This is a genomic window from Candidatus Pelagibacter sp. PS_44 (assembly GCF_059417735.1).
In genome coordinates this window covers 345496-401240 of record NZ_CM182063.1, presented here as the reverse complement: position 1 = coordinate 401240, position 55745 = coordinate 345496, and the positions used below count along the sequence as shown (strand labels likewise).

General features: G+C 30.4%; 64 protein-coding genes, 1 tRNA gene and 2 riboswitches (2 of these 67 only partly in view). Of the genes, 20 read left to right on the top strand and 45 right to left on the bottom strand.

What is annotated here, in order from left to right; translation table 11 throughout:
* The 3 genes from AC5SLO_RS02160 to AC5SLO_RS02150 all read left to right on the top strand — a co-directional run.
* A protein-coding gene (locus AC5SLO_RS02160) for a phosphomannomutase/phosphoglucomutase (protein ID WP_494573558.1) crosses the window boundary here: on the top strand, positions 1-1262 show its 3' portion. Its footprint begins 193 nt before the window's first position; only the last 1262 of its 1455 coding nucleotides appear in the window; its start codon lies beyond the left edge, outside the window; the stop codon is at positions 1260-1262.
* A 70-nt stretch (positions 1263-1332) separates the two neighbouring features.
* Positions 1333-1521, top strand: coding sequence for a hypothetical protein (locus AC5SLO_RS02155; protein WP_271617086.1), 189 nt, complete (start codon positions 1333-1335; stop codon positions 1519-1521).
* Between the two features lie 46 nt (positions 1522-1567).
* On the top strand, positions 1568-2710 hold the full coding sequence (locus tag AC5SLO_RS02150; protein WP_494573557.1) for a glycine cleavage T C-terminal barrel domain-containing protein: 1143 nt from the start codon (positions 1568-1570) through the stop codon (positions 2708-2710).
* 158 nt (positions 2711-2868) lie between these two features.
* Here the strand turns inward: AC5SLO_RS02150 and AC5SLO_RS02145 are convergent, their stop codons facing one another.
* The 13 genes from AC5SLO_RS02145 to AC5SLO_RS02085 all read right to left on the bottom strand — a co-directional run bounded on the left by AC5SLO_RS02145 (position 2869) and on the right by AC5SLO_RS02085 (position 14270).
* Positions 2869-3099 (bottom strand): hypothetical protein, encoded by a 231-nt coding sequence (locus AC5SLO_RS02145; protein ID WP_494573556.1) that lies wholly within the window; start codon positions 3097-3099, stop codon positions 2869-2871.
* Positions 3100-3285, bottom strand: coding sequence for a hypothetical protein (locus AC5SLO_RS02140; RefSeq protein WP_494573555.1), 186 nt, complete (start codon positions 3283-3285; stop codon positions 3100-3102).
* Positions 3286-3310: 25 nt separating this feature from the next.
* The gene (locus AC5SLO_RS02135) at positions 3311-4654 is read right to left on the bottom strand and encodes an NAD(P)/FAD-dependent oxidoreductase (protein ID WP_494573554.1); all 1344 of its coding nucleotides are present in this window, start codon (positions 4652-4654) and stop codon (positions 3311-3313) included.
* Positions 4655-4772: 118 nt separating this feature from the next.
* Positions 4773-5324 carry an OsmC family protein gene (locus AC5SLO_RS02130; RefSeq protein ID WP_494573553.1) on the bottom strand — a complete coding sequence of 184 codons (552 nt, stop codon included), beginning with the start codon at positions 5322-5324 and terminating at the stop codon, positions 4773-4775.
* Between the two features lie 4 nt (positions 5325-5328).
* A riboswitch (SAM riboswitch) is annotated at positions 5329-5393 on the bottom strand.
* A 3-nt stretch (positions 5394-5396) separates the two neighbouring features.
* Positions 5397-6458 (bottom strand): homocysteine S-methyltransferase family protein, encoded by a 1062-nt coding sequence (locus AC5SLO_RS02125; RefSeq protein ID WP_494573552.1) that lies wholly within the window; start codon positions 6456-6458, stop codon positions 5397-5399.
* A 66-nt stretch (positions 6459-6524) separates the two neighbouring features.
* Positions 6525-6589: riboswitch (SAM riboswitch) on the bottom strand.
* Positions 6590-6884: 295 nt separating this feature from the next.
* Positions 6885-7091 (bottom strand): DUF1737 domain-containing protein, encoded by a 207-nt coding sequence (locus tag AC5SLO_RS02120; protein ID WP_494573551.1) that lies wholly within the window; start codon positions 7089-7091, stop codon positions 6885-6887.
* Between the two features lie 85 nt (positions 7092-7176).
* Positions 7177-7857: a phosphate regulon transcriptional regulator PhoB gene (phoB, locus tag AC5SLO_RS02115; protein WP_494573550.1), complete on the bottom strand. Its 681-nt coding sequence runs from the start codon at positions 7855-7857 to the stop codon at positions 7177-7179.
* Entirely contained in the window at positions 7857-8555 is a 699-nt protein-coding gene (gene phoU, locus AC5SLO_RS02110) for a phosphate signaling complex protein PhoU (RefSeq protein ID WP_011282192.1), read from the bottom strand. Before phoU ends, phoB begins: the two co-directional genes overlap by 1 nt.
* A gap of 2 nt (positions 8556-8557) precedes the next feature.
* Positions 8558-9325 (bottom strand): phosphate ABC transporter ATP-binding protein PstB, encoded by a 768-nt coding sequence (pstB, locus tag AC5SLO_RS02105; RefSeq protein ID WP_020169518.1) that lies wholly within the window; start codon positions 9323-9325, stop codon positions 8558-8560.
* On the bottom strand, positions 9325-10584 hold the full coding sequence (gene pstA, locus AC5SLO_RS02100; protein WP_494573549.1) for a phosphate ABC transporter permease PstA: 1260 nt from the start codon (positions 10582-10584) through the stop codon (positions 9325-9327). The genes pstB and pstA overlap by 1 nt, the downstream gene beginning before the upstream one ends.
* Positions 10577-11977, bottom strand: coding sequence for a phosphate ABC transporter permease subunit PstC (pstC, locus tag AC5SLO_RS02095; RefSeq protein ID WP_011282195.1), 1401 nt, complete (start codon positions 11975-11977; stop codon positions 10577-10579). Before pstC ends, pstA begins: the two co-directional genes overlap by 8 nt.
* 117 nt (positions 11978-12094) lie before the next feature.
* Positions 12095-13111, bottom strand: coding sequence for a substrate-binding domain-containing protein (locus AC5SLO_RS02090; protein ID WP_011282196.1), 1017 nt, complete (start codon positions 13109-13111; stop codon positions 12095-12097).
* 115 nt (positions 13112-13226) lie between these two features.
* On the bottom strand, positions 13227-14270 hold the full coding sequence (locus AC5SLO_RS02085; RefSeq protein WP_020169521.1) for an ATP-binding protein: 1044 nt from the start codon (positions 14268-14270) through the stop codon (positions 13227-13229).
* A gap of 76 nt (positions 14271-14346) precedes the next feature.
* Here AC5SLO_RS02085 and AC5SLO_RS02080 point away from each other — a divergent pair, with 76 nt between their 5' ends.
* Positions 14347-15312, top strand: coding sequence for a hypothetical protein (locus tag AC5SLO_RS02080; protein WP_494573548.1), 966 nt, complete (start codon positions 14347-14349; stop codon positions 15310-15312).
* Between the two features lie 107 nt (positions 15313-15419).
* Here AC5SLO_RS02080 and AC5SLO_RS02075 read toward each other — a convergent pair whose 3' ends face one another.
* The 4 genes from AC5SLO_RS02075 to AC5SLO_RS02060 are packed head-to-tail and all read right to left on the bottom strand — an operon-like array spanning position 15420 to position 16642.
* On the bottom strand, positions 15420-15584 hold the full coding sequence (locus tag AC5SLO_RS02075; RefSeq protein WP_006996709.1) for a hypothetical protein: 165 nt from the start codon (positions 15582-15584) through the stop codon (positions 15420-15422).
* On the bottom strand, positions 15581-15763 hold the full coding sequence (locus AC5SLO_RS02070; protein ID WP_018414243.1) for a hypothetical protein: 183 nt from the start codon (positions 15761-15763) through the stop codon (positions 15581-15583). The genes AC5SLO_RS02075 and AC5SLO_RS02070 overlap by 4 nt, the downstream gene beginning before the upstream one ends.
* A gap of 7 nt (positions 15764-15770) precedes the next feature.
* Positions 15771-16208 carry a DUF4396 domain-containing protein gene (locus AC5SLO_RS02065; protein WP_080515804.1) on the bottom strand — a complete coding sequence of 146 codons (438 nt, stop codon included), beginning with the start codon at positions 16206-16208 and terminating at the stop codon, positions 15771-15773.
* Positions 16209-16213: 5 nt separating this feature from the next.
* Positions 16214-16642: a c-type cytochrome gene (locus AC5SLO_RS02060; protein ID WP_011282201.1), complete on the bottom strand. Its 429-nt coding sequence runs from the start codon at positions 16640-16642 to the stop codon at positions 16214-16216.
* Between the two features lie 78 nt (positions 16643-16720).
* Here AC5SLO_RS02060 and AC5SLO_RS02055 point away from each other — a divergent pair, with 78 nt between their 5' ends.
* The gene (locus AC5SLO_RS02055) at positions 16721-17605 is read left to right on the top strand and encodes a DMT family transporter (RefSeq protein ID WP_494573547.1); all 885 of its coding nucleotides are present in this window, start codon (positions 16721-16723) and stop codon (positions 17603-17605) included.
* A gap of 14 nt (positions 17606-17619) precedes the next feature.
* Here AC5SLO_RS02055 and AC5SLO_RS02050 read toward each other — a convergent pair whose 3' ends face one another.
* The 5 genes from AC5SLO_RS02050 to AC5SLO_RS02030 form a co-directional block, all read right to left on the bottom strand.
* On the bottom strand, positions 17620-18153 hold the full coding sequence (locus AC5SLO_RS02050; RefSeq protein ID WP_494573546.1) for a pentapeptide repeat-containing protein: 534 nt from the start codon (positions 18151-18153) through the stop codon (positions 17620-17622).
* A gap of 69 nt (positions 18154-18222) precedes the next feature.
* Positions 18223-19623, bottom strand: a complete 1401-nt coding sequence (locus AC5SLO_RS02045) for a Glu/Leu/Phe/Val family dehydrogenase (RefSeq protein WP_494573545.1) — start codon at positions 19621-19623, stop codon at positions 18223-18225.
* 49 nt (positions 19624-19672) lie between these two features.
* Positions 19673-20161, bottom strand: coding sequence for a hypothetical protein (locus tag AC5SLO_RS02040; protein WP_494573544.1), 489 nt, complete (start codon positions 20159-20161; stop codon positions 19673-19675).
* Positions 20158-20451, bottom strand: coding sequence for a hypothetical protein (locus AC5SLO_RS02035; protein WP_494573543.1), 294 nt, complete (start codon positions 20449-20451; stop codon positions 20158-20160). The genes AC5SLO_RS02040 and AC5SLO_RS02035 overlap by 4 nt, the downstream gene beginning before the upstream one ends.
* Before the next feature lie 141 nt (positions 20452-20592).
* Complete coding sequence (locus tag AC5SLO_RS02030) at positions 20593-20991, bottom strand: HIT domain-containing protein (RefSeq protein WP_494573542.1); 399 nt, start codon at positions 20989-20991, stop codon at positions 20593-20595.
* Between the two features lie 59 nt (positions 20992-21050).
* Here AC5SLO_RS02030 and AC5SLO_RS02025 point away from each other — a divergent pair, with 59 nt between their 5' ends.
* A complete protein-coding gene (locus tag AC5SLO_RS02025) occupies positions 21051-21251 on the top strand; it encodes a DUF2061 domain-containing protein (RefSeq protein ID WP_168606116.1) in 201 nt (66 codons plus the stop codon).
* A 16-nt stretch (positions 21252-21267) separates the two neighbouring features.
* Here AC5SLO_RS02025 and AC5SLO_RS02020 read toward each other — a convergent pair whose 3' ends face one another.
* From AC5SLO_RS02020 to dctP, 6 genes are read right to left on the bottom strand one after another with little or no spacing between them, the layout of a single operon-like run.
* Entirely contained in the window at positions 21268-22572 is a 1305-nt protein-coding gene (locus AC5SLO_RS02020) for a malonyl-CoA decarboxylase domain-containing protein (protein WP_494573541.1), read from the bottom strand.
* A gap of 6 nt (positions 22573-22578) precedes the next feature.
* Positions 22579-23415 (bottom strand): sulfite exporter TauE/SafE family protein, encoded by an 837-nt coding sequence (locus AC5SLO_RS02015; RefSeq protein ID WP_494573540.1) that lies wholly within the window; start codon positions 23413-23415, stop codon positions 22579-22581.
* Positions 23415-24419: a tRNA dihydrouridine(20/20a) synthase DusA gene (dusA, locus tag AC5SLO_RS02010; RefSeq protein WP_494573539.1), complete on the bottom strand. Its 1005-nt coding sequence runs from the start codon at positions 24417-24419 to the stop codon at positions 23415-23417. The genes AC5SLO_RS02015 and dusA overlap by 1 nt, the downstream gene beginning before the upstream one ends.
* On the bottom strand, positions 24409-25740 hold the full coding sequence (locus AC5SLO_RS02005) for a TRAP transporter large permease (protein WP_494573538.1): 1332 nt from the start codon (positions 25738-25740) through the stop codon (positions 24409-24411). The genes dusA and AC5SLO_RS02005 overlap by 11 nt, the downstream gene beginning before the upstream one ends.
* The gene (locus tag AC5SLO_RS02000) at positions 25740-26234 is read right to left on the bottom strand and encodes a TRAP transporter small permease subunit (protein WP_271766511.1); all 495 of its coding nucleotides are present in this window, start codon (positions 26232-26234) and stop codon (positions 25740-25742) included. Before AC5SLO_RS02000 ends, AC5SLO_RS02005 begins: the two co-directional genes overlap by 1 nt.
* Before the next feature lie 52 nt (positions 26235-26286).
* On the bottom strand, positions 26287-27297 hold the full coding sequence (gene dctP, locus AC5SLO_RS01995; RefSeq protein ID WP_271486687.1) for a TRAP transporter substrate-binding protein DctP: 1011 nt from the start codon (positions 27295-27297) through the stop codon (positions 26287-26289).
* A gap of 85 nt (positions 27298-27382) precedes the next feature.
* On the opposite strand from dctP, the gene AC5SLO_RS01990 reads away from it, so the two are divergent.
* Positions 27383-28528 (top strand): CaiB/BaiF CoA transferase family protein, encoded by a 1146-nt coding sequence (locus tag AC5SLO_RS01990; RefSeq protein WP_494573774.1) that lies wholly within the window; start codon positions 27383-27385, stop codon positions 28526-28528.
* Here the strand turns inward: AC5SLO_RS01990 and rpoZ are convergent.
* Together rpoZ and AC5SLO_RS01980 are read right to left on the bottom strand one after the other, a co-directional pair.
* On the bottom strand, positions 28525-29052 hold the full coding sequence (gene rpoZ / locus AC5SLO_RS01985) for a DNA-directed RNA polymerase subunit omega (protein ID WP_494573537.1): 528 nt from the start codon (positions 29050-29052) through the stop codon (positions 28525-28527). The genes AC5SLO_RS01990 and rpoZ overlap by 4 nt on opposite strands.
* Before the next feature lie 43 nt (positions 29053-29095).
* Positions 29096-30304 carry an MFS transporter gene (locus AC5SLO_RS01980; protein WP_494573536.1) on the bottom strand — a complete coding sequence of 403 codons (1209 nt, stop codon included), beginning with the start codon at positions 30302-30304 and terminating at the stop codon, positions 29096-29098.
* Positions 30305-30318: 14 nt separating this feature from the next.
* Here AC5SLO_RS01980 and AC5SLO_RS01975 point away from each other — a divergent pair, with 14 nt between their 5' ends.
* Together AC5SLO_RS01975 and AC5SLO_RS01970 are read left to right on the top strand one after the other, a co-directional pair.
* A complete protein-coding gene (locus tag AC5SLO_RS01975; RefSeq protein ID WP_494573535.1) occupies positions 30319-31185 on the top strand; it encodes an NAD(P)-dependent oxidoreductase in 867 nt (288 codons plus the stop codon).
* A 6-nt stretch (positions 31186-31191) separates the two neighbouring features.
* Positions 31192-31791 carry a flavin-binding protein gene (locus tag AC5SLO_RS01970; protein WP_494573534.1) on the top strand — a complete coding sequence of 200 codons (600 nt, stop codon included), beginning with the start codon at positions 31192-31194 and terminating at the stop codon, positions 31789-31791.
* On the opposite strand, the gene AC5SLO_RS01965 is transcribed toward AC5SLO_RS01970, so the two are convergent.
* A complete protein-coding gene (locus tag AC5SLO_RS01965) occupies positions 31788-32300 on the bottom strand; it encodes a gamma carbonic anhydrase family protein (protein WP_494573533.1) in 513 nt (170 codons plus the stop codon). The genes AC5SLO_RS01970 and AC5SLO_RS01965 overlap by 4 nt on opposite strands.
* Before the next feature lie 18 nt (positions 32301-32318).
* Here AC5SLO_RS01965 and AC5SLO_RS01960 point away from each other — a divergent pair, with 18 nt between their 5' ends.
* Together AC5SLO_RS01960 and AC5SLO_RS01955 are read left to right on the top strand one after the other, a co-directional pair.
* Positions 32319-32876 carry a thioredoxin family protein gene (locus AC5SLO_RS01960; protein ID WP_494573532.1) on the top strand — a complete coding sequence of 186 codons (558 nt, stop codon included), beginning with the start codon at positions 32319-32321 and terminating at the stop codon, positions 32874-32876.
* On the top strand, positions 32876-33958 hold the full coding sequence (locus tag AC5SLO_RS01955; RefSeq protein WP_494573531.1) for a glycosyltransferase family 4 protein: 1083 nt from the start codon (positions 32876-32878) through the stop codon (positions 33956-33958). The genes AC5SLO_RS01960 and AC5SLO_RS01955 overlap by 1 nt, the downstream gene beginning before the upstream one ends.
* Here AC5SLO_RS01955 and AC5SLO_RS01950 read toward each other — a convergent pair.
* Positions 33950-34882 (bottom strand): glycosyltransferase family 9 protein, encoded by a 933-nt coding sequence (locus tag AC5SLO_RS01950; RefSeq protein ID WP_494573530.1) that lies wholly within the window; start codon positions 34880-34882, stop codon positions 33950-33952. The two genes, AC5SLO_RS01955 and AC5SLO_RS01950, sit on opposite strands and share 9 nt — an antisense overlap.
* A gap of 32 nt (positions 34883-34914) precedes the next feature.
* Here AC5SLO_RS01950 and AC5SLO_RS01945 point away from each other — a divergent pair, with 32 nt between their 5' ends.
* Positions 34915-35304, top strand: coding sequence for a DUF6165 family protein (locus AC5SLO_RS01945; protein ID WP_494573529.1), 390 nt, complete (start codon positions 34915-34917; stop codon positions 35302-35304).
* Here AC5SLO_RS01945 and AC5SLO_RS01940 read toward each other — a convergent pair.
* From AC5SLO_RS01940 to AC5SLO_RS01920, 5 genes are all read right to left on the bottom strand, one after another.
* Positions 35298-35972: an ABC transporter permease gene (locus AC5SLO_RS01940; protein WP_494573528.1), complete on the bottom strand. Its 675-nt coding sequence runs from the start codon at positions 35970-35972 to the stop codon at positions 35298-35300. The two genes, AC5SLO_RS01945 and AC5SLO_RS01940, sit on opposite strands and share 7 nt — an antisense overlap.
* A complete protein-coding gene (locus AC5SLO_RS01935) occupies positions 35972-36664 on the bottom strand; it encodes an ABC transporter permease (protein ID WP_494573527.1) in 693 nt (230 codons plus the stop codon). Before AC5SLO_RS01935 ends, AC5SLO_RS01940 begins: the two co-directional genes overlap by 1 nt.
* Before the next feature lie 45 nt (positions 36665-36709).
* Positions 36710-37561 (bottom strand): transporter substrate-binding domain-containing protein, encoded by an 852-nt coding sequence (locus AC5SLO_RS01930; RefSeq protein ID WP_494573526.1) that lies wholly within the window; start codon positions 37559-37561, stop codon positions 36710-36712.
* 62 nt (positions 37562-37623) lie between these two features.
* Entirely contained in the window at positions 37624-38664 is a 1041-nt protein-coding gene (speD, locus tag AC5SLO_RS01925; RefSeq protein WP_494573525.1) for an adenosylmethionine decarboxylase, read from the bottom strand.
* A gap of 271 nt (positions 38665-38935) precedes the next feature.
* Positions 38936-39460: a 5'-methylthioadenosine/S-adenosylhomocysteine nucleosidase family protein gene (locus AC5SLO_RS01920; RefSeq protein WP_494573524.1), complete on the bottom strand. Its 525-nt coding sequence runs from the start codon at positions 39458-39460 to the stop codon at positions 38936-38938.
* Positions 39461-39497: 37 nt separating this feature from the next.
* On the opposite strand from AC5SLO_RS01920, the gene AC5SLO_RS01915 reads away from it, so the two are divergent.
* Complete coding sequence (locus AC5SLO_RS01915) at positions 39498-40025, top strand: adenine phosphoribosyltransferase (protein WP_494573523.1); 528 nt, start codon at positions 39498-39500, stop codon at positions 40023-40025.
* A gap of 2 nt (positions 40026-40027) precedes the next feature.
* Here the strand turns inward: AC5SLO_RS01915 and AC5SLO_RS01910 are convergent, their stop codons facing one another.
* Positions 40028-40891: a glycosyltransferase gene (locus tag AC5SLO_RS01910; protein WP_494573522.1), complete on the bottom strand. Its 864-nt coding sequence runs from the start codon at positions 40889-40891 to the stop codon at positions 40028-40030.
* A 52-nt stretch (positions 40892-40943) separates the two neighbouring features.
* Here AC5SLO_RS01910 and rfbB point away from each other — a divergent pair, with 52 nt between their 5' ends.
* The 3 genes from rfbB to AC5SLO_RS01895 are packed head-to-tail and all read left to right on the top strand — an operon-like array spanning position 40944 to position 43530.
* Positions 40944-41966: a dTDP-glucose 4,6-dehydratase gene (gene rfbB / locus AC5SLO_RS01905; RefSeq protein ID WP_494573521.1), complete on the top strand. Its 1023-nt coding sequence runs from the start codon at positions 40944-40946 to the stop codon at positions 41964-41966.
* Entirely contained in the window at positions 41963-42829 is an 867-nt protein-coding gene (locus tag AC5SLO_RS01900; protein ID WP_494573520.1) for a sugar nucleotidyltransferase, read from the top strand. Before rfbB ends, AC5SLO_RS01900 begins: the two co-directional genes overlap by 4 nt.
* A complete protein-coding gene (locus AC5SLO_RS01895) occupies positions 42829-43530 on the top strand; it encodes a sugar nucleotide-binding protein (protein WP_494573519.1) in 702 nt (233 codons plus the stop codon). Before AC5SLO_RS01900 ends, AC5SLO_RS01895 begins: the two co-directional genes overlap by 1 nt.
* Here AC5SLO_RS01895 and AC5SLO_RS01890 read toward each other — a convergent pair.
* The 7 genes from AC5SLO_RS01890 to aptA form a co-directional block, all read right to left on the bottom strand.
* A tRNA-Met gene (locus AC5SLO_RS01890) sits at positions 43525-43601 on the bottom strand. The genes AC5SLO_RS01895 and AC5SLO_RS01890 overlap by 6 nt on opposite strands.
* A gap of 647 nt (positions 43602-44248) precedes the next feature.
* Positions 44249-45121, bottom strand: coding sequence for a glycosyltransferase family 2 protein (locus AC5SLO_RS01885; protein WP_494573518.1), 873 nt, complete (start codon positions 45119-45121; stop codon positions 44249-44251).
* Complete coding sequence (locus AC5SLO_RS01880) at positions 45122-45886, bottom strand: class I SAM-dependent methyltransferase (protein ID WP_494573517.1); 765 nt, start codon at positions 45884-45886, stop codon at positions 45122-45124.
* A gap of 105 nt (positions 45887-45991) precedes the next feature.
* The gene (locus AC5SLO_RS01875; protein WP_494573516.1) at positions 45992-46219 is read right to left on the bottom strand and encodes a hypothetical protein; all 228 of its coding nucleotides are present in this window, start codon (positions 46217-46219) and stop codon (positions 45992-45994) included.
* 40 nt (positions 46220-46259) lie between these two features.
* A complete protein-coding gene (locus AC5SLO_RS01870) occupies positions 46260-48704 on the bottom strand; it encodes a GcvT family protein (protein ID WP_494573515.1) in 2445 nt (814 codons plus the stop codon).
* Positions 48705-48710: 6 nt separating this feature from the next.
* Entirely contained in the window at positions 48711-49829 is a 1119-nt protein-coding gene (ald, locus tag AC5SLO_RS01865; protein WP_494573514.1) for an alanine dehydrogenase, read from the bottom strand.
* A gap of 44 nt (positions 49830-49873) precedes the next feature.
* Positions 49874-51220 (bottom strand): omega-aminotransferase AptA, encoded by a 1347-nt coding sequence (gene aptA / locus AC5SLO_RS01860; RefSeq protein WP_494573513.1) that lies wholly within the window; start codon positions 51218-51220, stop codon positions 49874-49876.
* Positions 51221-51420: 200 nt separating this feature from the next.
* On the opposite strand from aptA, the gene AC5SLO_RS01855 reads away from it, so the two are divergent.
* From AC5SLO_RS01855 to AC5SLO_RS01840, 4 genes are all read left to right on the top strand, one after another.
* On the top strand, positions 51421-52362 hold the full coding sequence (locus AC5SLO_RS01855; RefSeq protein ID WP_494573512.1) for an ABC transporter substrate-binding protein: 942 nt from the start codon (positions 51421-51423) through the stop codon (positions 52360-52362).
* A gap of 83 nt (positions 52363-52445) precedes the next feature.
* Positions 52446-53240, top strand: a complete 795-nt coding sequence (locus tag AC5SLO_RS01850) for a taurine ABC transporter ATP-binding protein (RefSeq protein ID WP_494573511.1) — start codon at positions 52446-52448, stop codon at positions 53238-53240.
* Position 53241: 1 nt separating this feature from the next.
* Positions 53242-55164, top strand: coding sequence for an ABC transporter permease (locus tag AC5SLO_RS01845; RefSeq protein WP_494573510.1), 1923 nt, complete (start codon positions 53242-53244; stop codon positions 55162-55164).
* Positions 55165-55184: 20 nt separating this feature from the next.
* Positions 55185-55745, top strand: the 5' portion of a protein-coding gene (locus tag AC5SLO_RS01840) for an NAD-dependent epimerase/dehydratase family protein (protein WP_494573509.1). 462 nt of this gene lie beyond the right edge of the window; only the first 561 of its 1023 coding nucleotides appear in the window; it begins with the start codon at positions 55185-55187; the stop codon falls past the right edge of the window.

Genomic DNA, 55745 nt, shown 5'->3' with positions numbered 1-55745 from the left:
TAAAAACTGCACTTAAAAAAGGATTACTTTCAACGGGATGTAATATTGAAGATATCGGTTTATCATTATCCCCTACTGTTTATTTTGCACAATTTAGTTTAAATGCGGATGCTGTTGCAATGGTAACTGCTAGTCATAATGAAAATGGTTGGACTGGCGTTAAAATGGGTATCAAAAAAGGTTTAACTCATGCACCTGAAGAGATGAAAGAATTAAAAGAAATTACTTTAAATGAAAATTTTATCAAAGGTGAAGGTAGTGAAAAACAAATAGAAGGTTTTCAACAAATTTATAAAGATGATTTAATAACTAAAAATAAAATAACAAAAAAAATTAAAGCTGTTGTTGCTTGTGGAAATGGTACGGCTGGAATATTTGCCCCTGAAATTTTAAGAGGAATTGGTTGTGAGGTAATTGAACTTGATTGTGATTTGGATTGGACTTTTCCAAAATATAATCCAAATCCAGAGGATTTAGAGATGCTACATGCAATTGCAAAAGCAGTAAAAGATAATAACGCTGATATTGGATTTGGTTTTGATGGTGATGGCGATAGAGTTGGTGTGATTGATAATTTGGGGGATGAAATATTTTCAGATAAAATTGGATTATTAATTGCAAGAAACTTATCTAAAACTCATAAAAATTCTAAATTTATAGTCGATGTTAAATCAACTGGACTGTACGCAACTGATAAGGTCTTAAAAGAGAATAACTGTCAAACCATTTATTGGAAGACAGGTCACTCACATATTAAAAGAAAAGTTAATACTGAAAAAGCACTAGCTGGATTTGAGAAAAGTGGTCACTTTTTCTTTAATCAACCTTTGGGATTTGGTTATGATGATGGAATAAATTCAGCAATTCAAGTGTGCCATTTATTAAATAATGAAAACAAATCTATGAATGAGATTATAAAAGAACTGCCTAATACTTTTCAAACTCCAACGATGGCACCACATTGTAAAGATAAAGAGAAATATCAAGTGGTTGAAGAGTTGGTTAAACAAGTAAATGAATTAAAAGATAATCAAACTAAAATTGATGGCCAAGAGATAAGTGAAGTCTTAACGGTTAATGGTATCAGATTTTCTTTTAAAGATGGTTCATGGGGTTTGATTAGAGCTTCATCTAATAAACCATCCCTTGTTGTTGTAACTGAAAGCCCGACATCAGATGAGAGAAAGAAAAAGATCTTTGATTTTATTGATGATCTTTTACAAAAAACTGGCAAAGTCGGTGAATATGATCAAAAAATATAAATATTTACTAATCCTTATCCTCCTGTTTACCTCTAAAAGTCATGCTCTAAGCCCTGAATATGAGAAGGAATTGTACATTGGTTGTTACTCTAATTCTAAAGCATATATTGGCCCAGATGGCGCTAAAATATACTGTCAGTGCACCGTTGATAAATTAAGTGCAAAATTTAGTGATGAAGAGATGGATGAAGTCTTCAGCAAAGAGCCTGAAGAGATCATGGAGCAAACAGCATTTGCAACAGAGGATTGTGAAAAATAATAATTAAAGCTTTTAAAATAATCAAATAATTAATAGGTTTTTGAAAATGGAAGATAAAAAAAACTTCGGTTTTGGAACACAGATTAGAAAATCCCCTTACTTTAATTCAACGGTTAAATGGGGTGCAACTGGCTTTTCAGTTTACAATCACATGTACATTCCTCGTGACTTTGGTTCTCCTGAACAAAACTTTTGGAATTTAGTCAATGAAGCAATTTTATGTGATGTTGCAGTAGAGCGACAGGTTGAGATTACAGGACCCGATGCTACAAAATTTATTCAACTGTTAACGCCTCGAGATTTATCAAAGCTTGCAGTTGGCCAATGTAAATATGTTTTAATAGTAAATAATGAAGGTGGAATTTTAAACGATCCAGTTTTATTAAGATTAAAAGAAAACCATTATTGGTTATCCCTTGCAGATAGTGATATTTTATTATGGGCACAAGGCGTTGCAATCAATTCAGGTCTTAATGTTAAAATTTCTGAGCCCGATGTCTCCCCTCTTCAATTACAAGGGCCAAACTCTGGAAAAATTATGGAGGCTTTATTTGGTGAAAGTATTAATGATCTTAAATATTATTGGTTACGTGAATTAGATTTAGATGGCATTCCTTTAATTGTGTCCCGTACCGGTTGGTCAAGTGAACTAGGTTACGAGTTATATTTAAGAGATGGTTCTAAGGGAGATGAGTTATGGGAAAAAATAATGGCAGCTGGTAAACTTCACGGATTAAAACCAGGTCATACATCATCGATTAGACGTATTGAAGGTGGAATGTTATCCTACCATGCTGATGCTGATATAAACACCAACCCTTATGAACTAAATTTAGGAAGACTTGTGAACCTTGATACCGATATAAATTTTATTGGAAAAGATGCTTTACAAAAAATAAACAAGGATGGTATTAAAAGAAAACAAGTTGGAATGATCTTAGATTGTGATCCTTTAACTGGACCTAACACTACCTTTTGGGAAATCAAAAAAGACAATGAATTTGTTGGTAAAATTACATCTGCCGTTTATTCACCAAGACTAAAACAAAACATTGCACTTGCAATGGTATCCATTAATAATTCAGAGATTGGAACAGTGCTCGATGTTAAAATGAATGACAAAATTATTAAGGCAACAGTTGTTGAAAAACCTTTCTATGATCCTAAAAAGAAACTAGCAAGTTCTTAGTAAGTCTAGTATTCATAAACCATGTTAACCCCAAAAGACTATATCTCTCTTTACTTACTCGTAATTGTTCTAACAGTTGTCTCTGTTAACTTCATGTACCGTCTATATTTTTAGTAGCAACCTCTATCTTTAGCTATGAAAGAAAATTTTTTCATCTTTTATCTTTCATTAAAAACCATACAGTATTCGCCTGTTTCAACTATTGTAAAACCTAAAGGACCTTGATCTACTTCTTCCATCATTAAAGATTGCATACAATTAGTTTCAGCATATTCATACCAAATACCAATAAAAAATTCACACTCACCAGCAAAACATGTGGCCATTTCTGAGTATGCATTCCCACTCAACAACAAACCCAGAACCACGATCCCTAAAAGTTTTTTCATTTATTTTATAATCCAAAAAATAATATTTATTATATAAACCAAAATACCATAAAATAAGAACATCAGAAATTTGTCTTTTCCTGACTTTTCTTTCCAATTCAAAGTAAATAACGCAGCAGGTGATGCAACTAGTAAAATAATTCCTAGAACAATTACCAATACTGATAAAATTATAAATACATTCATAAATTAATTTTTATCATATATTTTCTTAAATATTAAATCTGTCTTTAATTGCATAAAACCATACTGCTAATCTAAAGTAAAATGTTCTTAATTGAGGGAAGATAAACTTCTTAGGTAATCCTTTATAAATTTTTGAAATATCTAACTCTTTACTGTTTGATAATACTAACTTAGACAGTTGTTTACCGGTCCAAGGAGCAGCACTCACTCCAACCCCATTATAGCCAAATCCATAATAAATCTCTTCATTATCAATTTTACCAATGGAGGGAGTTAATTTTTGAGATAAAGCAATTAATCCCCGCCAATTGTAATCAATATTAATATTTTTCCATTTAGGAAAAATATCTTTTAAAAATTTTTCCATTTTCTTAGACATATTTAAATTAGATTGATCACTGCCACTTAAATCCCCTCTAGTGCCAAATAAAATTCGATTGTCAGGTAACTTTCGATAATAATATAAAAGATTTTTAGTATTAGCTATTGGAGAAAATGTTTTAAAATTATGTTGGTCAATTTCTTGCTCGGTTAAGGGTTGGGTGACAATAATATTTGAAATTACTGGTAAAATTCTTGAATTCATCTCTGGGATTAAACCTTCTTGGTAGAACCCGTTTGTTGCAACAACTATTTTTTTTGAACGAATAGATCCTTCTTTAGTCCTTAAAATATAAGCACCCTTATCTTTATCAATTTTATCAACTTTAGTGTGCTCGAAGATTTTTAATTTTTTAGATAAAGCGTATTTTGCAATGCCATTAACAAACTTAAGAGGATTGATTGCAAAACCAGGTTTATAAGAAAAAGCTCCAAATTGCTCTGTGCCCCCATGGCCAATTTTATCAAAGTCTTCTTTTGAAAAAATTTCAGTTTCAATGCCAAACTCTTCTCTATAAGCTGTAGCTTGTTCTTTAATATCTTTAAACTTATTTGGATGATGGGCTACAACGTAATTACTATCCCCCGTCACATCACAATCAATATTATATTCTTGTATAATATCTTTTGTATAATTTGAGCCTTCAACAGAGTTTTTAAAGAATTTTTTAGTTTCATCATTACCGTAAATAGATTGCATCTTTTTAAAAGACATCTTACTTGGTGGCAGACAACAAAAACCTGCATTACGAGATGAAGCCCCCCAACCTATTTTTCCTGCTTCAACTAAAATGACATCTAAATTATGATTTTCTATTAAATTAATTGCACAGGATAAACCAGTGTACCCTCCACCTATTACAACAATTTCTGAGCTGATATCTTTATTAAGTTTATCTAGATTTAAATTTTCGCTTGAATGATCTTCCCAATAACTACTAACTGATGTGTTAAATTGATAAATATCAGAATGATAAATATTTTTCATTAACAAGACCCTAGCACGCAATTAATAGTTAATTCTAGTCAAACTTCTAATTTTTTAGGATTTGAAATGAACTTAAAAGACTCAAGCCCTATTTTTCATAGGGCTTGAGTTAGATTAGTTAAGCAGCACTTACTCTTTGCTCTATGTGCTCTTTATTATTAGAACTTGAAGAAACCTTTTGAAACAATTTAATAGGAACTCCTTTTGATAAAATATCTAATACCGGGCAATGTGTATTTACTGTATCAATCAATTTATCTATTTCTGCTTTAGGTGATGAAGATTTAATATCAACAGTGCCTGAGATGGATTGAAAGCCAGGTCTAGTGTTTTTATTTAAAGCTAAAAAACCCTGAAGATCTAATTCACCTTTTAATTTAACACTAACACTCTCAATATTAATACCCGCTGCTGTAGCAAATGCTTTATAAGTTATCTCCTGACACGTTGCTAACGCTGCTAATATTAACTCTACTGGGCTCGGACCTTCGTCTTTACCACCAAAACTTTTGGGTTCATCAACAACTAATTTATGCTCTCTAAGAGTGACTACAGATTGAAGTCCTTCTTTAAGAATTGAGTTGCTTTCATATTGGACCACAGCATTTTTTGGGTTGGCTGTAAAATCCTTCTGTAGATTACTTATTGTTTCTTTTAGATTGTTACTCATTTTTTTTCTCCTGTTTTAGTGCTTCGACATATGTCAGGCGCACAATTTAGTTAAATGCCCTTCTTAATTTATTTACGCTTTGTCTCCATATTCAGTCATATGTTTTGGAATTCTTTTATTTTTTCCATACATAAAATGATTTTCCATGTTCTCTCGATATTTACTTGCTGGAACAGTTAAACCAATAGATTCAGCAACTTCCCTAATCAACATTGGGTTTGCTCCACAACATACTCCAAGGTAATTAATGCCTAGGGCATAAGCATCTTTTGCAAATTTACCTATTTCATATCTATTACAAAAGTGTGGGTCCAATGCTGTTGGAAACGTTCTTCCATGAGGTGATGGACACTGACAATTACTTCGATCTGGTAGATTAAAAAATGTTGGGTAATCTTCACTGGTTCTATAAGGAATAGGTAAAGCTCCAACATGACATTTAACTGCTTTTCTAATTTCTTTTAAAAAAGGAAACATGGTAGCAGGTCCTCTAAAACAATTTAAACCAACAACATCAGCCCCTAATTGCTCTAGCTCTTTACAGGTATCAACAACTGATTTTCCATCTCTCATTTTATTTTCACCCATTGGAGATATGGTTAATACAGTTGGTAAACCTGTTTTTTTCATTATCTCTAAAGCTTTAAAAGCTTCTTCAGCATAATAAAAAGTTTCACCAATTAACATATCAGCACCTTCTTCAACGGCCCAACCAATCATTTCTGTAAACATTCCTTCAACTTCTTTTTGAGATTGTGGATCATTATGTTTCCAGATATTTGAATTTGAAATATTACCTGCCATCAAATTTGGTTTTGATCCTTTAGGAGTATCTAGTGCTACTTTTTTAGCAATTTTTAATGCTGAACGATTTAGTGGTTCAAGAAGTTCTTCTTTACCAATAACACGCATTTTTTCTCTATGGCCATTATAAGTAAAGGCCTCAACTACATCAGATCCTGCGTGTTGAAATTCTCTATGTAAATTTTCTAAAACTTCAGGATGATCTAATGACACCATTGGAACAAATTCCCCTGATGACATATAGCCACGTCTTTCTATCTCAAATAAAAAACCTTCTGCGCATATAACAGGTCCTTTATCTAATCTTTCTTTTAATTTATTTGTGCTCATTTTTTTTCCTCTTGTTTTGGAGAAAAAAGGTCACAAAATAATCAGAGGTTATATTCATAGGCCTCTTTTCTCCTTTTTAGTGCTTAAGCAAATGCAGGGCGCACAATATGGTTCAACTGCCCGGCTTAATTTTATGAAAGATAAAAAAAAACCACCTGTCTAAAGCGGTGGTTGAAGCGTCGCTTTAGCAGGATTTATAACGCGCTCTGCAATTTAACTTAACTCAGCGCAATCACATATAATCAACTTTCTCTCAAACTGTCAATTGAAAAAATAAATAATAGTTAAAATTATGAGAATAATGACAATCCAAATACTAAGATTAGTTAAAAACTGCTTTAATTTAGAATTAGATTGTAGAAAAGCTGGGAGTACTAATAAGAGTATCCCTAGCATATAAACAAAGGGTAATATCTGATCTGCCATTTATATCGATGATAGCTTCATCTTTTTGGAATACTTTTTCTGAGGTGAATTTTTTATAACTGCTTGAGCACAACGCATGACCCCTCTTTTTTTATCAAAAGTCATTTTGGGTTCACCATACAATTTCCATCCGTTGGATATGGCCACCGTTACACGATGGCAAAATTCTGAAGTGTCGTCACTTGTAATAAATCTATAACCTTTCATAATCAGACCTTAACAAGTCCTAAATCATGTGTCTATGTTCAGTTTATTATTATTATTTTAAGTCTTTACGCTTCTACAGTCATTACTAATTTAATGAATAGCCAGCTGATCTTACGGTTCTAATTAATTCTTTAAATCCATCAATATTAATACTTTGTCTAAGTCTTCTTATATGAACATCAACTGTTCTTGTTTCAACATTGATATTATCAGACCAAACATTCTCTAGAATTTGATCTCTTGAGTAAACACGTTTAGGGTTTTTAATAAAAAAATTGATTAAATCATATTCCTTGGGTCCCAAATGAATTTCTTTGTTTTTTCTAAAAACACGTCGTGTTAATCTATCCACCTTAAGGTCTTCGAATTCAACAATATCAGAAACTAATGAGGGCTTAGATCTTCGAAGTAGCGCTTTTATTCTTGCAAGTAATTCTGGGAAACTAAATGGTTTGGTGACGTAATCATCTGCACCAGAGTTTAACCCTTTAATCTTATCTTCATCCTCACCCTTAGCAGTAAGCATTATGATTGGAATTTCTTTAAATTTTTTTTCTTTTTTTAAAATTTTACAAATTTCTACGCCAGAAAAATCAGGTAACATCCAGTCTAATAAAATAAGATCTGGAAATAATTTTTTAATATCTTCAATACCCTCATTGCCATTGTCTGATGATGAAACTTTATAACCTTCTTTTTCAAGGTTATATTTAACTAAAGTGATAATGGGTTGTTCGTCTTCTACAATATGAATGCTAACGCTCATTAGTTTGGATCAAAATCTTTACCTTTAGGTCTTGCTCCTTCAATATGTTCTCCCTCGATTAGATAAAATAAAGCTTCAGCGATATTAGTAATATGATCTCCTGCTCTTTCAATATTTTTAGTCACAAACAATAAGTGTGTTGCTAGATCTAAATTTTTTTTATCTTTGCTTAAGAAATTTGCAACTTCATTCATTGCGATATGTGTTAAATCATCTACTCTCTCATCTGATTTCCAAATTTTAACAGCAGCTTCTTTTGACTGGTTAAGATAAGCATCCAAAACATCTTTCAATTGTCTTTGAACTAACTCCCCTAATCTTTTTAAACTGGCAATTAACTCTTCTGGAAGATCGCGTGGTAAAGGTTTGATCTTTTTAGCAACACTTTTTGCTAAATCACCAATACGTTCAAGATCACTTGAAATTTTTAAAGTTGAAATAGTTAATCTTAAATCAATTGCCATCGGGGCTCTTTTAACGAGTACTGTTACAATCTGCTCTTCAATAGTTGCTCTTAACTCATTAATTTTTTCATCATTTTTAATAATGTTTTCAGCAGCTTCTTTATCAACTTTGATGATGGCCTCCATTGAATCTGTCAACTGAGCTTCAACTAAGCTACCCATTTTAATTAAGTTATCATTTAAACTTTGTAATTCATCCTCGTAGGATTTAACAATATGTGTAATATCTGACATGATTAACCAAACCTCCCTGTAATATAATCCTGGGTCATTTTATTTCCAGGGTTTTTAAATATTTTTTCTGTTGTATCCACTTCAATTATTTTTCCTAAATGGAAAAAGCCAGTTCTTTGAGAAACTCTTACAGCTTGGGACATTGAATGAGTAACAATGACTATTGTATAACTTTTTTTAAGTTCATCAATTAATTCTTCAATTTTAGCAGTGGCAATAGGGTCTAGTGCCGAACACGGTTCATCCATTAAAATAACTTGAGGATTTACTGATATGGCTCTTGCAATACATAATCTTTGCTGCTGACCTCCAGATAAACCTGTGCCTGCTTCATTTAACCTGTCTTTAACTTCGTTCCATAAAGCTGCTTTTTTTAAACTATTCTCAACAATTTCATCCATATCTGTTTTATTTTCTGCTAAACCATGAATGGTTGGTCCATAAGAAATATTATCATAAATACTTTTTGGAAAAGGATTGGGTTTTTGAAAAACCATACCAATTTTCTCTCGAAGCCCTACAACATCCAGATTTTTGTCAATGATCTCTTCATCATCTATTGTAATTGATCCTTCAACTTTACAAATATCAATAACATCATTCATTCTGTTTATGCATCTTATGAAGGTTGATTTTCCACATCCAGAAGGACCGATTAAAGCTGTAACTTCTTTGTCATAGATATCCAAATCTACATCAAAGAGTGCTTGTTTTTCTCCATAATGCACATTTAAATTACTGCTTTTAATTTTTATTTTATTATTTTTCATTACCACTTCCTTTCAAATTTTTGTCGTAAGTAAACTGCTATAAAATTTAATGTAATTAAAAAACTTAAAAGAACCATAATAGTTGCTGATGTTTTTTCTACAAACCCTCTTTCTGCTTGTTCAGACCATAAATAAACCTGTACTGGCAACGAAGCTGATGGATCCGTTGGAATAGATGGAATATCGACCACAAAAGCAACCATGCCAATCAATATTAAGGGCGCTGTTTCCCCAAGCGCTTGGGCCAAACCAATAATAGTTCCTGACAAAGTGCCTGGAATTGCTAAAGGCAGAACATGATGCGTAACTGATTGAACTTTAGATGCGCCAATTGCAAGTGCTCCTTCTCTAATTGAAGGAGGTACTGCTTTTAAGGAAGCTCTACATGGAATAATAATTCTTGGTAAAGTCATTAAGGCTAAAGTAATTCCTGCAACTAATGGAGTTGATCTTGGTAGATGAAAGGTCCCAAGCAAAATACCCAAACCTAATAATCCAAATACAATGGAAGGTACTGCTGCTAAATTATTTATATTAATTTCTATAAAATCAGTAATTTTATTTTTAGGAGCAAATTCCTCTAAATAAACTGAAGCTGCAATAGCGATTGGAAAAGATAATAATAAAGTAATTACAATGGTAAAAAATGAACCCACTAAGGCTCCACCAATTCCTGCAAGTTCAGGGTTTCTTGAATCTCCTTTAGTAAACAAATATGAGTTAAATATTTTATTAACTTTTCCTTCATTAACTAATTCGTCATAAAGATTTAATTGAAAATTATTAATCCGTCTTTGCTCTTCTGGAAGTTCTCTAGGGTAATTACCTTTATGCAATTGATCAAAATCATCTGATGCAGTTAGTTTTAATACAGTGGTTTGATTTAAAGCTTTTGGATTATCAAGTAAAAAGTTTCTTATTTCATATTCATAATCAGGACTAAATAAATTAATTAATAACTTTTCTTCGGTTAAACCATTAACTTTTTTTACTTTAAGAATACTATCAATTGCTAGTTCATAGTAATCTGTATTTTCTAAATCTTCGAGTGTAGGCGATTCACTTAATTCTAAAGTATCAGCATCAAAATTTACCTCAACATCTATAGTTGTTTTTAAAAATGCGCCACTGCCTTTTGAAAAGATAGCATTTAATAAAAAGATTACAAAAAAAATTGCTAGTAAAATAGAAGTTAATCCATAGAGCTTAAATCTTTTTTCAGCATTATGTCGTTTTTTTAATCGTTGCTCTTTATTCATATTTTTCTCTATATTTTTTAACAAATCTTAAGGCTATGTAGTTTAAAATTAATGTTGCAAAGAAAAGTGTTAAGCCCAATGCAAAAGCAGATTGTGTTTTTGGACTATCGAACTCCTGATCGCCAATTAATAACATTACAATTTGAGTGGTGATGGTAGTGGTAGACTCAAGTGGATTAATGGTTAGATTTGCGGCTAAACCAGCAGCCATTACCACAATCATTGTTTCACCAATGGCTCTTGATACAGCTAATAACACCGAGCCCACAATCCCTGGTAATGCAGCAGGAATTACAACATTTTTAATAGTTTCTGATTTGGTTGCTCCAATTGCATAAGATCCATCTCTTAAAGATTGAGGGACTGCATTAATCACGTCATCAGATAATGAAGACACATAAGGAATAATCATAACTCCCATTACCAATCCTGCAGCAAGAGCACTTTCAGAAGATACCTCTAAGTTTAACTTTTCACCTAATTCTCTAAAAAAGGGGCCAACAGTAAGCGCTGCAAAAAAGCCATATACAACTGTTGGAATTCCAGCCAGGATTTCAATAATTGGTTTAGAATATTTTCTAACTTTAGAACTTGCGTACTCTGCCATATAAATTCCAGAAAATAATCCAATAGGAACAGCTACAAGCATTGCAATCAGAGCTATAAATGCTGTACCAGCAAATAAAGGAACAGAACCAAAAGCACCTTTTAAATTTTCATATTCTAAAGCTGTAATTGCTGAGGCATCACTAACGAAAGCTCTTTGAGGACTCCAATTCATTCCAAACAAAAAATCAAAAATATTAATTGCTGAAAAAAATTTTAAACTTTCAAATAAAAGAGAGAAAATAATTCCCATTGTTGTTAATATAGCAACTAGAGAACATACAAAAAGTAATCCTGTTAAAATTTTTTCAACATCATGTCTTGCTTTATTATTTTTTGAAATTCTAAAAATCCCATATGAGATAGCAGCAATAAAAGTTGATAATAATAAAACAATTTTAGAATTTTGAGCAATTGTTTGTAAATTTTCATAATTCTTAACACCTATTTTAATTTCTTCAGTTAAGGTTCCTGAAAAATTACCCTCATAAAGTGATCTAATTTTTTGATAAAGTAAATTAAGTTGGTCCCCCGAATAATTTAAATCGTTTTGAATTAAAGTTTGTGAGATCAAATATTTAATAATCGCTGGTTCAAATATAGACCAAAATAATAATATAATTAATGCTGGTAACGCGCACCATAAAGCTAGATAATAACCATAATAATTTGGTAGAGCGTTAATCTTTATAGATTGTGTTGATGTAATTTTTCTAATTCTAGAGCGACCATATAAAAATGATAGATAGCTAAATATTGTAACTAATAATAAAATTATAATATTCATGAGCTTATGTATTACAGTTTTAATGTTACAGATTTGTTACAATTTTAAACTACAAATTGTACTAATAAAAAAGGCCAGAAGTTTATTCTGGCCTTGATTGTGTTTGAGGAATTTAAATTACTTGATGCTAATAGTGTTTAATTCGACCGCTGCAGTTCTTACAACATCATATTTTGCTTTAGCTAAAGGTACTAAACCGATCTCAGCTAAGTAACCTCTTGGTCCCATTGCTTTTTTTGACGTAAAATCTTTAATAAATGCGTCAATTCCAGGAACTACTCCAATATGTGCTTTTTTTACATAAAAGAATAAAGGTCTAGCTATTGGATATGAGTAATCTTGAATACCTTCAAGACTAGGTTTAACTCCTTCTATAGCTGCAGCTTTCACCTTGTCTTTATTGCCAACTAAATAGCTATAACCAAAAAAGCCGTATGCGTCAGGATTTGATGCTAGTTTTTGAACAATTAGAGTATCGTTTTCACCTGCTTCTACTGCATAACCGTCTTCACGGATTTTAGTACATTCGCTACTAGCTTTGTCACCAAAAAGTGCTTTTGCCTCTTTAGAACAACCTTTGCTCATTACTAAAGAATTCCATGCATCTCTTGTACCTGATGTTGGTGGGGCAATAAGAATTTCTATCTTTTTAGAAGGAAGTGATGGATCAATGTCGCTCCATTGTTTATATGGATTAGCAACCAATTTACCATCTACATCTACTTCATTTGCTAGTGCTCTCCAAAGTTGTTCTTTAGTAAAATTTGAATCTGGAGAATCTACTGCGTGAGCTAAAGAAATACCGTCATTTCCTACAATAATTTCTATAATTTCAGTTACACCATTTTTTTCACATAATGCTTTTTCTTTAGATTTTATAGCTCTTGATGCATTAGTAATATCTGGGTGATCAGTGCCAACACCAGCACAAAATAATTTCATACCCCCACCCGTTCCAGTGCTTTCAATTACGGGCGTTTTAAATTTTCCTGTTTTACCAAAATTTTCAGCAACAACAGTTGCATATGGGTAAACAGTTGATGACCCCACTATCCGGATTTGATCTCTTGCTTGAACATTTGACGCAAATAGCATCACCGTCAAGATTGATAAAATAATTTTAACATTTTTCATTTTTATTTTTCCTTTGTTTATTTATATTTAATTCTTATAAAATTTCTTTGTTTCAATTTTATTACAAGTTTATGAAACTTTTATGACAAAGAATATTTTATTATCTTCTAAAATTTTATACTTTTGGAAATTCAATGGTAAATTCAGTACCTTTTCCTTCAGTACTGATAATATCCATAGTTGCACGGTGTTGATTTACTATATGTTTAACAATAGCCAAACCTAAACCAGTACCCCCTGCATCTTTGCTTCTTGCAGGATCTACTCTGAAAAAACGCTCAGTGATTCGGGATAAATATTTTTTAGGAATTCCAACCCCTTGGTCTTTAATAGAAAACAAAATAGTGTCCATTTTCTTAACCAAGGAAATTTTAATGACAGTATCACTATCGCTATACTTGCAAGCATTATCAATTAAATTAGTAAAAATTTCTATTAATCTATTTCTATCTCCAGAAATTTTATAAGTATCATCTGTAATATTGTTTTCTATTTTTATCTTTTTTTTCTTAACAAGCTCTGAATTCAATTTAATCACGTGAGTTATTATTTCTTTTAAATCTAACTCAGTGGTGGGTCTAATATGTTCTTGTAATTCGATTTTTGACAATGAAAGTAAATCATTAATCAAATTTTCCATACGCTCCGTTTGTTGCATCATAATGGGTAAAAATTTCTTTTGCATTTCAAAATCATTTGAAGCATGACCATCATTTATTGTCTCTAATCCTAACTTAATTGACTGTAAGGGTGTTCTTAACTCATGAGAAACATTAGCAACAAAATCTGATTTAAATTGTTGTGTCTTATATATTTCAGTTAAATCTTTTAAAAATATTATTACAGAATGTTCATCTTCAGATTCATTTAAAGACTCAGGGATAATATTTACATTATAGAATTGAAAAATAGGAAGTTTAATTTCCACATCTAAAACTTGTGAACTTTTATCCTGAATTGCAAGATCAATACTTTCTAATAAATTAGCATCTCTTAAAATTAATGAAATATTTTTACCAATAATATCATTACCAAATCTAGCAACAGCGCTTTTATTTGCAAAAAAAACATTTTTAAATTTATCAAGGATAATTACTTGATCCATCATCTCATCAAGAAATATCATTTTTTGATCTTTTATTTTAATATCAGAGCTCATAATTTTAAAACCAGAGGTAGTATTATAACTCTTAAAATAAATTTGTAATTAATAATTAATTATATAGAAAGTTTTAATGACTCTTACACTGTTTTATACAATCGTCGGCTTTGCTTTAGCGGGGTACAGTGTTATTGCAAATGACTCAATTCAAACATTGGGAACTTTTATCGCGTCAAAACAAAAATGGTTTAAATGGTACACTCTTGCTAGTGCAGCATCATTTGTAATGATACTTGCTATTACTTGGGGCTGGTACAGTAATGATGGAGATATCTCTTACGGCAGACTAACAAGAATACCTTTCCAAGAAATACAATGGTATCACGCAGTGGCACCAGGAATACTTCTTGTATTAACAAGAGTTGGAATACCTGTTTCAACAACCTTCTTAGTTTTATCAGCTTTTGCATCAACAGTAGTACTTGAAAAGATGCTTATGAAAAGTGTTGTCGGCTATGGTCTTGCTGCAGCTGCTGCTTATATTTGCTGGATCGTTATCTCTAAATTTATTAATGAAAAATTAGATGAAGTTAATTACAAATGGATTTCCTTTTGGCGTAACTCTGTTTGGATAACTTCAGGCTGGTTATGGTGGGTTTGGTTATCTCATGATGTAGCAAACATTGCTGTATACCTTCCAAGACAATTAGATGTTGCTCTTTTATTAGTTGTTCTGGGTTACTTTACAGCACTACTTTTTTATATCTTCTACATTCATGGAGGGGCTATTCAAAAGGTTGTCTTAGAGAAAACTGGAACAAGATATGCAAGATCAGCAACTATAATCAATATTATTTATGCAGCTGTACTTTACTACTTTAAAGAGCTTAATGATTTACCCATGTCAACAACTTGGGTATTTGTTGGTCTATTATGTGGAAGAGAGTTAGCAATCGCATCAATGAATAAAGACTATAAGTTCAAATATGTGTTTCCACTAATTGGTAAAGACTTTCTTAAAATGATATTCGGATTAAGTGTGTCAGTTGGAATTGTACTTGCAATTCACTACATCATAATTCCAAATAATTGGTTTTAAGTATTAATTATTTAAGCTTAAACCTTGAGCACAAAAACTTAAAGATCAAATAGTTAAATTTACCAAGACCATAGAAATTAGGTGCAGGTTTTTTAGTCTTTAATTTTTTAGCTTTTTTCTTCTTCATAGCCAATATGGTTTTGTGTTTCGTTTGAATGTTTCAGGTTATAACAATCTGTGCAAAGTAAGATCACCTCTGGTCCTGAGCTTACTTGTGTTAAGATGGCTGTATCATCTCCACACTCACTGCACCCTGATAAACGTTTCTTCATTTATGTTTATTACGGGTAATTTGATTAATTCTATCAATATAATTTTTTATCTCAGGTTTATCTTGAGCTTTATTATCTTGTTTAGGGTTTTTCTTTCTTTGGTAATAATAATAAATAGGCATAACAACAGATAAGGCAACAATAATAATTGCTAATATGATTTCAGATGTTGTAACCATTTAATATTTAATGACAGGCTTGATTGAATTTTTTAAGTCTCCAATAATTATAAGGCCAGGGTGTTAAAAATCCCACAGTTAACATAATAGGTACCACCCACCAAGTTAGCATCGCTCCACCAGTTAAAAAATAATCTGTAGCGTTCATAGAAATTTCCATACTAACCATTGAGATGAAACTCATTCCACAGGCAGTCTTTAAAGCATTAATTAATTTAAAATTTTGTCTCATTAAAATAAAAGTTTCAAGCATAATGCTGGTTAATAAACCATTTATGATTGCTAAAGTCATAATGCCCAATACTGGAAAAGGAATTTTACTTAATTGAAAAAATAGTATGGTTCCAAAGTCACCAATTGCACAGCCGATAACACACCACATCGTATTCTTAGCACTTTTTCTCCACGTGTGTTTACACGACCAATGAAATGTGTCTGTTGCCATTTAATTTATTTACTTAAATTTATTTGATGTTTGTAATAATCATCTGGCCAAAAACTTTTAATGTAGGCTAAAACTGAATCTATATCTTTGTCATTTAATTTATCTCCAAAGGCACCCATTTTTCCTTCATAGTCACTAATTATTCCAACTAAACCATATTTAATAATTTTATGTAATGTCTCATCATCATGGTGCCAAGTGTGACCTGTACCATTTAAAGGCGGCGCTTTTCTATGGCCGTCTTCATCAACACCCTTCCAATTTTCAGCACCTGACAAATTAACTTGATGACAGCTTACACAATTATTTTGGTAGGCAATTTTACCTCTAGCAATCATTAATTGAGAATCTCTTGTGATTGGATAATGATTATCAGAATAAGAAATGCTACTTAATGATATAAGTAGAGTTGAAATTAGAAGTATTTTTTTCATAACTTATAAATTTATATATTAAAAATTGTTAGATTAATCTTATATTTTTTTAAGATTGATTGATTATAGTCCTTAATAATGAACAATTTTTTCTTATTTATTGTCACACTTTTTTGCTGGTCCCCTACTTGGTATGTCATCAAGTTTCAATTAGGTTACGTTGATCCATTAGTATCGGTGTTTTATAGATTTTTGATAGCTGCAATAGTTATTTTTGTTTATCTAATTTATAAGAAGAAAAATCTTAAATTTTCTTTAAATCAGCATCTTTGGTTTTTACTCTTTGGTGTTTGTCTCTACTCACTAAACTATGTTTTCTTTTATCTATCAAACACTTATTTAATAAGCGCATTTCCAGCAGTTGTCTTTTCAACGGTAGTTATTATGAATATTTTAGGAGAAGGCTTTTATTTTAAAAAGAAACCTTCTTTAAAAACTTTACTTGGAGCAACTATTGGGATGATTGGAATTATAATCATTTTCAATGATGAGATTTTCAATTTCAGCTTTGCTAATGGAACCCATGTTGGATTATTTTTAGCCTTACTTGGTACATTTTCTGCATCAACAGGAAATATGATTCATCAGAGAAACTTAAATAATAACTTTTCATTAATACCAACACTTGCGTATTCAATGCTTTATGGATCATTAGTTACTCTATTAATCACTCAGATAAAAGGTACTGAATTATTATTTGAATATAGCTTCAGTTATATCGCGTCCCTTGCTTATCTATCAATAATTGGCTCGATATTTGCTTTTATTTTTTATCTAAGATTATTAGAAAAAGTTGGAGCAGGACGAGCAGGTTATGTAGGAGTTGTTATGCCTGTACTTGCTTTATTAATCTCAACAATATTTGAAAACTTAGAATGGCAGCAAGATTTAATAATAGGCTTACCTATTTTAATAATTGGTGCAGTACTTGTTATTAATCAGAAAATTAAACCAATAAAATAATTTTTAAGATTTTTTTATTTATTACATTTACCGATAGAACCTAGTAAACATTTAGTTCCATCAATCCAAGTTGCATTGTTTAGATTGGCACCTTCAAAGGTAGCATTTAAAATATTAGCACCCGTTAAATCGGCTTCAAAAAGATTGCTGTTAGTAAAATTGGTCTCAATTAATGAAGAACCTTTAAAGTTTACTCTTGTTAAGTTCGCACTTGAAAAGTTAGCTTTTTCAAAAATACCCCCTTCAAGATTTGCTTCATATAAATTAGTTCTAATAAAAGAAGATTCTACAAAATTACCATTAGATAATATTGCATTCATCATTACCCCTTTATCAAAGGTAACTTTAATAAAGCTGATAAAAGAAAGATTAGAATTTGGTATATAGGCTCTACTTAAATCTTGGCCTTCTGAGAATTGACAATTAGAATAATCCACTCCATCAGTTGGAGCATCATCACAACCTGCTTTTGCACCGTTAGTTAACAATAAGCTTAAGACTAAAATGGTAAAAAGCTTAATAAAGCTAGTCCGCAATATCTTTCTCATATTAAATGCTAACAAATCATAGATTGAGAGTCTTCTATTAATTTAATTATAGATAAAATTAAGCTGCTATTATCGTTTTGGGAAGCCTTCTACTGTATAGAAGTTTCTTATCTTCTTTAGAGATACATAATAAGCGCTATCTCTAAATGATTTTTTAATTTGTTTTTTAGCATTATAAATTTCAATAAATGCATTTCTCATACTGTCTTCTAGTCCTGAAAAAGCTAAGTCCTCTTCATCAGCACCATGAATAATTTTTTTAATGGTGTCAAAATCTGTTTTAGTATTAGTTTTTTTATCTATTAGATCAATAATGTCTAATATTTTTTGTTCTTGAAATCTTTTTTCAACTCTACCAAAACGTATATGAGAAATATCTTTTACCCACTCAAAATAAGAAACTACAACACCACCTGCATTGACATAAATATCAGGGATAATCATAACTCCTTTTTCAAATAATTTTTGATCAGCCTCAAATGAAATGGGTCCATTTGCAGCTTCAATTATTAATTTTGTTTTAATTTTATCTACATTATCAATAGTGATTGCATTTTCTAATGCAGCTGGAATTAAAATATCACAATCTAATTCTAAAAGTTCGCTTGGATTATTTTTAAATTCTCCAAGTTTAGGATTATTGATAGTTTTATTTGTCTTATAAAATTCAATTAGTGTATTTATATCAATGCCTTTTTTATTATATAAATAACCATCAAATTCACCTATGGCTATAATCTTTGCATTATCTCTATTGTATAAATGTTTGGCTAAATTACTTCCAACATTACCAAACCCTTGAACTATAATTTCATTATCCTTTAATTCATTTTTCAATCCTGCTTCTTTAACAACATCTTCATGCCTAAATATTTCTCTAACTACTTCTTCAATACCTCTACCGGTCGCTTCTGTTCTGCCAGCAATACCACCTCTGTGTATTGGTTTGCCTGTTACACAGCCTCTATAATTTATATCATCAGGTTTAAGTGTTTTGTAGGTCTCTAAAATCCATTCCATTTCTCTTTCAGACGTTCCAACATCTGGGGCTGGAACATTTAATGCTGGAGAAATAAAACCTTTATTAATTAGTTTGCTTGCAAATGCTTTAGTAATTTCTCTAAGTTGAGGCATTGTGTAGTTCTTAGGATTAATTTTCAAACCCCCTTTTGCACCACCAAAAGGAATATTAACTATTGCACATTTGTAAGTCATTAAAGATGCTAAAGCTTCTGTATCATCTTGATCAACAGTTTCAGAATATCTTAGTCCACCTTTAGTTGGAAGAATATGCTCTGAATGAACCGCTCTCCATCCAGTAAAATTATTAATTTTTCCATCTAAGACAACACCCACATTTACTTTAATTAATGAATGAATAGATTTTAAATGCTCAAGTAAATCATCACTAAAGTTTAGTAATTTAGCTGATTTATCTACATGTAAGTTGACGTTATCTTTAAAACTCATTTTTAAAACTTATATATTAATAAAATTTATTAACTACTTTTATCTAAGACTAATTAGGCTTAGTCCAATATCCATAAACACAACGTGTGCCTCGTCTAGAGCAATCATAAGTATCATGTAAAACACCATCTTTAACAACCGTTATGTGTTTTGAACAAGATACAATTAAAGTCCCCCTTGGTAGTTCATCTTTTTTTAAATGCACTTTACAGCCTTGACCAATAAACATTGTTGGCGTCCACTGCCACCCAAGTTTTTCAAGATATTTCTTAACCACAACTCTATGAGTGCCTGATCTTGGGCTATCATTTTTTTGTTTTAAACTTCTAGCAAGTCTTGTTCTAGATGTAGTTCTAAATTCTTCATTAGCTTTATAAAGATCATCATAAATTTTTTGATAAGGAAGACCTGTTACAATTGCAATAGATCTAACTACACAGTCTCCTGCTTTTCCTTTATATCCGGCAGCCGCTCTGCCTCCATCATTGATTTGTAATTCTAGATTGCTACTTGAGAATAGTTTCTTAAAGAAATTCACGATTTAGTTTTATGATCTAAGATCTCAATCATACACTGAGTTGCGTATTCACGCCATTCCACAGCAGATTTATCCTTAAGGTTATTAAGGTGGCTCATGTTGCTATCTATATTTTCTTGATGTTTAGCTTTATCCACTTCATCCAGATTTTTTTCCATGTTAGTAAGATTGGTCTTCATTGCATTAATCCAACTATTGCCAAGCTCTACACATTTAACATCATCTTTCTCATCACAAATTTGTTTAAAGAAATTGAAAATAACATCATCTGCTTTTATCTCTTTGCTCATCTTATTTACCAATTAGTAAAGCAAGCAGTTGATAAAGTCTAGTTTCAATTAAAACGTGTTAACAAATTAGAGACGAATCAGATACATAATTGTTAAGAGGTAGTGGCGGGAGACTAAAACTACCTCTGTCCTCACCCTCTATTAAAAATACTTTTTAATTTTAGAAATAGTTTTAGCTAATAAATTTTTTGTATAAGGTTTTCCTTTAACCACCCAAACCGATAACGGCCAAGTACTATCTTTAGTAGATCTTGCAATTATATGAACGTGTAACTGAGGAACAATATTACCAATTTTTTCAACATTAAGTTTTTTTGTTTTAAATATTTTTTTCATTAACTTGCTGCAATGAACAATTTCCTTCATTAATAGCATTTGGTCTTTTGAGTTAAGTTCAGAAATATCAGTAATATTTTTTCGCTTAGGAATTAAAATGATCCAAGGAAATTTAGCGTTATCAATTAAACGAATGCTACACAGTTTTAATTCAGTTATTAAATGAGAATCTTTTAGAAAACTTTTACTTACTTTATTTGCCATTGTTAAACATTAATATAAATGTGTTCTATAAGCAAAAATTATTATAGGCTAAATTAATTATGGCTGACAAAAAAATACGATCCGTTGCTAAAACATTTTCATGGAGACTTTTTATTTTTATCTACTGGGTAATATTTGGATATATTTTTACTGGTAGTTTTAAAGGAGCTGGAATATTGGGACTAGGTTCTATAATTCCTCTTTTTTTTTATTATTTTCATGAAAGAATTTGGAATAAAGTTAAATGGGGTCTTAATTAAAATTCAAAGATTATATTTATAAATATTTTTTTATTTTATCAGAGACAATTACTTTATTGCTATTCATGTAATCTTCATGATTTTTTTCAATATTTTTTAATTCATAAAGATAATTGACCATCACACCATAAGATCTTTTAAAGCCAGTTTCTGAAATATTAGCATTAATTACAATATCTTCTACAATAGCTCCATTACCTAAATGAAATCTACTCACATCATTAACAGGTAACCCTTTTTGGTTTTTTTCATTAACAATATAATGTGCAACTAATTTCGTTATTGCTTCTTTATTTTTTACAATTCTACCATCACCTAGTTTTAAGTCTTGAGATTTTAAAAAGATAACATCTTGATCTTTTAGATCGCCTAAAATATTTTTAATCTTAGTTTCTTCTAAATAACTAAACCAATCAGCAAACCCTGGTATAGGTGATAAGGTGCCAAAGTTTTTAATATGAGGAAGCTCTTCTTGTATTTCATAAACTACTCTCTTTATTAAAAAATTACCCAAAGTTACTCTAGATAGGCCTTCTTGACAGTTACTAATTGAATAGAAAGTAGCAGTATCATAAGATTTTCCTTCATTATCAGTCGGCTTCATTAATTCTTGAATAGATCTACCAAGACCTTTTGTAAGGGCTACTTGAACAAAAATAATAGGTTCATCTTCAAGAGCTGGATGAAAGTAAGAAAAAAACCTTCTATCTTCTCCTAATCTTCTTTTAAGTTCATTCATATCTTTTATATGATGAACTCTTTCATATTTAATTATTTTTTCTAAAACTGCAGCCTTTGTATCCCATGTGATTTTAGAAAGTTTAAGAAATCCTGGATTAAACCAAGCTCTAAATAAATGTCTAAGATCATTATCTAATTCTGAAAGTTCTTTGTTGTCTTTTAATATTCTTATTAAATCTTCTCTTAATGCAACTATAATCGCTGTTCCATTTGGCGCCATATTCATTCTTCTAAAAAGTTCTCTTCTCTTACCTTCAGAAACTTTAAATAAATTTGACAAAGTATTTTCGTTTTGAGATTTGGTATATTTTTCAATTGCTTCGTTAACTTTTGTAAAGCTAGGCTTATATTTCTCATTAATTTTTTTAAAAAATAATAATTTATTTTCTGGAGATAGTGATTGATATAGTTCAGTAATATCTCTAGCTACAGTTATTCCAAATGCTGCACCTTTGTGTGAAATTAAATCATCACATAAAAAAAAAATAGATTCTAAGTCATTTTTTTTAATCTTTTTTATACTAAAAAGTTTTTGACCTGCATCAGCAATAGATGAAATTATCTCTTTAAAATTAAACATAATTAATTATATAATATTTAGATATTCAACGAAAGATCTTATGGATACTATAAGTAAAAAAGTACCAAAAATTTTACTTAATAATTTTTTATCTATTTTATAAACAGCTTTTGCTCCCAACCTAGCCATAATCATTGTAACTGGAACAAATACTGCAAACCCTAATAAATTTATATAACCTACACTAAAAGGTGTGTTGATATTATCAATTATCTTTCCACCCATAATCATTGTGATCGTTCCACTAAGTGAAATCAAAAAGCCAACTGCTGCAGCTGTACCAATAGATTTTCTTATGTCATAACCAAAAGTTCTCATAAATGGTACCATTAAAGATCCACCACCAATACCTAGAGGAACTGAAATAAAACCAATCACAATCCCTGAGATATTTTTGACAATGTCAGAAATTGTTTTGGGATTTTCAACAAGTTTTTCTCTAAGAAAAATAAAAAATAAACCCACCATAAAAGCAAATATTGAAAAGAATAATACTAAAGTTGGTGTCTTTAAATTAACTGCTAAAAAAGTTCCAGCAATAACACCTATTAAAATAAATATACCAAAAGATTTTACCATCTTGAAATCTACTGCATCATATTCCATATGAGTTTTGGTTGAAATTATTGAAGTTGGAATAATAATCGCTAAAGAAGTTCCAACAGCTAAATGCATTCTGGTTACTAATTCAAAATCTAATACTGTAAAAGCATAATACAAAGCTGGAACCATTATAATTCCACCACCAACACCTAGTAATCCAGCCATAAATCCTGCAACAGCTGCAGATATTGCAAGGACCGACAGTAGGTTAATTATCTCACCATAGTTTAGGTTTTCCATTATGAGTTAGCTTGATTAGCTTTTTCGTTATTTTGCACAATGGTCATTATATGTTTTGATTTTTGAAAATCAGAATCTCTTGCCATCATATTATCACTTAAATATCTCTTCCATTCTTTTGAGCCTATTTGACCGTGATATAATCCAACTGTGTGTCTCATAATATGATTTACTTTTGTGCCAAGCTTAACTTCTTTCTCAAGGTATTCTAGTAGTTTTGCAGCTATTTCCTCTCTTGTTGGCTGTTCTTTTGTTCCAAAAATTTTGTTTTCAATCTCAACTAAAGAATAAGGATTTTGATAGATAGACCTACCAATCATCACTCCGTCACATAAAGTTAAATGGTTTTTAATTTCATCAATCTTTGAAATCCCTCCATTAATAATAATTTCTAAATCTGGATTTTCTTCTTTAACTCTATAAACCATTTCATAGTTCAGTTTTGGAATATTTAAATTTTGCTTTGGTGACATTCCAGTTAAAATAGCCTTTCGAGCATGCAATATAAAAGTTCTACATCCAGCACTTTTCATCTTTAGTATAAAATTATTTAAATAATTAAATTCTTCAGTGTCATCAAATCCTATTCTAGTTTTTGCAGTAACTGGAATATTGCAAGCATTAACCATTGAGTCGATACATTCAGCAACAAGATCTGGCTCTCTCATCAAACAAGCACCAAACATATTTTTTTGAACCTTTTTGCTAGGACAACCTAAATTAATATTAATTTCATCATAACCCATGTCTTCTGCAATTTTGGCAACTTCAGCTAATTCCGCTTTATCAGATCCACCCACTTGTAATGCTAAAGGTTTTTCTTCTGAACTATAAGATAGAATTTTTTTTCGATCTCCATGAATTGCAGATTTTGTTGCAACCATTTCTGAATACAGCATAACATTTTTGCTCATCAATCTTAGAAAGTAACGATCATGACGATCCGTACAATCCATCATGGGTGCTACTGAAATTTTTCTATTAATTTTTTTTTTAATATCCAAGAGGTTTACCCATTAGTTTATCAGGCAACCACGTTACTATCTCAGGGAAGATGCATAATATTACTATAGATAAAACCATCATCATCATAAATGGAAATGATCCCCTTAAGATTGTAGATAGACTTACATCAGGTGTTATTCCTTTAATTATATAAAGATTTAATCCAACAGGTGGTGTTATTAAGCCTATTTCCATATTTATTGTAAACACTATTGCAAACCAATACGGATCAAAACCCAATGTAGTTATCACTGGTAACAATATAGCTGAAGTCATTACAATGACTGCAACTGGTGGTAAAAAGAATCCAGCAACAAGTAAAAACACATTAACAATTAAAAAGATCATCCATTTATTGCTACTTAACTCAATCATACTTTGAGCAAGCGATTGGGTTACGTAAAGTTGAGATAATGTGAATGCAAATAGATAAGAGGCTGCAATAATAAACATTATCATAACACTCTCTTTCATTGAAACTTTAACAATATTCCATATTTTTTTAGGCTGATAAATTTTGTAAACAACTGCAATCATTACAAAAACTAAGAATGCTCCAACACCAGATGCTTCAGATGGTGTAGCTACACCTCCATAGAGAACGTATAAAACTCCAACAATAATAGCTAAGAACGGAAAAATTCTAGGAAGAACTTCAAATTTTTCTCTCAACGTTGGTGGTTTTCTGTTTCTTAATAATTTAGCTGCATTTTTATCAATGAAGTAACTGTGTATTAGTGCCCAAACAGCAAAAAGACTGGCCAACATAAAACCAGGAATAATACCTGCTAAAAATAATCTTCCAATAGAAGTACCTGTTGCCATTCCATAAACAATTAAAACTATACTTGGTGGAATTAAAACCCCAAGCGTTCCTCCAGCTGCAATTGTACCGGTAGCTATTTGGTCTGAATATCCTCTTTTTCTCATTTCAGGAATTCCCATAGTTCCAATAGCAGCACACGTTGCAGGACTTGACCCACTTAATGCTGCAAAAATTGAACACGCTCCAATATTAGAGATTACTAAGCCACCAGGAACTCTCCATAACCATCTATCAAGACCAGTATAAAGATCTTTTCCAGCGGGAGAGTTGGCTACAGCCATTCCCATAAGAATAAACATTGGGATTGATAGTAAAACAAATGAATTTAAGCCTGCATAAAATGTTTCTGCAAAAACATCTAGCATTTGAAATCCTTCAAAAGCGATTAATAAAGCAATTGAGACAAAACTTAAACCAAAAGCAATTGGAATTCCTGAGAACAAAACTATTAAAGTAAAGATAGCAACTATTAGTGCAATCATTAAAGGATCCATTATCTTAAATCTCCTTCATCAAACAGTTTAATTATCTCAGCAATATATTGAAGTATCATTAATATTGAGCCTATTAACATTGAAGAATAAGGTATCCACAAAGGAGGATCCCAAACTGTTCCTGTAGTATAATTTTTAACAAAAGCTTCCTCTACCATCAAAAAACCAAAGTAAAACAGTATTAAAAAAAAACCTAAACTTATAAATGAAGTAAAAATCTTCAATTTAATAATATTTCTGTTTGATAAAAAATCGTAAATCCATTCCATGCTTACGTGCGCTTTTTCACTTAAAACATAAGCACTACCAATAAAAGTAGATGCAACAAGTAACATGGTAACTAATTCAGTTTGCCAAGTAATAGCACGTTGAAAAAAATATCTTTCAAAAACAAGTTCAACAATGACTAAAATAGATAAAATTAAAGCTCCTACTGCGAAAGCACCACAGGCTTGAGAAGCATAATGACAAAAATTAAGATATTTTTTTTTCATAAAAAAAGAACCCCTAGTTATTTTCATAAATAGGGGTTCTTTATATATTATTTTATTTAACTGCTAAAGCCATTTCCATAAGTTTAGCACCACCTGGTACTTCCTCAGCAAATGATTTATGAGAAGTTTTCTTAGCTATTTCTATCCATGCAGCATGATCTGCTTCAGACATATATACTAATTCAACACCAGCTGCTTTGTAAGCATCCTCAAATTTTTTATCTAAATTTGCTACTTGTGCTGTCATATATTCCTCAGCTACTTTTCCAGCTTTCATAAGAGCTTTTTGTTGCTTTTTACTTAAAGCTTCAAAAGATTTCTTAGACATAAGGATTGGTTCATACATAAACCATAAACCAAATTTTCCTGGAGGTGTTGCACATTTAACTTGTTCGTAAATTTTGTAACTAACAAAACTTCCTGAACTAGTATTAGCACCAGTTAATACACCTGTTTGTAGACCAGTATAGATTTCTGAAGATGGCATACTTTGTATACCTGCTCCTGCACCTTCAAGCATTTGGTTAAATGCTTTTCCAGCTGCTCTCATAACTTGACCTTTAACATCACTAGGGTTTCTTATGCATTTTGTTTTTGAAGCAAAACCACCGCCTAACCAAGCATCAGATAAAACAACTACACCTGCATCGTTAATAATCTTTTTTATCTCTTTCATCATTGGAGATTTATTAAATCTCAATGCGTGATCATGATTTTTAACTGTTCCAGGCATTAATGTTGCACTGAATTCAGGATGAAATTTCGAAGCATATCCTAATGGAAAAGCTGAAATATCTAGTTGACCTGTAGTCATAGGTTTCCATTGCTCTCTAGGTTTATATAAAGATTTTGCTGGATAAATTCTAATATCAATATCAACATTAGCTTTTTTAACCTCATCAGCAATAATTTGAACCATCTCATGACGCGGGTCAAAAGATCCATCAGCTCTAGGTGTACCAGGCCATTGGTGACTTGCTTTTAACGTTACCGCATAAGCAGATCCAACAGTTGATAAAGCCAAAACTAATGCTGTAAAATATAAAGATACTTTTTTTAACATTGCTCTCTCCTCTATTATTAATTAAGTAATGTATTTAATTAGAGATATTGATAAGAGTCAAGACTACATAATTACAGTACAAAATATGGATGGTCCTTTAAAAAACTTACTTGTTCTTGACCTAACTAGAGTACTAGTTGGTCCTTATTGCACGATGATGCTCTCAGATTTAGGCGCACGTGTAATTAAAGTTGAAGCTCCTGAGGTTGGGGACGACTCTAGAAAGTTTGGTCCGTTTATTGAGGATTATTCGGCATACTTTATGTCACTAAATAGAGGCAAAGAAAGTATTGCTCTTAATTTAAAAAATGAAGATGATAAAAAAATATTTGATAAAATTTTAGCTAAGGCAGATATTTTAGTTGAGAATTTTAAACCAGGCACCTTAGAAAAATGGGGTTATGGTTGGAAAGATATTTGTAAAAAATATCCAAGACTAATTTATGCATCGGCATCAGGCTTTGGACAAACGGGTCCATTAAAAGAATTACCTGCTTACGATATGGTTGTTCAAGGGATGGGTGGTTTAATGAGTGTTACCGGTCAGCCTAATTCTGAACCAACAAGAGTTGGTACTTCTATTGGTGACATTACCGCAGGTTTATTTACAACCGTTGGAATTAATGCAGCTCTTTATGATAGAGAAAAAACTGGTAAGGGAACTTTTATTGATGTTTCAATGTTAGATTGTCAAATTGCAATTTTAGAAAATGCTATTGCAAGATATCTTGCAAAAAATGAAATACCAAAACCTATGGGATCACGTCACCCTTCGATTGCACCGTTTGAAGCATTTAAAACAAAAGATAGTTACATCATAATTGCTGCAGGCAATGAAAAACTATTTGAAAAACTATGTAATGTTTTAGATATTTCTGAAATTGCTCACGATCCAAAATTTAATACTAACTCTTTAAGATCTCAAAATATGGAAGATCTAAAAAAAATACTTGAAGACAAACTTGGTGCGAAAAATACAAGTGATTGGGTTAGTAAAATGGAAAAAGAAAAAATACCATGTGGTCCTATCTTTAATATCAAAGAAGCTGTTGAAAACCCTCAAATTGAAGCTCGGAATATGATTGTTAAAGCTCATCATAAAGTTATTGGCGATTTTAAACTAGCAGGTAATCCAATTAAAATGTCTAACTATAAAGATGAAAAAACACGTGGGGATATTCCAGATCTTGATGAACACAGAGAAAAAATCTTAAAGGAATTTAGTAATTAACTGTTAGGTTCAGTTTCTTCTGAGCTATCTTCTGTAGTTTCACTTTCAGCTAGTTGATCTAAAGAAACTGCTGTCTCCTCGTCTCCCGCTTCTAACTCAGCATCAACATCAACTTCTGGTTCTGCTTTTGCAGTTAATTCTTCTAAATCATCAGATGATACTTGAATTTTTTCTGGAATTTTTCTAGCTCTTTTTGATGGTAAAATAGGAGTTCCACTTATAGAAATTTCACCTTTGTACATGCTTTCAAAATCATCACCAATAATTTCATCATCATCCGTACCATCATCAACTTGCTCAACATGTTTTCTAAGTTTATGAACAGCACTGTCAGTTAAATCTGAAACTTGAATAGTGCCTTCTGCAATTTCTCTTAAAGATATAACTGTATTTTTGTCATTATCTCTATCTAGAGTAGGTTCTAATCCTGAATTTAATTGAACGGCTCTTTCTTTAGCAACTAATACTAATTCGTAAGGACTTTCTACTTTATCTATGCAATCTTCTACAGTTACTCTAGCCATGCGCAGTATCTATACAGTGCTTAAAAAAAAATCAAGGTTAATTTTATAAATATTGAGAATTAAGCTTACTCTTAATGAGAAATAGCAGTGATATAGCTATTAAAATATAAGATCCTGAAACTAGAGCAATTTGCTCTATAGAAAATCCATTATCTATAAGTATTCCAAAAAGCGCTGTTCCAAAGGCTGTTGAAAATACCATTAAAGCAGTCGTTAGTGCTTTGATTGAACCAATGTATTTTACACCATAAATTTCAGCCCATGTAGCTGAACCTAAAACATTAGCTAATCCGTTTGAAATTCCAACTAAACCTAAAAAAACAAATGATGACATTGGAGAGTTAAAGTAAAAAAGTACAACCATTGCAATTAATAATGGGATATTCATGTAAATAATTAATTTACGACTACTAAATTTATCAATTAAAAAACCAGATAAAAATAAAGTAACTACAGATAGAATTGAGTACACCATAAAAGATTGTGCAATAACATAGGGTCCCCAATTTTTAGAAGATACAATAAAAGATTGATAAACAAATGTCCCTGTTGCAATCCAAGGCATTGCTAACATACTTAAACAAATAATATAAAATCGATAATCTTTTAAAACTTCAGCTCTAGTCCACTGCTTTATATCTTTAGTTTTAATTTCTGTAACAGTAGATGTTTCTCTAGAGTCTAATTTAATATTCTTAACTAATGTAAAAGTTACTATAGGTAAAACAATAATAACTAGTAGTGAAATTGCTGTCCATATATATCTCCAATCAATAAAAGTTAATAAGAAAATAACTAATAATGGTAAAATAAATTCAGCTAACGATAAACCAAGCCAAGTTGTGCTTAGTGCGCGTCCCCTAGTCTTTTCAAAAAATCTTGATATTGTTGTGGTTGCAGTGTGAGACATTAGTCCTTGACCTGATAACCTCATTAAGAAAATTGATAAAAATAAAAAAGCGACTGATGAAATTTTAGAAAATAAAAAACAAGAGATCGCTAGTAAAGCAATGACGTAAGATGCAAATTTTAAAATATTAAAGTCATCTATTTTTTTACCAACCCAAACAAGTATAAAACTACTTAACAAAGTAGCAGATGCATAAATTGATCCAAACTGACCATGGGTGATGGAAAGTGCGCCCCTTATACTTGAATTAAATAGTCCTAAAAAAAAACTCTGTCCAAAACTTGAAAAAAATGTAAATATAAATCCAAATAGAATTACTTTAAAATTCAAACTTTTAAACATAGGAAATAAAAATTATGAGCAATGTTGCATTTATAGGATTAGGTGTCATGGGTTATCCAATGGCAGGTTATATATCAAAAGCAGGTCATAATGTAACTGTTTATAATAGAACTACTGCAAAAGCTGATAAATGGGTTGCAGAATATAAAGGGACAAAAGCAGACACACCTGCAAAAGCTGCTGAGGGTGCTGACTTTATATTTACCTGTGTTGGTAATGATAATGATTTAAGAGAGGTTACTTTTGGTGATAACGGTATCTTTAAAACAATTAAAAAAGGTTCCGTTTATATTGATAACACAACGGCCTCTGCAACAATTGCTAGAGAAATAAATGAGTTTGCTAAAAAAAATGGTTTTGGTGCATTAGATGCACCAGTATCAGGGGGTCAAGCTGGTGCTGAAAATGGTGCACTAACAGTGATGATCGGTGGAGATCAAGCTGATTTTGATAAAGCTAAAGACATCATTGATTGTTATAGCAAAAAAATGAAATTATTAGGTGGCGCTGGTAATGGCCAATTAGCAAAAATGGTTAACCAAATTTGTATTGCAGGTCTTGTTCAAGGTTTGTCTGAGGCAATAAATTTTGGAATGAAAGCTGGTTTAAACATGGAAGATGTAATTGAGGTTATATCTAAAGGCGCGGCTCAATCTTGGCAAATGGAAAATAGATATAAAACAATGATTGATGATCAGTTTGAATTTGGTTTTGCAGTTGATTGGATGAGAAAAGATTTAAAAATCGCAATGGATGAAGCTAAAAATAATGGTTCCCTACTTCCAGTAACTGAAGTTGTTGATAAATATTATGCTGAAGTTCAAAAAATGGGTGGAAACCGTTGGGACACCTCTAGTTTGATCAGAAGACTTAGCAAATAATCCATAATGCAACCAGCATACTACGAAGATTTTGAGGAAATCAAAAATAAAATCTGGTCCATGCTGGACAATGCAATAAAAGATAGAGGTTCTCAATTTAGAATTCCTGTGTTTATCTGTGGTGACCAGGATGATTTTGATGGAAGAATTGTGGTCCTTAGAAAATCAGATAGAGAAAATAATCTTGTTCAATACCATAGTGATATCAGATCAGATAAAATTGCTAAATTAAAATCAAATAAAAACGCTGCAATGTTATTTTATGACAAGGATGAGAAGATCCAAGTTAGACTTAAAGTTGAATGCATTGTTAATCATGAAAATGATATTACAAAACAATCTTGGTTAAAAACAGGACATATGAGTAGAAAATGTTATTTAGTTGATAACGGACCAGGAACATTATCTGAAATTCCAACTTCAGGACTAAAACCTGAACTAGATAATTTTGAATTTACCATGGAGCAAAGTGAAGTGGGATATAAAAATTTTACTGTTATTCAATGTAAAATTAAATCTATAGAATGGCTTTATCTAGCTGCTAAAGGTCACCGTCGTGCTAAGTTTGATTTAGAGAATAAGAAGGATACCTGGTTAATTCCTTAAAATACTGACTTAGAGTATTTTTTCCAGTTATCCTGGTAATGGATAGCGTTTTCAGTAATTAATTTTGTCTCTTCTTTTGAGACCTGTCTTACAATTTTACCAGGAGATCCAACAACTAGAGAATTGTCAGGAATGACTTTGTTTTCTGTGATCAATGCATTAGCTCCTATGATGCAATTTTTCCCAATTTTTGCACCATTTAAAATGACAGCACCAATTCCAATTAAAGAATTGTCTTCAATGGTGCATCCATGAAGCATAACTAAATGACCAATAGTTACATCTTTACCTATTTTTAAAGGAAAACCTGGATCAGTATGAAGTACGCTTCCATCTTGAATATTTGATCCTTCACCAACATAAATGTTTTCAATATCCCCTCTTAAAGTTGCATTAAACCAAATACTAGTATTTTTTTCTAAAGTAACATCACCAATAATTGATGCATTGGGAGCTACCCAATTTTCACCTACATTTTTAATTTTTTTATTTTCCAAATCGTAAAACATAACTATATAATGTTTATCATGCCTCCACTAAAAACACCAATATGTGATTTTGGAACAAACGCTAAAGAATTTAAACTAAAATCTACCGACCATAAGCTTATTTCTTTAAGTGATATTAAGGGTGATGCTGGGACCTTAATAATGTTTATTTGTAACCACTGCCCCTATGTAAAGGCTGTCATTAAAGACATTGTTGATGACTGTAAAAAATTAGAAAAACTTGGAATAAAATCAGTAGCTATTTCTGCTAATGACACGATTAATTACCCTGAAGATAGTTTTGAAAATATGATTGAATTTGCAAAGATACATCAATTTAATTTTCCATATCTTTTTGATGAAACTCAAAAAGTTGCAAAAAGTTATGATGCTGTTTGTACCCCTGACTTTTTTGGATTTAACCATAACCTAGAATTACAATATAGAGGTAGAATAAGAGAGTTAGAAAATTTAAAACCAGTAAGAGCTGGTGATAGTGATTTATTTGTAGCAATGAAGCAAATAGCTGAAACAGGTAAAGGTCCAGAAAAACAAATTCCAAGTATAGGTTGTGGTATTAAATGGTTGGATAGTTAATGTATTTAATTGTTACAAAAACATTTCCTCCAGAGGTGGGAGGCATGCAAAACTTAATGTGGGGTTTAGCAAATGAACTTTCAAAACATCACATGATAAAAGTTTTTGCTGATTTTTATGAAAATCATAATTTTTTTGATGAAGAGGTATCTTTTTCAATAGAACGAGTTGGTGGAATAAAACTTCTTAGAAAATTTAGAAAAGCCCAACTTATTAATGAATTTATTAGAGAAAATAAGGTTGACGGTATAATTGCTGATCATTGGAAAAGTCTAGAACATCTTAAAACAAATAAAAAAAAGGTTTGTTTAATCCACGGTAAAGAGATTAATCATGAAAAAGGTACCTCTCTTAATAAAAGAGTATTACAAGTTTTAAATAACGTTGAAACGATTGTTGCAAATTCTGAAAATACTAAAAATTTAGCTGTTTCATTGGGGGTTCAGCAAAATAAAATTATAGTTATTAATCCTGGTGTTGATCCAGTTGAGGAATTGGATAAAAAAACTTTAGATAAAGTAGAGAATTTATTAAAACATAAATCTCCAAGACTTATTACAGTCTCTAGATTTGATAAAAGAAAAAATCATGAAAAAGTAATCATGGCTCTTCGAAATTTAAAACAAATCTACCCAGGTATTGTCTATATTTGTGTGGGCTATGGAGACGAGGAAGAAAATATTAAAAAATTAGTAGCAGAGTTGGGCCTTCAGCCTCAAGTGATGTTTTTTAAAGATATCTCTAATGAATTAAAAAATGCATTAGTTGCTAAATCAGATATTTTTATCATGCCATCAGTAGTTCATAAAAAATCTATTGAAGGATTTGGTATCGCTTATGTTGAGGCTGCACAATATGGATTGCCTTCTCTTGGAGGAAAAGATGGAGGTGCGGCAGATGCAATCGAACATGAAAAAACAGGTTTAATATGTGATGGTAATAAATTAGATGAAATTTATTCATCAATCAATTTGATGTTAGAAAATAATAAATTCCTTGAGTATGGAAAAGCTGCCAAAGAAAATTCTACTAAATTTAAATGGAGTTCAATTATTGAAGAATATAAAAAAATATTAAATTAATATTTTTTCTAACACTTTACTTGCACTTAATTTTTCTAAATCATCCACTTGTATTGCTTTAAAATTTTCTCTTTCAATACTAACTTTAAAAGCTGTTGTGTGTTTACCAAATAAGGTCAAACCTTTTGCACCAAGATGGGCTGAGATATGAGCTGGACCCGTGTCATTTGCAATAACAAATGAACTTTCTTTAATCAAACTTGCAAGCTGAGAAATATCTAAAGCTTTACCATTATCTAAAATTGAAACAGCATTAATATTTTTTGCATCATCAATTTCAGAGGGACCAGGGGCTACTACTACTTTAATTTGGTCTTTATATTTATTTTTAATTAACTCTATTAGTTCATTGTAATGAGGCCATTTTTTATGAGTTAGATGAGCTGAACAAAATGGAAATAAAACAATATATTTATCTAAATAAAGTTTTTGTTTAAGATTATTAATATTAGTTACAGCCCAATTAAAGTCTGGTTTCATAGTATGTTCAGTTTTAATTCCAGAAGTTTTAAGTTGATGATCAAATCTATTCAAAACTGGATTTTTATCAAACTCCTCTTTTGAAATATTGCTTGGCAAAGTAGTCTCTGAACTAGACCAAATATTAAAATTTGCTTTTGGAAATAAAATATTTTTATAAAATTTTGTTCTAGATGAGTTTTGCAAATCATAAACCTTTTTAAAACTCTTCTTTTTCAAGTTTCCCATTAACATATATAGATAAATTAAATTAAATCTTGATTTACGTTTGTCTAAAATAACATTATGTACAAATGAGTTTTTTTTAAATAATTCAAAATAAGGTTTTGTTGTTAATATATGTATTTGATCATCTTTATGATTTTCAGAAATATCTTGAATTGCCCCACATGCTTGAGCTATATCTCCTAAAGAACCATGTTTGATAACTAAAATATTAGACATATTTCTAACAACTTAACATAGTATAAATTTTTATGAATAAAATTCTAGTTGAAGTATCTGTGGGTGAACTTTTAGACAAAATTTCTATTTTAGAGATTAAACAAGAAAAAATTAAAGATCCTGAAAAACTAAAATTTATTAATACTGAACACAGTATTTTAAAAGATCAATTAGATAACAATGTTAAATCTGATGAAAAACTTAATACTCTTTTTCAGTCCTTAAAAGATATTAATGCAAAATTATGGGTGATTGAAGATGACAAAAGATTGTGTGAAAAAAATTCTGATTTTACTGATAAGTTTATTAAACTTTCAAGAGATGTTCATTTTTTAAATGATGATCGTGCAAAAATTAAGCTAGAGATGAATAATCATACAGGCTCTAAAATAAAAGAGATTAAAGAATATACGTCTTATTGAAAGCTATATTTTTTTTCTAAATACTTTATCAAGTTATGAATGATAAAAGTCATAAATAGATAAATTCCACCTGCTAAAAGAAATACCTCTAAGGGTTTATAAGTAGTTGAGACGATGTGTTTAGCAACACCAGTAATATCCATTAAGGTTACAGTGCTAGCAAGTGATGTGCCTTTCATCATTAATATAATTTCATTTCCATAAGCAGGTAGTGATTGTCTTATTGCGACTGGAATTTGAATTTTATATAAAATTATTTTATTTGTTATCCCAAGGCTTTTGCCCGCTTCTATTATTCCAGGTTTTATTGTTTCAAAAGCAGATCTTAATATTTCAGAAGTATAAGCGCCCGTATTTAAAGCGAATGCAATAATTGCACACCAATAGGGTTCCTTTAATATAACCCAGAGAAAAGTTTCTCTAAGCCACTCTATTTGTCCAAGGCCAAAATAAATTATAAATATTTGAACTAATAAAGGAGTTCCTCTAAATAAATAAGAATAGCCATAAGCAAACTTATTAATGAATGGATTTTTATTAAGTCTTAAAACTGCAAATATAAATCCAATAAATAAACCAATAATTAATGAAATTGATAGCAATTTTAAAGTAACTAAAGCAGCGCTAAGTAGTTTTGGTAAACTAGTAAGCATTAAATCTAAATCCATTAAAAGCCCCTACTGTATTTAACTTCAAGTCGATTGATTAACTTCATACTTATAAAGGTTAACATTAAATATAAAACTGCAGCAAAAGAATAAAAGAATAATGGATCTCTTGTTGAACCTGCCGCAATATAAGATTGTCTCATGATTTCTACTAAACCAGTAACTGATATTAATGATGTGTCTTTTAAAGTAATTTGCCAAACATTACTTAAATTTGGAATGGCTAGTCTTAACACTTGAGGTAAAATTACTTTTAGAAAATAAATATATTTTTTAAAACCTAAAACCTTACAAGCTTCAAATTGACCTTTATCAATTGATTGAATGGCACCTCTAAAAACCTCTGTTGAGTATGCCCCTGAAATAATACCAATTGCAACTGATCCGGTAATAAATGCATTAATTTCTATATATTCATAATAGCCAAATATTGATGCAACATACATTATGGCTCCACTACCACCAAAAAACAAAAGGTAAATTACGAGTAATTCTGGTACTCCCCTTATTACTGTTGTGTAAATGTTTCCAATAAAATTTAAAATTTTGTTATTTGATAGTTTTAGAGGTGTAAAAATTAATGAAAATAAAAAACCAATTAACATTGCAGTAACTGCTACTGCTATTGTCATTAGAGTTGCATAAAACAACTCGTCTCCCCAGCCTGTTTTTCCGAATGATAAAAGATCCATATCGAAAGGGCGACTAAATAAATAGTCGCCTTTTCAAAATATTATTTACATAGAAGCGTCAAAGCCAAAATGCTTGATCGCTAATTTGCTGATGATTCCTTGTTTTCTAGCAGTGTTAATTGCTTTGTTGAAATCTTTAAGAAGTTTTGCATCTCTTGTACCGATTGCATCATCTCCAGCTTGTCTAATTCCAACACCAACACCATTACCAAAAGCACCACCTGAAAAAGTAGGTCCAACTAATACTACTGGTTTTCCTGATTTGTCCGCATAATCAGTGAATGCAACTGCTGCTGCTAATGCAACATCACATCTACCAGAAGTTAAGTCTAAATTTACTTCATCTTGAGTTTTGTAAGTTCTAACATTTACTTTACCCACATCACCAGATTCTAAAAAGTTTTGGTGAATAGTTCCAGTTTGTGTACAAACAGTTTTTCCAGCAAGTGCAGCAGTTAAAGTCTTAAGAGTTTTTTTAACAGCACTTCCACCTAAAGTTAAATTAATACCTTCTGGTGTATCCATACTCTCTAAACTTGAACCTTTCATTACCGCAAGGGCTGCAACTTCATCTGCATAACCTTGTGAAAAAGTAATTGTTTTTTGTCTTTCAGCGGTAATTGACATTCCTGCCATGATCGCATCAAACTTTCTCATTAATAAGGCTGGAATCATTCCATCCCAATCTTGCTCAACAATTGTACATTCACGTTCCATAATTGCACAAAGTTCTTGAGCTAATTCAACCTCAAAACCAATAAGATTGCCTGATGCATCCTTAGAGTTCCAAGGAGGGTAAGCACCTTCTGTTCCAATTTTTATTGTATCAGAATAAGCATTTCCAATTAACAATAAAGAAGCAAGAACAGTTAAAATTGTTTTTTTAAATATATTCATTTTTTCCTCCATAGATTTATGTAGGATTTATTTCACAAATTTAATAATTTAAAAAGAAAATTTTAGTGATTAATTGAGGAAGAAAAGTTCCAAGAACAGTCAAAACTTGGAATATAAACCCTATCCAAAGTTGTATTACCAAAGTTCTTATTGAATACATCTAGCCATTTTTCAACCTGCTCTGGTTTTTTGTCTTGGCTACCAACTTGTGCAGTTATCACTCCACTTGGTTTTAATATTCTAATTAAAGTGTCCATATTTTTTGCTGCAAGATCTATGCAAAACTGATCATCATTTAGATCAACAAAAATTTTATCGTATTTATCATCTTCGACGGATTTTATACTTTCAAATGCATCACCCCAAACGCATTTAACTGAATTTTTTTCCGTAGATTTATTGCTAATGCTTCCAAGATGTTTATTGCAAACTTCAACCACTTCTGGATCTAGTTCGTACCAATCAATAAAATCAAAACCTTGAGAGATACATTCTCTAGCAACACCGCCGTCACCACCACCAATAATTGCAGCAGTGCCTAAATTTTTGTTTAACTTTAAAGCAGCATTAACAAATGTTGAGCTATATAAAACTTCATCATTGGTTGCGACTTGAATTTCGTTATCTATAAAAAGTGACTTACCAAATTGTTCTAAATCTAATATTTCAATGTGTTGACCAACTTTTGATTTAAAATCTTCCAAAACTTCATTCACTACATATGATTTTTGTAAGCCAGGCGAACTATAAATGTCATGGTACAAAGATTTTGTGTCTCTATTAAATTCTTTTTTAACAATTCTTTTATGTTTGAATTCTTTTTTAACAATACCAAATGCAATAGAAGGGCTAATTTTTCCACACGTAAAAAAATCAAAACTAATAATTCCTTTTTCTGGAAACGTGTGAAAGCTAATGTGACTTTCGGCTAATAAAGCAAGTATAGTGAAACCCTGTGGTTTAAATTTATATTTGGAAATCTCTAGAATTGTAACATCGGCAGCTTTTGCAATTTTACGTATTACATTCTCATAGACTGAAGGGTCATACTCTCGAGTGGTACCAATAATGTCTAAAGTTATATGCTCACCTACTTTAGTCATAAAAATTATTCCTCTTATAATTTTTTGTTATTATTAAACTTAAAAGTTTTATATACGTGTAAGGACAATTTTCAATACTTAATCAATTACTATAAATTTAACCTCTCCTCACAAAGAATTATTGCTTCTTCTCTATCAAAATTAGTAGATATATTTTTTTTCTCAACACACGCATTGATTGATCTATCAATATTTTACTCACTTAGGTTCGGAACTGTAATCTTAACAACTACTATAATGATAAATATCAGCACTTTTTTAATCATTAAAGTTAAAATTTTTTGTTAATCATTTTTGCAAAAGCTTCGGCACCTAATGCCAGATTAGCGTTCCAATCATTGTTAGAATTTTCATCAGCATTATCTGATATATATTTAAAACATTTAAATTCTATATTTTCCAACATACAAACTTTAGCAATTGCATAAGCTTCCATATCAACAACATCAACTTCCATTTCAATTTTTTGATTAACGAAATTATCTCCTGTACCACAAGAATAGCCACTGTCAGAAATAATTATTTCATTAACTTTATCAAATGGTGTTTCGCCTAATTTAAAATCAAGACCTCTAACATCCATATCTCTTTGATAGAATTTTGTGCATTCAACAATCCCTTTTAGTTTAGTATTGATTGCACCAGCAGTTCCATAATTAACAATAATCTTAGGCTTATGAATTTGTATTAACTTAAGAGTATTGTATGTAGCATTAATTTTACCAACTCCTATGTACTTAAAATAGTCTAAGCCAACAGTTTCTTCTTTTATCGCTGCAAGGAATAATTTGTCCATAGATTTTTCTTATCAAAGATATAAATATATCAATATTATGAATTTAAAAGATTTTATTAGATCAATTCCTGATTATCCAAAAAAAGGAATTTTATTTAGAGATATTACAACTCTAATTAAAGATGAAAATGCTTTCAGAGAATGTATTGATCAGATAATAGAAAGATCAAAAAAATATAAAATTGATAAAATTGCTGCAATTGAATCTAGAGGGTTTGTTTTTGCATCAGCAGTTTCTTATATTTTAAAAAAACCATTTATAATGCTTAGAAAAAAAAATAAATTACCAGCTGATGTACATTCAATTGATTTCGAGCTTGAATATGGAACTGCTACAATTGAGGTTCACAAAGACTCGATAAACAAAGGTGACTCTGTTCTGATAATAGATGATTTAATTGCAACAGGTGGTACTGCCGAAGCTGCTGCTAAACTTATAGAAATTTCAGGAGGTAATGTTGCAGCATTTATTTTTGCAATAAATCTTTTTGATTTAGGAGGATCTAATAAATTAATTAGAAAAAAATACAAAATAGAAAACTTGATTGATTTTCCTGGTCACTAGTATTAAATTTGTGGTCTATACCAGGATTTTTTGCCAAGCATAGAATTAACAAGTCCTAAAAATCTCATCATATAAATCTTTTTTTTAAATTTATTGAGAGTTACGAAATAATAAAAAAATTTAATTATAGAAGTAGTCAGTGTAGGAATGCTTGTTAAAAAAGCTCTTGAATAACCAAAGTGTTTTTTATTAAAATAAAATTTTGACCACATCCAATGCCAGTTTCGTGAAAATTCAACTTCTCTTTCATAAATAGGTGAATGAGATTTTCCTCCAAGGTGATTAATTTTTGCTTTTTTTGATACATATATTTTATTATTTTCTTTTTTTGTCCTTAAACACAAGTCATCATTTTCTAAATAAAGAAAAAAATTTTCATCAAAAAAAAAATTATCTTGAAATTTATTTTTATTTATCAGCATTGTATATCCATCTACAGAGTCGACACTTAAAAACTCCAAGTCATTATTTTGTGATTTCTTATTTTTAATCTTATAATTTGGATATCGAATATCATCAGAGATTGGTGCTAAGATTGCATAATCATTATGATTTAATGACAAAGTAATTAATTCATCGATGGTATTTTTATAAAATTTTACATCAGGATTAATCACAAAAGCATAATCTGTTTTACATAATTTAATTCCAATATTATTTGCAGCACCCATACCCTTGTTTTCTTGAACAATAACTTTAATTTTTGAATTTTTTGCCTCAAGTTTTTCTTTAAGTTTTAGATCATTAGAATTTTCAATAATAATTATACTAGACTCTTTTGGTAAAGACTCGATACATTCATGAATTACATGATCACTTTTAAATGTAACAATAATAAATGTTAGGTTATTTAAACTTAAAGTCATTGTTGAAGTAAATTATTATATACTTACTATAACGTTTATTATAAATAAAATCATGCAGAATATTTTAGTAACTGGTGGACTTGGGTTTATAGGTAGTAATCTAATTGAGTTATTGCTCCTTAAAAAATATAAAGTTTTAAATCTAGATAAGGTTAGTTACTCATCAAATTTTTACAATACAAAAGAGTATCAAAAAGATAAAAATTACAAATTTATAAAATGTGATTTAAATAATAAAAATAAACTTAATAAAATTATTTTTAAATATAAGCCGATTGGTATTTTTAATTTAGCAGCAGAAACTCATGTAGATAGATCTATTGATAGTCCTGAAAGTTTTATTAACAGTAACATTGTGGGTGTTTTTAATTTACTAGAAATCTTTAAAAAATATTCAAAATTAAATAAAAAAACTAAGTTAATCCACATTTCTACAGATGAAGTTTATGGTGATATATTAAAGGGACGATCTCATGAAAACTTTCCTTACAAACCTAGTTCACCTTATGCCGCTAGCAAAGCAGCTTCAGATCATTTTGTAAGTTCATATGTTAGAACCTATGGAATTCCTGCTATAGTCACAAATTGTTCAAATAACTATGGGCCTAAGCAACACCCTGAAAAACTTATACCAAAATTGATTTATAATATTTTAAATAATAAAAGTTTGCCTATTTATGGGAATGGAAAAAATTCAAGAGAGTGGATATATGTAAAAGATCATTGTGAGGCATTAATAAAAGTTTTTCAAAAAGGTAAAATTGGTGAATTTTATAATATAGGTTCAAATAAAAATTTGAATAATCTTGAGATTTGTAAAGCTTTAATAAAAATTGCTAAACAAAATCATGTAATTGGTTCAAATGTTAAGATTAAATTTGTTAAGGATCGACCTGGTCACGACATAAGATATGCACTTGATAGTAAAAAAATATTAAGAACCTTAAGATGGAAGACAAAAATAAATTTTGAGAAAGGTTTGAAGAAAACCTTTTTGTGGTACCTTCATAATAATAATAATTACTACAAATCTATATCTAAAAAGGATATTGTTAAAAGATTGGGTACAAAATGATTAAAAAAGGGATAATTTTAGCTGGAGGAATGGGAACAAGAATGAGTCCTCTTACAAAAGCTGTTAATAAACAACTTTTACCAATTTACGATAAACCTCTTATCTTTTATCCGCTCTCAATACTAATGTTGGCAAAAATTAAAGACATTTTAATTATTGTAAATAACGGACAGTTAAATCAATATAAAAAACTAATTCCTAATGGCAACAATCTAGGAATTAAAATTACCTATTTAGAACAAGACAAACCCAGAGGATTACCTGATGCTTTTGTTTTGGGTGAAAAATTTATAGGTAAAGATAACGTTGCGATGATTTTGGGGGATAATTTTTTCTATGGTCAGAACCTAACTTCAAAATTACTAGACTGTGCAAAAATTAAAAATGGTGCTAAAGTTTTATTACATAGCGTTCAAACACCCGAGTTATTTGGTGTTGCAAAAGTAGATAAAAACAACAAAATTATACAATTAAAAGAAAAGCCAAAAAAATTTATATCTAATAACGCCATAACAGGGTTATATTTTTTTGATAATAAAGTTGTACAGTATTCAAAAAAACTAAGACCATCTAAAAGAGGTGAAGTTGAAATTATTGACCTATTATTAAGATATAAAAAGAATAATAAACTTTCAGCTGATTTTATAGGAAGAGGTGGTGCCTGGTTAGATACAGGTTCAATTGATGATTATTATAAAACAATTGCTTTTGTACAGGCAATTGAAAATAGACAAGGATTTAAAATTGCTTGTATTGAAGAAATTGCATTAAATAATAAATGGATAGGCAAAAAAGAAATTATTAAATCAATAAAATTTTATGGTAATTGTAATTACTCTAAATACTTAAATAATTTAATTTGATGTTAAAAAAAATAGTTATCACTGGTGGTGATGGAAGATTTGCTCAAATTCTTAAAAAAGATAATAACAAATTAGATATCCTCTACCCTGGTAAAAAAGAATTAAATATTCTAGATATCAACTCTATAAATAAATACTTAAAAAAAAATAAACCAAAGTATTTAATTCATGCTGCAGCTTTATCGAGGCCTATGAGCATTCATGACAAGCAAATATCAGAAAGTATTGATTTAAATATAATTGGCACAGCTAATATTGTTAAAGTTTGCTCTAATCTTAAGATTAAACTTATATATTTTTCAACTGGATATGTTTATGAGGGAAAAATTGGAAATTATAAAGAAAAAGATCCTGTTTTACCTGTTAATAATTATGCCTGGTCCAAGTTAGGTGGAGAGTGTGCTGTTGCTATGTATAAAAATTCATTAATCTTAAGAATTACCATGTGTGAAAAACCTTTTTTACATGAATATGCATTTCACGATATCAATGCAAACTTTATGTTTCATGAAGATGTTGTAAAAATTATACCCAAAATTTTAAATAAAACTGGAGTACTTAACGTTGGTGGTAAAATTCAATCTATTTATTCATTTGCCAAAAAAACCAATAAAGATGTTAAAAAAAAATCAGGTAAAAAATTATTTCCAAAAAATGTTTCAATGAACGTTGGGAAATTAAATAAAATTATGAAATGGTAGCGGGAAGTGGAATCGAACCACTGACCTCAGGCTTATGAGTCCTGCGCTCTAACCGACTGAGCTACCCCGCCACTTAATTATTGCTGATTTATAATAGATTTTATTTTTAGTGCAATCAAGTTTTTCCCTGATTTTACTACTGAGTATGTCATATGTGAGTCAAGAATACGTCTTACGAGGTTCCTGCGGACATGAGTCAAACTAACTTTATTCTTAACGTTTAGAGTAAGTTGTCGTCGTTGTTACGACACCGAAAACTTTAGAGGCACCACATCCAAACCAAAAAAGTTGAGTCAAGAAAAGGTAGGGTACCTTACTGATATATAGGAGTCCCTATATTTCATTTAACTTGTTTGTATTCGTGCAAACCATCAATAAAAATACAATCAAATTTTTCATTACTGCTTTTAAAAAATGCATCACTTGATTTTTTGATTGTGCCTCCAGATACTGTATCTACTCCTACTTTTTTCTCTGCTTGAATTTTAGTGAAAACTTCATTAGCAAAACAACCTATCTCTAGATACGACTTAAACTTTTTTTTTAAGTATAATTTACTGAATTAGTTGAAATCTATTTGGCTTATCATTAAAGGAAAAACCAATATTTCCGATGTCTTTTTCTCCAAAATATTTATAAAAAATAAAATTTATTTTTAAAATTTTGAACTAGACAAAAGTCTATTATACTTTTTCTTTACAAAATTTAACATTGGTTATTATTTTTTAATATTAGGACGATAATGAGATTTTCTCAATAAAATAGCATTCGATATTCCTGAAAGAATTGCCTTATTTAATCTTGTCTTGTTGTCATCTGAGATAAATTTAGAATATAAATATTCTTTTAAAGATCTAAAAAAATTAGGTGAAACTTTTCTTAAAGCATAAAAATAATTATAATTTTTCTTAAAAAAATAGAATTTTGACCAAATATAGTGCCAATTTCTATTTATTAAGATTTCAAATTTATAATCTTTTTTGGATGAAGCTGTACCCTCATGTATAAAATTTAAATTTTCAATTATATACATTTTTTTTCCTTTTTTTTTTAATTGATGACACAAATCTGTTGAGTCAAAATATAAAAAAAAATTTTCATCCATAATTTTATTTGATGTAAATTCTTTTTTGTTTAGCAGAAAACATGCTCCATCTATCTCATCCACTTCAATCATGTTAAAATTTTCAATATTGATTTTATTGACTTTATTTTTATGAAAGATTTTAAAATTTTTATGAACAGAGGGATTTTCATATACTGGAGCTAACAAAGTAAAGTCTTTAAATTTTTCAATGCAATCCTCAAGATTTTTCAGCATTTCTGTTGAAAAGCTAACATCTGGAGTAACTATTAAAATAAAATTATGATTACTTTTTTCTACACCTAAATTTACACCACCTGAATAACCTAAATTTTCATTTGGGATAAAGACTTTTGTATTTTGAAATTTTGACTCTAGATTTTTTTTAATTCCATCTTGTAATGAATTTTCTACAACAATAATTTCATGGTGATTTGGAATTTTAGAAATCAAACTTTCAAGCACATGGTCACTTTCAAAAGCAACTATTACAACTGATATGTTCATTTACACTTTTTCAATTATAAAATAGCCATTCCAAAACGTTGGATGCTGATTATACTTTGTTTTAACTTCTAACAAAAGCTTATATTCATCTTTATAGTCAGATAAAAATTTTTTAGTAGCTTTAATTGGATCATCAGAATGATTCCAGCAGATATCATCAACCATAATTAAAGAACCCTTTTTCAAAAGAGGAATGGCTAACTTGAGAGCCTCATATTGATATTCATATGTATGTAATGCATCGTAAAAATAAAAATCAACTTTTTTATTACTTTTTTTTAAATATTCTAAAGCATCCATTTTTAAAAAAAAATGATTTTGTTTCTTTAGACTATCAAATTTATTAAAAAAAAGATTTTCTGAACTTGTTCCATCAAATTCAGAAAAATTATCAACCCCGATAACTTCACATTCTGTATCAATCATTCCACTGAATAAAGAAAATCCATTCCAAATTCCTATATTTAAATAAGATCCACTATTAATATTTTTACAAATTGTATTTATTAAATAAAATGTTGAATATGTTGCCATTTTTTTTACATCAATTAAGCTTAAATAATTTTTTTTTGCTGATTGGTCATTAATTTGTATATTAATTAAATCTCTATACTTTTTAGGAACCAATTTATTAATAGTTTTGTATGTAAGGCTTTCTTCTCTATTCATTAAATTGTCAATAAACCTAAAGTTTATATTACTTAAGATATTTTCAATAAGTTTTGAATTTTTTAGAGTTTTATTTAAATAGTATTGTGCTTTCATAAATTGGTACTAAGAACAAGGACCGACTGAGCTACCCCGCCACTTAATTATTGTTGATTTATAATAGGTTTTTAGTTTAGATCAATCAACTTTTGATCTGTGTATTTATTTTATAATTGTTAAAAGAGTTGAAAAAAGACCTAAAGATAAAATTACTGAACTATAAAAAATAATTTTTCTTTTATTTTCATTTTTTTTCTCAATTCTTACTCTGTTCAATAATTTATTGATATCAACTCTTCTCTTTTGCTTAATTTGATCAACTGTAGTTGCTTTTTTTTGATCATTTTTTTCACTGATATGTTTATTGTCGTGAAAATAGGTTTTTTGCATAAGTCATTAAAACATCAATTATTTAGCCCAGCAACTAAAATTATAAAAATCTAGAACTTTTATCTTTCAGAGGAGTAATCTCTACCTTGGCTGGGTATTTTTGTTTAGCAACCTCAATATATAGATCCATTTTAGAAAGCTCTTCATTAGTATGGTTTGAGGTTACATATCCAAAAGATAGGTTTTTTTTAAAATTAAAAGAATAATTGCCTGAAGTTGTTCTGCCAATAATTTCATCTTTTAAATAAATTGGCTCTTCATGAAGTAATAAAGGATAACCAGGCTTGCTGTCTAACAAGGATAACATAATAAATCTTCTATCATGTTTTTTTTCTTTAACCTTTAATAAACTTTCTTTACCAATAAAGTTAACTTCTTTTCTGTAGCTAATAGCAAAGTTCAATCCTGCTTGATATTGATTTTCTTCTGGTGAAATATCATGCCCCCAATGTAAAAATCCACTCTCCATTCTCATGGTGTCCATTGCATGAGAACCACAATGTGATAAATTGTGATTTTTTCCTTCTTCAATGATTAATTGATAAATTTCTTTAGCATCTTTATTTTCTATATAAAGTTCAAAACCTAATTCGCCCACATAAGATAATCGTTGAGCCCAAACTTTTTTTGAGTTAATTGTTACAAATTTTCCATAACCAAATTTAAATGTTTTATTACTAAAATCATCTTTTGAGATTTTTGTAATTAAGTTTCTACTTTTTGGTCCAAACACTCCAAGACAAGCTAGCTCATCCGTAATATCTTTTAATTCCAAAGTTGGAGATAAATGTTTTAAAATATGTGTTTTATCATGAGTTCTTGTTGCGGCTGAACTTATTATTCTAAAACAATCCTTATCAGTACAAATAACTGTTAAATCAGTTTCAATTCCTCCTGCCTCATTTAACATTTGTGTGTAAGTTGATCTTCCTATTTCGTTTTTAATATTTGCCGTACATATTCTTTGCAATTCACTATGTGCTTGCTCTCCTTTTATTTCATATTTAGAAAAAGGAGAAAGCTCAAATAGACCAACGTTAGTAACTGTATTTTTAGTTTCCAATTCAACTGCAGGATACCAATTTTGATAATCAAAACTATATTTGTATTCTGCTTTTTCATTATTTCTTGCATACCACATAGGTCTTTCGTACTCACCCGATACACCAAAGCATGCTCCCTCTTTTTTTAACTCTTCATGGTAAGGTAATAGTCTTTGATTTCTCGAAGTGTTATGTTGCTTGTAAGGCCAGTGCATTCCATACAAGTCACCAAGAGTTTCTGTTACTCTTTCCATGATAAATTTTTTTGATGAATGAAATTTTTGAAATCTTTTTATATCTAGAGAGAATAAGTCTTCATTCATATATCCATTAATCATCCATTCAGCAGTTACACGACCTGCACCTCCTGAGCTTGCTATACCAATGCTATTAAATCCACAGCAAGTAAAAAGATTATTTACTTCAGCTGTTTCTCCTAAAAGGTATTGAGTATCAGGCGTAAAAGATTCCGGTCCTGAAAAAAATTTTCTAATTCCTGCTGTCTCTAAAATGGGTAATCTTTGAAATGATTTTTCTAAATAAGGTTCAAAATGGTCAAAGTCGTCTGGAAATTCTCCAAATGAAAAATCATCTGGTACTATTCCTTTGTCTTTAAAAGCAGGTTTTGCATTAGGTTCAAATATTCCAACTAACATTTTGCCAGCATCCTCTTTTAAATAAAGACAAGAATTGTAATCTCTCAAAACTGGTAGATTTTTAGGCAATTTATCTAATGGTTCTGTAATTATATAAAAATGTTCATTCGGATATAGGGGTATACTAACTCCAATATCTTCACCCATTTGTCGAGCCCACATCCCGGTTGCTATTACAACATATTCACAGTCAATTTTACCAAATTTAGTTTGAACACCAATAATTTTTTTATTTTTTACTAATATTTTTTCAACTGGAGTTTTTTCAAATATTTGAACCCCTTCCATTTTTGCAGCTTTTGCTAAAACATTAGTCACTCCAACAGGATCTGCTTGACCATCTTCGGGCATGTAAACTCCTCCTAATACATCGTCATCATTAATTACAGGATAAAGTTCTTTAACTCTTTGCTTACTAACGTTTTCAACATTAACATCAAATAATTGAGCAGCAGTTGCTTGTCTCAACAATTCTTGTAATCTTTCAGGTGTGCTTGCAACTGTGATTGCACCATTTTGTTTTAGTCCAGTTGATAAACCAGTTTTTTTTTCTAATTCTTTGTAAAGATTTAAAGAGTATTTACGAAGTCTTGTAATTGTAGCGGATGCTCCCAACTGACCAACAAGACCAGCTGCATGCCAAGTAGTTCCTGACGTTAGTTGGTCTCTTTCTAATAAAATGGTATCTTTCCAGCCATATTTTGCAAGATGATATGTAACAGAGCAACCAGCAACTCCCCCACCAATGACAACAACTTTTGCTTTGGCCGGAAGCATTTTATCCATACTTTTTTACTGGGTTATAGCTTTTTCCGCTGCTACAAATTCGTGTCCAAATACATCAGCAACCGCTTTATAAGTTACCATACCTTTATGGACGTTTAATCCTGCAAGGAAATTTTTATCTTCACCTAAAGCTTTTTGGTAACCTTTGTTAGCAAGTTTAACTAAATAAGGAAGTGTTGCAGCATTTAATGCAATTGTTGAAGTTCTTGGAACTCCCCCTGGCATATTAGCTACACAGTAATGAACTACATCATCAATAATATAAGTTGGATCACCATGGGTTGTTGGTTTACTAGTTTCAACACAGCCTCCTTGATCAATTGCAACATCAACAATAACAGATCCTCTTTGCATCAATTTTAACATTGGTTTAGTAATTAACTTTGGAGCCTCGGCACCTGGAATTAAAACACCTCCAATTAATAAATCGGCTTTTGCAACTAATTTATTTAAATCAGTCTTATCACTTTGTTCTGGAATTATTTTATCTCCAAACATTTCAACTAATTGTTTCAATCTTGATTCAGATTTATCAACAATATGAACTTTTGCTTGCATACCTGTTGCAATTACAGCAGCATTTTCTCCAACTACACCGCCACCTAAAATAACAACAGTTCCACCTTCAACTCCAGGAGCACCTCCCAATAAAAGTCCTCTGCCTTTTTGATTTTTTTCTAAACAATGCGCACCAGCTTGAACCGACATACGTCCAGCAACTGCACTCATTGGAGCTAGTAATGGCAATCTTCCATTGTCATCTGTAACCGTTTCATAAGCTATACAAACACCTTTAGATTTAATTAAGCCTTCTGTTAATTCTTTAGCTGCTGCTAAATGTAAATAAGTATAAACAATCTGATTTTCTCTAATCATCTTAACTTCACCTGATTGAGGCTCTTTTACTTTAACAATAATGTCTGCATCATTGAAAATATCTTCAGCTTTATCAACTATTTTAGCACCAACACCTGTGTATTGATCATTTTCAAAACCAGCTTCAAAACCACCATTATTTTCAACTAAAACTTCATGACCCTCTGATATTAAAGTTTTTACACTCTCGGGTGTTAATCCAATACGATGTTCTTGAGGTTTGATTTCTTTAGGTACACCAATTTTCATAACTCTCTATCTCTCTCTCTCTTTAATTTAAAATTTTAAAGTTTTTAATTTTTTTGATTTTTTTGATAGTTAGTAATACCAGTTCTTAACTTTTCAATAATCTCATCAATGTGTTTTTCTTCACAAATAAATTGAGGAGCTATAATCAAACAATCTCCTGTAGCCTTAAAGTTAACACCAGCTTCATAGCATGCTTTAAAACATTCATAGCCAGCTTTACCTGGTTTAGTATTTAGTTTCATGTCTATACCACCCATCATTCCATATCCTCTAATATTATCTACTGACTCTAGATCTTGAAGAGAGAACAGCCCTTTTTGAAAATAAGGAGCTAAGTTTTTTGCTCTATTAAAAATATCATCTTTTTCAAAAATATCTTGAACCGCAAGAGCAGCCGCAACTGCAACTGGAATTCCTGAATAAGTGTAGCCATGAAATAATTCAACAGCACCAGTTGGTGAAGCATCCATTACCGCATCATAAATATAATCATTACATGCAACAACACCCATAGGTACAACACCATTTGTTGTAGCTTTAGCCATTGTCATAATATCAGGAGTTACACCAAACTCTTGAGCACCAAATTTAGAACCTGTTCTTCCCCAACCAGTAATTACTTCGTCAAAAATTAAAAGTATTCCATGTTTGTCACAGATCTCTCTTAATTTCTGTAAATATCCTTTTGGTGGAACTAGTGTTCCAGTTGATCCAGCAATAGGCTCAACAATACAAGCAGCTATATTTTCGCCACCAAAGTTTTGACAAATAGTTTCTAAATCATTTGCTAAGTAGTCCCCTGTTTCCGGTTGACCACTAACAAATTTATGCTCTGGCAAATGTGTATGACTAATATGTTGAACACCTGGCATTAAAACACTTGCGAATGTTTTAACATTGTTCACCATTCCACCAACTGAAATACAGCCAATGTTCATTCCATGGTAACCCCTCTCACGGCCAACAAACCTAAATCTTTCTGCATGACCTTTTGCTCTATGATAAGCTATAGCAATTTTAAGTGCAGTCTCAACGGCTGTAGATCCGCATATAGTAAAAAACATTTTGTTTAAGTCACCAGGTGTATGTTTTGAAATTTTTGTAGCAAGCTCAAATGAGCCACCAAAACCTTGTTGAAAAGGTTGTGCGTAGTCTAATGTTTCTAATTGTTTTGTAACAGCTTCTGTAATTTCTCTTCTACCATGACCAAGTGGATTACAAAATAAACCTGAGCTCGCATCTATCTGTGTTTTGCCATGATGAGTTTTTAAATAAACCCCTTTAGCTTCTGTAATTAATCTTGGGTTTGCTTTAAAATCTTTATTAGATGTAAAAGGCATCCAATGTTCATTTAGTGAATTAGGTACGGCAGTTCTATTTTCTGAGCTCATAAATTTCTCTCTGTTTATGTGTTGTTTAATAAATTCTATTTTTAAGTATTAGACTAAATCATAATGTTTTCTAGGATTATTTTTTTTAGAATCTTTCTTAAGTAAATACAACTTACAGGTGTAAAAAATTTGTTTTACATCCTTTCGAATTTCAATTTAAATACATGTAATTTAATTAAATTACTAACAGAGGAATAATAATGAAAAAAATACTTAGTTTTATTCTTGGTGCTGTAGTTGCTCTTAACTTATCTATATCAGTTGCAAATTCAGCTGCTAAAGAAGTTAGAGTTGCATTCTTTTTAGAATGGCCTACTCCAAACCAAGAAGATAAAGTTAAAGGATTGTACGAAAAAGCATTGGGTGTACCTGTTAAGTGGACAAACTTCACTAACGGTGGTGCAATGACTGATGCAATGTTAGCAGGAGATATTGATATCTCTTACTCACAAGGTTTAGTTCCTTTTATCAATGCTGTAAAATCAAAAGCGCCTATCAAATTAATTGATGTCGCTATGGAATACGGGATGGGTGGAACAACTTGTGTAACATCAAATGCTTCAGGAATCACAAAAGCAAATGGTTCTGAATTAGAAGGTAAAAAAGTTGCTGTTCCACTTGGAACAATGGCTGAATACGTTTTTGATGAAAGTATGAAAGTTGTTGGTGCTGACAGAAAAAAAATGGATATCATTCAAATGGACCCTGAAGAAGGTGCTGCTGCATTAGTTAGTGGCGATGTTGTAATGGCTTGTTTATTTGGTGGTAATTCTATCAAAGCTGCAACAGCCGTTGGTTCTAGACTTTTAACAGTTCAAGAAGCTAGAGATGCTGGAATATTAGGTATCGATATTACTTCTGTAACTACAAAGTTTATGAAAGAAAATCCTGGAATGGTTAGAACTTTTATAGAAGTAACTCACGAAGCTAATGCTAGATACAAAGCAGGTAAATCTGACTTAAATGTTATAGCAAAAGATGCTGAAATGAAACTTGGTGATATGAAAGAAACTATTGGTGGATTTAAATTTCTAGATGCACAAGAAACAAAAGCATCTATGGAAAGTGGTAACTTACATAAGTTCCTTCAAGGTATGGGTACACCTAGAGGAAATGTAGATACTAGTTTCTTACCTCTATAATATTACAGAGATATAAAAGTTTAATAGGCACCAAAATTTTTTGGTGCCTATTTTTATTAAAAATTCTAATATAAAATTATTCAATGAGCGAATTAGTTTCTCAAGATCTGAACATGATTTTTAAAACTCCTAAAGGAGAAACTGTTCATGCTTTAAAAGATGTAAATTTCACTTTAAAAAAAGGTGAGCTCTTAACTGTCCTTGGTCCATCTGGTTGTGGAAAAACAACTTTATTAAATATTACCGCAGGATTTATTAGACCAACATCAGGAAAGATTACTTTAAATAATAATGAAATTGATGGACCTGGTGTTGAACGAGGAATGGTTTTTCAACAAGGCGCTTTATTTGAATGGTTAACAGTTTCTGAGAACGTTAACTTTGGTCTTCGTATGAAAAAAGAAGATCCTGTAATAACTCAGAAAAAAGTTGATGAATGGCTTGATATTGTTGGTCTTAAAGGGTTTGGCAATACTCCAACTTATCAATTATCAGGTGGAATGCAGCAGAGAGTAGCGCTTGCAAGATGTTTGATTAATGACCCTGATTTAATTTTAATGGATGAACCTCTTGGTGCATTAGATGCTTTGACAAGAGAAAAAATGCAATCTTTAGTATTAAAAATTTGGAAAGAAACTGGAAAGACAATTATTTTAATAACACACTCTGTTGAAGAAGCGTTATTACTTGGTGAAAGATTATATGTAATGGCGCCAAGACCAGGAAGAATACATAAAGAATACAAATTACCTTTTGCAAACAGAGGATTAAAAGAAGATTTAAGAGAAATTAAAAAAGATAAAGAATTTTCGAAAACACGAGAAGAAATCTTAACTATGATTTGGAATATGGAAGAAGAAATTATGGGTAAAGAATGAAATGATTACACAAATTCTTACAATATTAATCTTAATTACAATTATTGGATCTATTGTTTATGGTCGAAGATTAATTCAAACTGAAAAAATTGATGCAGTTTTTGGTAATCCAGAAAGATCCAAAGGTGGTACACATTGGGTAGTTTTAGGAAGTTGTTCATTACTTTTAATTTGGATGTATTATTCTTGGGATATTGCGAGAGGTTTTTATCCAAAATCTGCTAATGAGCTTTGTCAGGTAGCTAAAATTAACGACTCTCTTTTAGGATTGAAATATCAATTTCCAATAGAACAAAGAGAATTAAAAAGTACAGCCCAAATAAAAAAGGAAAATGAAAATATTAGAAGCTTATTAACTGAAATCCAAAATTCAGGTGTAAGTGCTCAGCAAAAAGAAATTTTAATTGGTTTTCTTAATAAAACTTCTCAATTAATCCCATTATTAACTAATGAAGATTTAATTGAAAATAAAACAAAAGAAAAAATAAATGAAATAACAGGAAAAATTAATCTATTAACTGAAAATTTTAAAAAGCCTGAATATCCTTTTGAAACTGAACAACAACTTCAAGAAAGACTTGATGCAGCAAATAAAGAAGGTGGTTGGGGTATAGTAAAAGTTGATGCTGGATCTGGATCTATTGAAAATACCCTAGAGGTACCATTAATCCCCTCAACCAATTTAGGTTTAAAATTTCATGTGGCTGCAGAAGAAATAGGTTTAATAAGTGAAGAGTTTTTTAAATTAAGAAATCATAATTCACAATTTAAAGATCAGATTAATGAGATTAAAGATCAAATAAAAATTTACAGAGGTGAATTAAATGAAAGTGAAGATGTTGCCTCTGAATATGCTAAAAATATTGTTAAAATTGCAAGACGTATAGAGTTTGCAAGCATCTATCCACCTAATGCCCTTGATAATTTACAAGGAGCAGTTGTTAATTTTGACAACGCAAAAAATGAAATTCAAGGTGGGTTAAGATTAGTTGATATTTTCTTATTTCCTGCAGGAACTATTGTAGCTAGTGGTCAAAGTTGTTCAGAGCAAGGTTCAGGAAGATGGCTTCCAAAACCATCTGATACTTTTAATAAATTTATACTGATGTCTAATCCTAGTGTTGGCTATAAAGATGTTCCTCTTTTATGGATACAATTAATTGATGTTAGTCAAATAATTGGTTTCATTTTGCCTGATTGGCTTGCAGATATTATACCTGGTGAGTACCCTATTCACACTAAAGAAGGTATTGTTGAGCAGAACTTTAAAGGAAATGTTTTAAAAATTGTTACAGGTGACTTTAGTTTATTTAAAGTTCCTGTTCCTTACGGGCATATCTGGGACTCTTTCTTAAGAGTTTTATTAGGATTAATTTTTGGAATAATAATTGGTGTTCCTTTAGGATTATTTATGGGTCTTAATAGATTTGCTAAAGGATTTTTTGATCCTTTAATCGAGCTTTATAGACCGGTACCCCCTCTAGCATGGGCTCCTTTAATTATTTCTGTACTTGGAATTGATAATTCAGGAAAAATCTTCTTATTATTCATGGTCTCTTTATCTATTATGATTATCTCAGCAAGAGCTGGAGCATCTGGAACGCAATTGTCAAAAATCCATGCAGCTCACTCTCTAGGGGCATCAAAAAAACAAATATTAAGGTATGTAATATTTCCAAATTCTTTGCCAGAAATATTAACGGGTATAAGAGTTGCAGTTGGTATGTGTTGGGGAACTCTAGTTGCAGCTGAATTTTTAGCAGGTACAACAGGGATAGGGTTTGTTGAAAACGTTGCTAAGAAATATTTCCAATATGAAGTTATTTGGATTACAATTTTTATAATGGGAATGCTTGGTTTATTGTTTGATGTTACCTTAAGAAAGCTTATAGATAAATACATTCCTTGGCGTGGAAAAGGTTAATTGGATTAATTTATTAAATAATGAGAATTTTAATTACTGGTGGATGTGGGTTTATTGGATCAAACTTATGTATTTTTTTAACTAAAAAAAAATACAGAGTTTCATCTCTAGACAATCTTTCAAGAAAAGGATCGAGGTATAATCTAAATTTATTAAAAAAACAAAAGATTAAAAATTACAAAGTAAATATCGAAAATTTTAAACAAACTTCCAAATTACCAAAGTTTGATATTATTATTGATTGTTGTGCTGAAGCAGCTGTGGAAGTTTCAAAAAATAAATTTGATAAAGTAATAAATACAAATTTAATTGGTACTATTAATATTTTAAAAAAAGCCAAAAATGATAAATCAAAAATAATATTTTTATCATCTAGCCGTGTTTATCCTATTAATGAAATGAATGATACTGTCAAAAAAAAAATTTTAAATAGAAATTTAGTTATAAAAAAAACATTTAATGAAAAATCTAAAATAGATGGTCCAAAATCGATTTATGGATTAACAAAATTAGCTTCTGAAATGTTTATCGAAGAGTTTTCTTATGCTTTTAATTTGAAATATATCATTAATAGATGTGGC

What these genes read in the sequence shown, in the direction of transcription:
- AC5SLO_RS01875 (WP_494573516.1), bottom strand. Translation starts at nt 46,219, where the DNA reads ATGCAAAAAACCTATTTTCACGACAATAAACATATCAGTGAAAAAAAT.
- AC5SLO_RS01910 (WP_494573522.1), bottom strand. Translation starts at nt 40,891, where the DNA reads ATGACTTTAAGTTTAAATAACCTAACATTTATTATTGTTACATTTAAA.
- AC5SLO_RS01920 (WP_494573524.1), bottom strand. Translation starts at nt 39,460, where the DNA reads ATGGACAAATTATTCCTTGCAGCGATAAAAGAAGAAACTGTTGGCTTA.
- AC5SLO_RS02135 (WP_494573554.1), bottom strand. Translation starts at nt 4,654, where the DNA reads ATGAAAAATATTTATCATTCTGATATTTATCAATTTAACACATCAGTT.
- AC5SLO_RS02065 (WP_080515804.1), bottom strand. Translation starts at nt 16,208, where the DNA reads ATGGCAACAGACACATTTCATTGGTCGTGTAAACACACGTGGAGAAAA.
- AC5SLO_RS02050 (WP_494573546.1), bottom strand. Translation starts at nt 18,153, where the DNA reads ATGAGAAAGATATTGCGGACTAGCTTTATTAAGCTTTTTACCATTTTA.
- AC5SLO_RS01970 (WP_494573534.1), top strand. Translation starts at nt 31,192, where the DNA reads ATGCAACCAGCATACTACGAAGATTTTGAGGAAATCAAAAATAAAATC.
- AC5SLO_RS01915 (WP_494573523.1), top strand. Translation starts at nt 39,498, where the DNA reads ATGAATTTAAAAGATTTTATTAGATCAATTCCTGATTATCCAAAAAAA.
- AC5SLO_RS01850 (WP_494573511.1), top strand. Translation starts at nt 52,446, where the DNA reads ATGAGCGAATTAGTTTCTCAAGATCTGAACATGATTTTTAAAACTCCT.
- AC5SLO_RS02025 (WP_168606116.1), top strand. Translation starts at nt 21,051, where the DNA reads ATGGCTGACAAAAAAATACGATCCGTTGCTAAAACATTTTCATGGAGA.
- AC5SLO_RS01935 (WP_494573527.1), bottom strand. Translation starts at nt 36,664, where the DNA reads ATGGATCTTTTATCATTCGGAAAAACAGGCTGGGGAGACGAGTTGTTT.
- rfbB (WP_494573521.1), top strand. Translation starts at nt 40,944, where the DNA reads ATGCAGAATATTTTAGTAACTGGTGGACTTGGGTTTATAGGTAGTAAT.
- AC5SLO_RS02130 (WP_494573553.1), bottom strand. Translation starts at nt 5,324, where the DNA reads ATGAGTAACAATCTAAAAGAAACAATAAGTAATCTACAGAAGGATTTT.
- AC5SLO_RS01885 (WP_494573518.1), bottom strand. Translation starts at nt 45,121, where the DNA reads ATGAACATATCAGTTGTAATAGTTGCTTTTGAAAGTGACCATGTGCTT.
- AC5SLO_RS01945 (WP_494573529.1), top strand. Translation starts at nt 34,915, where the DNA reads ATGAATAAAATTCTAGTTGAAGTATCTGTGGGTGAACTTTTAGACAAA.
- AC5SLO_RS02120 (WP_494573551.1), bottom strand. Translation starts at nt 7,091, where the DNA reads ATGAAAGGTTATAGATTTATTACAAGTGACGACACTTCAGAATTTTGC.
- speD (WP_494573525.1), bottom strand. Translation starts at nt 38,664, where the DNA reads ATGACTAAAGTAGGTGAGCATATAACTTTAGACATTATTGGTACCACT.
- rpoZ (WP_494573537.1), bottom strand. Translation starts at nt 29,052, where the DNA reads ATGGCTAGAGTAACTGTAGAAGATTGCATAGATAAAGTAGAAAGTCCT.
- AC5SLO_RS02020 (WP_494573541.1), bottom strand. Translation starts at nt 22,572, where the DNA reads ATGTTTAATTTTAAAGAGATAATTTCATCTATTGCTGATGCAGGTCAA.
- AC5SLO_RS02085 (WP_020169521.1), bottom strand. Translation starts at nt 14,270, where the DNA reads ATGAGCTCTGATATTAAAATAAAAGATCAAAAAATGATATTTCTTGAT.
- AC5SLO_RS01930 (WP_494573526.1), bottom strand. Translation starts at nt 37,561, where the DNA reads ATGAATATATTTAAAAAAACAATTTTAACTGTTCTTGCTTCTTTATTG.
- ald (WP_494573514.1), bottom strand. Translation starts at nt 49,829, where the DNA reads ATGAAAATTGGTGTACCTAAAGAAATCAAACCTCAAGAACATCGTATT.
- AC5SLO_RS01870 (WP_494573515.1), bottom strand. Translation starts at nt 48,704, where the DNA reads ATGGATAAAATGCTTCCGGCCAAAGCAAAAGTTGTTGTCATTGGTGGG.
- AC5SLO_RS02055 (WP_494573547.1), top strand. Translation starts at nt 16,721, where the DNA reads ATGAACAATTTTTTCTTATTTATTGTCACACTTTTTTGCTGGTCCCCT.
- pstC (WP_011282195.1), bottom strand. Translation starts at nt 11,977, where the DNA reads ATGAATATTATAATTTTATTATTAGTTACAATATTTAGCTATCTATCA.
- AC5SLO_RS01955 (WP_494573531.1), top strand. Translation starts at nt 32,876, where the DNA reads ATGTATTTAATTGTTACAAAAACATTTCCTCCAGAGGTGGGAGGCATG.
- AC5SLO_RS01895 (WP_494573519.1), top strand. Translation starts at nt 42,829, where the DNA reads ATGTTAAAAAAAATAGTTATCACTGGTGGTGATGGAAGATTTGCTCAA.
- AC5SLO_RS02075 (WP_006996709.1), bottom strand. Translation starts at nt 15,584, where the DNA reads ATGAAGAAACGTTTATCAGGGTGCAGTGAGTGTGGAGATGATACAGCC.
- AC5SLO_RS02140 (WP_494573555.1), bottom strand. Translation starts at nt 3,285, where the DNA reads ATGAATGTATTTATAATTTTATCAGTATTGGTAATTGTTCTAGGAATT.
- AC5SLO_RS01975 (WP_494573535.1), top strand. Translation starts at nt 30,319, where the DNA reads ATGAGCAATGTTGCATTTATAGGATTAGGTGTCATGGGTTATCCAATG.
- AC5SLO_RS01845 (WP_494573510.1), top strand. Translation starts at nt 53,242, where the DNA reads ATGATTACACAAATTCTTACAATATTAATCTTAATTACAATTATTGGA.
- AC5SLO_RS01900 (WP_494573520.1), top strand. Translation starts at nt 41,963, where the DNA reads ATGATTAAAAAAGGGATAATTTTAGCTGGAGGAATGGGAACAAGAATG.
- AC5SLO_RS02145 (WP_494573556.1), bottom strand. Translation starts at nt 3,099, where the DNA reads ATGAAAAAACTTTTAGGGATCGTGGTTCTGGGTTTGTTGTTGAGTGGG.
- AC5SLO_RS01990 (WP_494573774.1), top strand. Translation starts at nt 27,383, where the DNA reads ATGGATGGTCCTTTAAAAAACTTACTTGTTCTTGACCTAACTAGAGTA.
- AC5SLO_RS01940 (WP_494573528.1), bottom strand. Translation starts at nt 35,972, where the DNA reads ATGGATTTAGATTTAATGCTTACTAGTTTACCAAAACTACTTAGCGCT.
- AC5SLO_RS02015 (WP_494573540.1), bottom strand. Translation starts at nt 23,415, where the DNA reads ATGGAAAACCTAAACTATGGTGAGATAATTAACCTACTGTCGGTCCTT.
- phoU (WP_011282192.1), bottom strand. Translation starts at nt 8,555, where the DNA reads ATGTCAGATATTACACATATTGTTAAATCCTACGAGGATGAATTACAA.
- AC5SLO_RS02000 (WP_271766511.1), bottom strand. Translation starts at nt 26,234, where the DNA reads ATGAAAAAAAAATATCTTAATTTTTGTCATTATGCTTCTCAAGCCTGT.
- AC5SLO_RS02150 (WP_494573557.1), top strand. Translation starts at nt 1,568, where the DNA reads ATGGAAGATAAAAAAAACTTCGGTTTTGGAACACAGATTAGAAAATCC.
- aptA (WP_494573513.1), bottom strand. Translation starts at nt 51,220, where the DNA reads ATGAGCTCAGAAAATAGAACTGCCGTACCTAATTCACTAAATGAACAT.
- AC5SLO_RS01960 (WP_494573532.1), top strand. Translation starts at nt 32,319, where the DNA reads ATGCCTCCACTAAAAACACCAATATGTGATTTTGGAACAAACGCTAAA.
- AC5SLO_RS02090 (WP_011282196.1), bottom strand. Translation starts at nt 13,111, where the DNA reads ATGAAAAATGTTAAAATTATTTTATCAATCTTGACGGTGATGCTATTT.
- AC5SLO_RS01950 (WP_494573530.1), bottom strand. Translation starts at nt 34,882, where the DNA reads ATGTCTAATATTTTAGTTATCAAACATGGTTCTTTAGGAGATATAGCT.
- AC5SLO_RS02005 (WP_494573538.1), bottom strand. Translation starts at nt 25,740, where the DNA reads ATGGATCCTTTAATGATTGCACTAATAGTTGCTATCTTTACTTTAATA.
- AC5SLO_RS01855 (WP_494573512.1), top strand. Translation starts at nt 51,421, where the DNA reads ATGAAAAAAATACTTAGTTTTATTCTTGGTGCTGTAGTTGCTCTTAAC.
- AC5SLO_RS02035 (WP_494573543.1), bottom strand. Translation starts at nt 20,451, where the DNA reads ATGAGCAAAGAGATAAAAGCAGATGATGTTATTTTCAATTTCTTTAAA.
- AC5SLO_RS02030 (WP_494573542.1), bottom strand. Translation starts at nt 20,991, where the DNA reads ATGGCAAATAAAGTAAGTAAAAGTTTTCTAAAAGATTCTCATTTAATA.
- AC5SLO_RS02125 (WP_494573552.1), bottom strand. Translation starts at nt 6,458, where the DNA reads ATGAGCACAAATAAATTAAAAGAAAGATTAGATAAAGGACCTGTTATA.
- AC5SLO_RS02080 (WP_494573548.1), top strand. Translation starts at nt 14,347, where the DNA reads ATGACTCTTACACTGTTTTATACAATCGTCGGCTTTGCTTTAGCGGGG.
- pstB (WP_020169518.1), bottom strand. Translation starts at nt 9,325, where the DNA reads ATGAAAAATAATAAAATAAAAATTAAAAGCAGTAATTTAAATGTGCAT.
- AC5SLO_RS02070 (WP_018414243.1), bottom strand. Translation starts at nt 15,763, where the DNA reads ATGGTTACAACATCTGAAATCATATTAGCAATTATTATTGTTGCCTTA.
- AC5SLO_RS01965 (WP_494573533.1), bottom strand. Translation starts at nt 32,300, where the DNA reads ATGTTTTACGATTTGGAAAATAAAAAAATTAAAAATGTAGGTGAAAAT.
- pstA (WP_494573549.1), bottom strand. Translation starts at nt 10,584, where the DNA reads ATGAATAAAGAGCAACGATTAAAAAAACGACATAATGCTGAAAAAAGA.
- AC5SLO_RS02045 (WP_494573545.1), bottom strand. Translation starts at nt 19,623, where the DNA reads ATGAGTTTTAAAGATAACGTCAACTTACATGTAGATAAATCAGCTAAA.
- AC5SLO_RS02060 (WP_011282201.1), bottom strand. Translation starts at nt 16,642, where the DNA reads ATGAAAAAAATACTTCTAATTTCAACTCTACTTATATCATTAAGTAGC.
- phoB (WP_494573550.1), bottom strand. Translation starts at nt 7,857, where the DNA reads ATGAGCGTTAGCATTCATATTGTAGAAGACGAACAACCCATTATCACT.
- dctP (WP_271486687.1), bottom strand. Translation starts at nt 27,297, where the DNA reads ATGTTAAAAAAAGTATCTTTATATTTTACAGCATTAGTTTTGGCTTTA.
- AC5SLO_RS01980 (WP_494573536.1), bottom strand. Translation starts at nt 30,304, where the DNA reads ATGTTTAAAAGTTTGAATTTTAAAGTAATTCTATTTGGATTTATATTT.
- AC5SLO_RS01880 (WP_494573517.1), bottom strand. Translation starts at nt 45,886, where the DNA reads ATGAAAGCACAATACTATTTAAATAAAACTCTAAAAAATTCAAAACTT.